The sequence below is a fragment of the Microcystis sp. LE19-10.1B genome (assembly GCF_027530565.1).
GTDB lineage: Bacteria > Cyanobacteriota > Cyanobacteriia > Cyanobacteriales > Microcystaceae > Microcystis > Microcystis aeruginosa.
The window spans coordinates 1-40,938 of sequence record NZ_JAPZQM010000202.1; the positions used below are offsets into that span (position 1 = coordinate 1).

Annotated in this window: 35 protein-coding genes and 1 tRNA gene; 8 read left to right on the forward strand and 28 right to left on the reverse strand. The window is 41.6% G+C overall.

Annotated elements, in window-relative coordinates:
* Positions 1–67 precede the first annotated feature (67 nt).
* Together O9332_RS07425 and O9332_RS07430 are read right to left on the reverse strand one after the other, a co-directional pair.
* Positions 68–2,530, reverse strand: coding sequence for a sulfatase-like hydrolase/transferase (locus tag O9332_RS07425; protein ID WP_002761492.1), 2,463 nt, complete (start codon positions 2,528–2,530; stop codon positions 68–70).
* 115 nt (positions 2,531–2,645) lie between these two features.
* A complete protein-coding gene (locus O9332_RS07430; protein ID WP_002761493.1) occupies positions 2,646–3,233 on the reverse strand; it encodes a hypothetical protein in 588 nt (195 codons plus the stop codon).
* Between the two features lie 378 nt (positions 3,234–3,611).
* Here O9332_RS07430 and O9332_RS07435 point away from each other — a divergent pair, with 378 nt between their 5' ends.
* The 5 genes from O9332_RS07435 (at position 3,612) to O9332_RS07455 (ending at position 11,548) form a co-directional block, all read left to right on the forward strand.
* A complete protein-coding gene (locus O9332_RS07435) occupies positions 3,612–5,030 on the forward strand; it encodes an AMP-binding protein (protein ID WP_002761495.1) in 1,419 nt (472 codons plus the stop codon).
* Between the two features lie 3 nt (positions 5,031–5,033).
* A complete protein-coding gene (locus O9332_RS07440; protein WP_002761496.1) occupies positions 5,034–5,315 on the forward strand; it encodes an acyl carrier protein in 282 nt (93 codons plus the stop codon).
* Between the two features lie 45 nt (positions 5,316–5,360).
* Positions 5,361–6,674 (forward strand): coproporphyrinogen-III oxidase family protein, encoded by a 1,314-nt coding sequence (locus O9332_RS07445; protein WP_002761498.1) that lies wholly within the window; start codon positions 5,361–5,363, stop codon positions 6,672–6,674.
* 104 nt (positions 6,675–6,778) lie between these two features.
* Positions 6,779–8,131: a sulfotransferase family protein gene (locus O9332_RS07450; RefSeq protein WP_288024629.1), complete on the forward strand. Its 1,353-nt coding sequence runs from the start codon at positions 6,779–6,781 to the stop codon at positions 8,129–8,131.
* Positions 8,132–8,272: 141 nt separating this feature from the next.
* Complete coding sequence (locus O9332_RS07455; RefSeq protein ID WP_288024632.1) at positions 8,273–11,548, forward strand: non-ribosomal peptide synthetase; 3,276 nt, start codon at positions 8,273–8,275, stop codon at positions 11,546–11,548.
* Positions 11,549–11,665: 117 nt separating this feature from the next.
* Here O9332_RS07455 and O9332_RS07460 read toward each other — a convergent pair whose 3' ends face one another.
* From O9332_RS07460 to O9332_RS07495, 8 genes are all read right to left on the reverse strand, one after another.
* Complete coding sequence (locus tag O9332_RS07460) at positions 11,666–12,871, reverse strand: SDR family oxidoreductase (RefSeq protein WP_288024635.1); 1,206 nt, start codon at positions 12,869–12,871, stop codon at positions 11,666–11,668.
* A complete protein-coding gene (locus O9332_RS07465) occupies positions 12,864–13,691 on the reverse strand; it encodes a hypothetical protein (RefSeq protein WP_288024638.1) in 828 nt (275 codons plus the stop codon). The genes O9332_RS07460 and O9332_RS07465 overlap by 8 nt, the downstream gene beginning before the upstream one ends.
* A 58-nt stretch (positions 13,692–13,749) precedes the next feature.
* On the reverse strand, positions 13,750–14,553 hold the full coding sequence (locus O9332_RS07470; protein ID WP_288024641.1) for a hypothetical protein: 804 nt from the start codon (positions 14,551–14,553) through the stop codon (positions 13,750–13,752).
* 77 nt (positions 14,554–14,630) lie between these two features.
* Complete coding sequence (locus tag O9332_RS07475) at positions 14,631–15,452, reverse strand: hypothetical protein (protein WP_288024644.1); 822 nt, start codon at positions 15,450–15,452, stop codon at positions 14,631–14,633.
* Between the two features lie 60 nt (positions 15,453–15,512).
* Entirely contained in the window at positions 15,513–16,325 is an 813-nt protein-coding gene (locus tag O9332_RS07480; protein ID WP_288024646.1) for a hypothetical protein, read from the reverse strand.
* A gap of 100 nt (positions 16,326–16,425) precedes the next feature.
* Positions 16,426–17,286 carry a sulfotransferase domain-containing protein gene (locus tag O9332_RS07485; protein WP_223210048.1) on the reverse strand — a complete coding sequence of 287 codons (861 nt, stop codon included), beginning with the start codon at positions 17,284–17,286 and terminating at the stop codon, positions 16,426–16,428.
* Positions 17,287–17,324: 38 nt separating this feature from the next.
* Positions 17,325–19,091, reverse strand: coding sequence for a thiamine pyrophosphate-binding protein (locus tag O9332_RS07490; protein WP_288024651.1), 1,767 nt, complete (start codon positions 19,089–19,091; stop codon positions 17,325–17,327).
* Between the two features lie 102 nt (positions 19,092–19,193).
* On the reverse strand, positions 19,194–19,907 hold the full coding sequence (locus O9332_RS07495) for a sulfotransferase family 2 domain-containing protein (protein WP_002761513.1): 714 nt from the start codon (positions 19,905–19,907) through the stop codon (positions 19,194–19,196).
* Between the two features lie 348 nt (positions 19,908–20,255).
* Between O9332_RS07495 and O9332_RS07500 the strand changes: the two genes are divergently transcribed.
* Positions 20,256–20,735 (forward strand): hypothetical protein, encoded by a 480-nt coding sequence (locus O9332_RS07500; protein WP_002761515.1) that lies wholly within the window; start codon positions 20,256–20,258, stop codon positions 20,733–20,735.
* A gap of 127 nt (positions 20,736–20,862) precedes the next feature.
* On the opposite strand, the gene O9332_RS07505 is transcribed toward O9332_RS07500, so the two are convergent.
* The 10 genes from O9332_RS07505 to O9332_RS07550 form a co-directional block, all read right to left on the reverse strand.
* Positions 20,863–21,435 carry a ribonuclease HII gene (locus tag O9332_RS07505; protein ID WP_002761517.1) on the reverse strand — a complete coding sequence of 191 codons (573 nt, stop codon included), beginning with the start codon at positions 21,433–21,435 and terminating at the stop codon, positions 20,863–20,865.
* Entirely contained in the window at positions 21,432–23,591 is a 2,160-nt protein-coding gene (gene rne / locus O9332_RS07510; protein ID WP_288024657.1) for a ribonuclease E, read from the reverse strand. The genes O9332_RS07505 and rne overlap by 4 nt, the downstream gene beginning before the upstream one ends.
* A 687-nt stretch (positions 23,592–24,278) precedes the next feature.
* Positions 24,279–24,422 (reverse strand): hypothetical protein, encoded by a 144-nt coding sequence (locus O9332_RS07515; protein WP_002783432.1) that lies wholly within the window; start codon positions 24,420–24,422, stop codon positions 24,279–24,281.
* A 59-nt stretch (positions 24,423–24,481) separates the two neighbouring features.
* Positions 24,482–25,237: a DUF2232 domain-containing protein gene (locus O9332_RS07520; protein WP_288024662.1), complete on the reverse strand. Its 756-nt coding sequence runs from the start codon at positions 25,235–25,237 to the stop codon at positions 24,482–24,484.
* Between the two features lie 185 nt (positions 25,238–25,422).
* Positions 25,423–26,127 (reverse strand): Uma2 family endonuclease, encoded by a 705-nt coding sequence (locus tag O9332_RS07525; protein WP_288024664.1) that lies wholly within the window; start codon positions 26,125–26,127, stop codon positions 25,423–25,425.
* 82 nt (positions 26,128–26,209) lie between these two features.
* Positions 26,210–27,505: a CO2 hydration protein gene (locus O9332_RS07530; protein WP_002761524.1), complete on the reverse strand. Its 1,296-nt coding sequence runs from the start codon at positions 27,503–27,505 to the stop codon at positions 26,210–26,212.
* 274 nt (positions 27,506–27,779) lie between these two features.
* A complete protein-coding gene (locus tag O9332_RS07535) occupies positions 27,780–29,330 on the reverse strand; it encodes an NADH-quinone oxidoreductase subunit M (RefSeq protein WP_002761526.1) in 1,551 nt (516 codons plus the stop codon).
* 78 nt (positions 29,331–29,408) lie between these two features.
* Positions 29,409–30,134 (reverse strand): carbonic anhydrase, encoded by a 726-nt coding sequence (locus O9332_RS07540; RefSeq protein ID WP_002761528.1) that lies wholly within the window; start codon positions 30,132–30,134, stop codon positions 29,409–29,411.
* An 80-nt stretch (positions 30,135–30,214) separates the two neighbouring features.
* Positions 30,215–32,068 carry an NAD(P)H-quinone oxidoreductase subunit F gene (locus O9332_RS07545; RefSeq protein WP_002761529.1) on the reverse strand — a complete coding sequence of 618 codons (1,854 nt, stop codon included), beginning with the start codon at positions 32,066–32,068 and terminating at the stop codon, positions 30,215–30,217.
* Between the two features lie 46 nt (positions 32,069–32,114).
* Positions 32,115–33,059 carry a LysR family transcriptional regulator gene (locus O9332_RS07550; protein ID WP_002761530.1) on the reverse strand — a complete coding sequence of 315 codons (945 nt, stop codon included), beginning with the start codon at positions 33,057–33,059 and terminating at the stop codon, positions 32,115–32,117.
* Positions 33,060–33,388: 329 nt separating this feature from the next.
* Here O9332_RS07550 and O9332_RS07555 point away from each other — a divergent pair, with 329 nt between their 5' ends.
* Complete coding sequence (locus O9332_RS07555; protein WP_288024671.1) at positions 33,389–34,057, forward strand: Uma2 family endonuclease; 669 nt, start codon at positions 33,389–33,391, stop codon at positions 34,055–34,057.
* Positions 34,058–34,352: 295 nt separating this feature from the next.
* On the opposite strand, the gene grrM is transcribed toward O9332_RS07555, so the two are convergent.
* The 4 genes from grrM to O9332_RS07575 form a co-directional block, all read right to left on the reverse strand.
* A complete protein-coding gene (gene grrM, locus O9332_RS07560) occupies positions 34,353–35,513 on the reverse strand; it encodes a cyclophane-forming radical SAM/SPASM peptide maturase GrrM/OscB (protein WP_043999274.1) in 1,161 nt (386 codons plus the stop codon).
* A gap of 86 nt (positions 35,514–35,599) precedes the next feature.
* The gene (mltA, locus tag O9332_RS07565) at positions 35,600–36,721 is read right to left on the reverse strand and encodes a murein transglycosylase A (RefSeq protein WP_004159397.1); all 1,122 of its coding nucleotides are present in this window, start codon (positions 36,719–36,721) and stop codon (positions 35,600–35,602) included.
* A gap of 76 nt (positions 36,722–36,797) precedes the next feature.
* The gene (locus O9332_RS07570; RefSeq protein ID WP_004159402.1) at positions 36,798–38,132 is read right to left on the reverse strand and encodes a hemolysin family protein; all 1,335 of its coding nucleotides are present in this window, start codon (positions 38,130–38,132) and stop codon (positions 36,798–36,800) included.
* A 32-nt stretch (positions 38,133–38,164) separates the two neighbouring features.
* Positions 38,165–38,458 (reverse strand): hypothetical protein, encoded by a 294-nt coding sequence (locus tag O9332_RS07575; RefSeq protein WP_004159404.1) that lies wholly within the window; start codon positions 38,456–38,458, stop codon positions 38,165–38,167.
* A 64-nt stretch (positions 38,459–38,522) separates the two neighbouring features.
* Between O9332_RS07575 and O9332_RS07580 the strand changes: the two genes are divergently transcribed.
* Positions 38,523–38,595 (forward strand) — tRNA-Ile (locus O9332_RS07580).
* A gap of 449 nt (positions 38,596–39,044) precedes the next feature.
* On the opposite strand, the gene O9332_RS07585 is transcribed toward O9332_RS07580, so the two are convergent.
* From O9332_RS07585 to O9332_RS07600, 4 genes are all read right to left on the reverse strand, one after another.
* Complete coding sequence (locus tag O9332_RS07585; RefSeq protein WP_288024677.1) at positions 39,045–39,329, reverse strand: type II toxin-antitoxin system HicB family antitoxin; 285 nt, start codon at positions 39,327–39,329, stop codon at positions 39,045–39,047.
* A 156-nt stretch (positions 39,330–39,485) separates the two neighbouring features.
* The gene (locus O9332_RS07590) at positions 39,486–39,872 is read right to left on the reverse strand and encodes a HEPN domain-containing protein (protein WP_004159406.1); all 387 of its coding nucleotides are present in this window, start codon (positions 39,870–39,872) and stop codon (positions 39,486–39,488) included.
* Positions 39,869–40,186 (reverse strand): nucleotidyltransferase domain-containing protein, encoded by a 318-nt coding sequence (locus tag O9332_RS07595; RefSeq protein WP_004159407.1) that lies wholly within the window; start codon positions 40,184–40,186, stop codon positions 39,869–39,871. The genes O9332_RS07590 and O9332_RS07595 overlap by 4 nt, the downstream gene beginning before the upstream one ends.
* 180 nt (positions 40,187–40,366) lie before the next feature.
* Entirely contained in the window at positions 40,367–40,657 is a 291-nt protein-coding gene (locus O9332_RS07600) for a tetratricopeptide repeat protein (RefSeq protein WP_004159408.1), read from the reverse strand.
* Positions 40,658–40,938 lie beyond the last annotated feature (281 nt).

The window sequence follows — 40,938 nt, forward strand, 5'->3', positions numbered from 1 at the left end:
AATCCTTATCTGGCAAGAGACTTAATTGATTAGTTCGCTCTAGATAAAAAACAATTGACAAAAATCGCTAAATGCCTTTCTCTATAAGGGTTCCATCCCTTATAACCCCCGTCCATTGCATAACACAAACCGAAGAGCCAAAATTCTGTTGCTTCATCTCTTCTGTATAGATAGAAAAACGACCCGGAACAGTTTTTAACTTAACCATCTGCTCGATCAATTGCGCGTGTAGTTCCAGGAATTTTTCTAAATATTCTGGTTTACCCGCAACATTGGTTTTTTCCAGAGGGTCATTGACTAGGTTGTACATTTCGTACTGGTAATTAGTCCCCTCGTCGTTAAAGTACACAGAATATTTCCACTCTTTGGTGCGGATAGTACGGATACGTCGGGGAATGGTTTTGAAAAACCGGGGAGGCAGCGTACCATCATCAAAAGTAAAATGAATGGCATCGCGGACTTCCTGATTGGGATTGGTGAATAAAGGCGTTAGGTCACAACCCTGAAAGGCAAACTGGAACAGATCATACACCCCAGCAAATTTAGCCAGAGTTGGCACTATATCCAAGGTCGTGGCAAAGGAATCGGTACTAACGGCGTTGGGGAACAGATTCGGGTTAGAAATAATCAGAGGAACCCGAAGCACTTCCTCGTAGGCATTGAAAGGCTTTTCTCGCTGACGGTCGTGGGCCAGGCACATTTCCCCATGGTCGGAAGTCCGCACGATTAAGGTATCGTCAATTAATCCCTTAGCTTCAAGGGCATTCAGCACTTCATTGATTTGGTTATCTGCCAGTTTTTTCAGATAGCCGTAGAAGTTAACAAACATCTGCTGAACTTGCTGACTATTGGTAGCGAATTTACCATCTTTTAGTTCTGGTAAATCTTCATACCACACCTTTTCGCCGCTCCGTTTTAGCCGTTTCCAGCGTTGCTCTTCCTTGACTTGACAGCCTTGTTTAAAAATCTCCTGGACGGTTGGCTTAAAGGATAGATCCTCGAAGACAGTTTCGGGAATGGGAAGATTAAAATCTTTAAAGTCCTCTAGGGAATAGCCGGCATCTTTCTCAAAGGTAGGAGCCACATGAATATCATGGGGATTGACCAAAGACACCACCAAGCAAAAAGGACCGTCCTCGGATTTGTAATTTTGAATAAATTCGAGAATCCCTTGTTCTTCCGGGGGAATGGCCTCGTCAATTCCAGCCAAGATCTCTTGCTTTTTCGCTTCCTTTTCCTTCGGGGAAAGTCCACTAAAAGCTCCGCGTCCTTCCTTGGCATCTTGCTCAATGACTTTTTTGACCCCTTCTACACCCCGTAGATAGCGTTCATCATTGTAAAAAATTCCTTTGCCAAACTTGGTTAAATCACTGCGGGCAACTCCCGCATCAATCGGAGTCCAGCCATCGAAACCGTAGGACTGTTTCATGTATTCGATGTCTTCGCTTGACCACTTATCGGTGTCACTCTTGGGAACGCTCAAGTGCCATTTGCCCTTCCAATAGACCTTATAACCGGCCGCTTTCAGAACCCGAGCTAGGTTCACCTGAGTGGGACTAAGAAGCTTTTGTTCTAGGGATTGTCCGTAGCTATCCTCATAGCGGTTGATAATATCGGAAAAAGGCTCGGCAATGGTGTTGATGACACCGTGTTGGTTGGGATAGGTACTGGTGAGCAGAGTAGCCCGACTGGGAGAGCAGGCCACCGTTACCGTGAACATTTTGTTGAAGGTCAGCCCGTTCTTTTTCAGTCGTTTCAGGGCCGGTAGATGCTCATCTTCAAAGCTTTGCGGCCAGCGTTCAGCAACGGCGGCACTGTCTTGGTCAGTGAGGAAAACGACAATATTGGGTTTAGAGGCTTTGGCAGTTAAGGGGAGTTGTTCTTGCTGCCATGTTGCCCCGTTAATTGTGCCATTACTGCCCTTACCGGTTTTGTCAGTGACGATATTACCTGAACCTTCATTAAGGGGCCAATAGCCCACCAGGCCTGGTTCATTGCCTAGCAGCCGATAATTCATTGATTTTTTAATGTCTTCCGCGGACCGTGCTTGGTTCCAAACCTGCACTTCCCCGATTTGGCCGGCAAATAAATAGTCTGGGTTTCTTTCTGTCGCTCCTGCTCCAATCCGTAAGGGAGATTTCTTATTCGGGATGATTTTGGTAGCCACGGGGCCGCCGGCCAGTTGCCCATTGACATAGAGTCTCATGTTGTTGCCATCGTAGGTGGCGGCTAAATGCGTCCAGGTTCCCAGCACAACATCGGGACCGGTTACGGTCACCCAATTACCGCCATTGCCTGTCCAAAACTGCCATTTATTGTTTTCCCCAGCATAAAGGATGTATCCCCCCTGCGGGCTGTCGGTTCTGCCAGTGATCGGCGATCGCCATTGACCCTGTTTTCCCGTTACTTTAGCCCAACAGGACACGGTAAACTGTTCCGGGTTCAGTTGAGCATTGTAAGGAACTTCCACATAATTTCTTTGCCCATCAAAGGACAAAACATTGGACAAAACATTTTGTTGAGCAGACATAAAACTGATCCTTTCTTTACTTAGGGGTTAATTCAATTCAAGGCAACCAACTTAGTTGATGTCATCAAAGACGAAGACGAAATCAGAGTAAAAAACAAGGCATGACTTGAAGTCATTATTCTACAATTTCAATTTTTTGAGGGGAACCAATATCCTCAGACACAACCTCCGCCGACTCTATTTGCTGTTTGAGCTTCAGTTTCAGTGCTTGGGTAATCGGTAAACCTTCAACTTCTTTGATTAAGTCTTCCTGAGCTTCCTGTTTACGACGGTCTTTATAGATAGCACCAAGAACCGCTTCAATTCCATAGTTTGTCAAGACATCCCCCACCACAGTGGTCAGACTAAGCAGTCCCAAACCACCGAAAACGCCAAGGGGACCCCCTAAAGCTGCCAGCGCGAAGGCAACGGGATAAGTGGTAGCTCCCGAGGTGGATACCGTGACCACGAGAATTGTGCCGGGGAGTCCCAAAGAACCAATTCTCTTGGCTACTTCGTCCAAAGAAACCCCCCAGGATGCCAGTTTTTTGCTGATTTCACCCGGGGCAGCCTTTAGTTTTTTGCTGATTTCCTCCCAAGAAAATTCTGAAGCGGCAGCTTGTTCGTTGACATTCTGGGATGAAGATTCATCAGCGGCAGCCTGTTCGTTAACATTCTGGGATGAAGATTCATCAGCGCCAGCCTGTTCGTTAACTTCGTCCATGAGAAACTCCTAAAAATTAATCTCCCGGAGTCTAACACACTTTGACCGAGGGATAAACCTATTTTAAAAATCCTTGACAATTCGTAAATATTCTGATTGACTGGTAGCATTTGAAATGCCTAGACAGCAGACCAACGGCCGACAAAATTAGCCAATTCTCAATAGCTTTTGAGATGGGTTTACCCTGATTTGGCTGTTCTCGCTTCCCTATGGAAACGAGGTCTATACTGATAGGGTCTTCCGTCAAAGTAGCCCTAAAAGTCTTGTCTGATAAGCATTTCACGATTCCATAAGCAAAAGTTATCGTACAAAGTCGAGAAGATTAGTGATTTCTCCCGCCACTACCTCACCTCCATGTAACCTTCCATACCAATGTAAATGTTAAACAGCTTATTTATAGCCCGCATTCCCTCTCTAGACTCGTATCAGTCCAACGTGCTTACCGATGGATGTTTAACCTATTCTTGGCAAAATGTTGAAGAAATATTTGACAATTTGTCAAGCTTCTTCATGCAAGAAAAAATCGATCATTCAGACTGCTTGGCCCTGGAATGTGAAAATTCTCTTGCCAGTGCTTTAACTCTGTTATTTTTGTTAGAAAAGGGCTATAGTTTCTTTTTGCATCCTCAGTCAAATTCGCCCTCTATTATTCCTGAGTTTTGTCGCTATTGCCTCACTCCTAAACTGGAAAAAACTGACAGTTTGGATCGGATTAACAATTGGCTAAAAATTACCGAAAATCATCAATATAAAACTATCGATGACAAGGGTAAAAGGCTATATATGAAGACTTCTGGGAGTACAGGAACCCCCAAAATAGTGGTTCATTCTCAGACTAAATTGCTAGAAAATGTGCTTAACTGTGTGGAAAGATTGAGATTAAATTCAGAGGCGAGAGTGGCGATTCCAGTCCCGATTTATCATCTCTATGGTTTAGGGGCTGCTTTTCTCCCTAGTGTGGCTGTGGGGGCCTCTATTGATTTACAGAAAGGTGCTAACCTTTTACGCTATCTTCAGAGAGAAAAAGACTTTAATCCTAATATTGCTTTTATGACTCCTAGCTTTTGTGAAACCTTAGTTAAAGGCAGAAAATCAGCCAGAGAGTATAAATTAACGGTGGTGGCGGGAGATCTGATCAAAGAAAACACTTTTATCAAATATGAAGAGAATTTCGGCCCCCTAGTTAAGTTATATGGCAGTACAGAAATGGGGGTAATTGCCGCAGGTAGTCCCCAAGAAGAATTATCCCTCCGTTGTCAAACGGTCGGTTTACCTATGCCAGGTGTCCGATTGCAACTTAATAAATCTTTAAACTCGCAAATGTCAGAAGTTGGGGAAATTTGCTGTCAGCATCCATCAGGTTTTGATGGTTATGTTGATCCGGCAGGAGTGCCGCTGATGTCAACAAATTCCGATGATTGGTTCCCTACTAAAGATTTAGGTAAGCTACATTTAGACGGTCATCTGGAAGTTTGGGGAAGATGTGATCGCAGTATTAACCGGGATGGTCTATTGGTCTTGTTTTCTGACATTGAGAAAAATATGGAAACCCTAGATGCAATTGAAGCGGTTGCAGTCCAATGCCATGGAGAGAGTCAAAGAGGCAAAGGTATAGTCGCTTTTTGTGTCTTGACAAAAGGGACTCATCTGTCTGAGAATGAAATCAGAGAATTGTGCTTTGATATACTACCGAAAAGAGCGATTCCAGACCGCATTGTCACTTTGAAAACCTTACCGATGTTACCCAACGGGAAGATCGACCATCAGCAATTAGTCAGTTTTTTACCCAAAGCTTAGAAAATGGCGACAAATATTTTAAATCAACTCAAGACAATTATTGCCGAACAACTGGATGTCAATCTCAAAATCGAGGAAATTGACGAAACTGCCTCCCTATTTGAAGACGGGTTAGGATTGGATTCCATCGCAGTAGTTGAATTAATTGCTTTGACAGAACAGCATTTCGAGGTTGAGTTTGCGGAATCGGATTTAAATCTAGAATCCTTTAGCAATCTTAACGTTTTAGCTAGTTGTATTGCCCAGAAAATGCCGGCAAGTGAACAATTAACAGTCATAGCTTGATCTAGAGTTAACGCAATCTAAATAAAAATACCCTGGTCAAAAACCATGACTTTAACCGTTGAACTTCCGAAAACCCAAACGCCGCAACGTTTACCCTTAAATCCTAACTATCCCCCCTTTCGCCAGTGGAAAGCAGGGGTAATCGCCGAAAAACTAGAAGAACAGCCAATCTGTCTCTATGTTCATATCCCCTTTTGTACTCAACGCTGTGCTTTTTGTTATTACAAAACCGTTGACCTAAAAGAGAGCCAAGTACAGGCCTATGTAGATACGCTTTGCCAAGAAATTAAACTCGTTTCCGAAAGATTCAATTTGAAAAATAGACGGATTCAGGCGGTTTATTTTGGCGGAGGAACTCCCACCACCTTAACTGGAAACCAGTTAGTCCAAGTTGTCGAGAATTTACGGGAAAATTTCTCCTACTTTGAAGAAAAGAAACAGTTTTCCGTAGAAGCAGAACCCTTGAGTGTTTCCCCATCAAAAATGAGGTTACTCAAAGAATTAGGAGTAAATCGCCTGAGTTTAGGTGTTCAATCTTTTAATGATCAAATCATCAAACTAAGTGGCAGAGGTCATGACGAAAAACAAGCTTATCGAGCGATAGATGTAGCTCAAAAAGCTGGCGAGGGGCAATGGTCAATTAATATTGACCTGTTGAGTGGACTAGCCGGAGAAACCCTAGAAACTTGGCAAGAAAGTTTAGAATGCGCTCTAAAAACCGGAGTAGAAAGCATCACCGTTTATAAAATGGAAGCTTTTGCCAATACCCAAGTATTTGATCAAGGGGTTCGCCAAGAAATTATAGAATTGCCATCAGCAGAGCTAGAAATGCAGTTTATGCAGTTGGCCATGGAGCGCTTTGCCCAAGCAAACTATAATCCTTGGAGTCATTTTACCTATGTTAAAAATGACAGCGATTTGGCCACAAGTACCAAACAATATCGCAGTGAATACATTTTTAATATTTGGCACGGAATGGAGTTTTATGGACTGGGAGTCTCTGCTTTCGGCTGTTTAGGGGATTCTCTGTTACAAAATACTAGCGATATGGAAAAATATGCGACCCTTCTGGTCCAAGGAGAACTACCCTTATCTCGCGGGTATAAGCTGACTAGCTTGGACCGGATGGTGCGGGAAGTTTTACTAGGAATCAAGACATTACGTTTTGATTTAATTGCATTTCAGCAAAGACATGGGTTTAAATTACAATCCCTTTGCGGGGAAACTTTGTCCGCACTTGAAAGAGATGGTTTTGTCACCGTATCTACCCAAGAAATTGAATTAACCGCTAAGGGGATTCTTTATGGGGACTATGTGGGCGAAACTTTAGCAGCATCTCTCAAAAAACTCAAAAGTTAGTAAGTAGGTGGGTGTTAAAAATTGTCAGTTTCCCCCCTTAATCAGGGGGGGCAGAACCCCTTACTCAGTTAAAATCTAGAAACTGGATAATCGCTAACTAATAATTGTTCATTGTTGAAAATGACCCAGATGAGATGTGCAGAACAAACAGTTTAGCTCAGGTCCCACTTAATGATTTACCCGTGCTTACTGCTGCGGAAATTGAAGAGCAAGTAGCCGCTATTTATGGTCTTCTTGAAAATTGCTCCCTTCCCCAGGGACAACTAGAGCAACTGACCGAAAAACTGGCAGAATTTCAAAGCCAATGGCAAGCGGTTTTTACCAAATTTGGACAAAACTATCGAGGAGAATTAGCCTATCGAGATTTAATCGGGGAATTTAGCCGAAAAATAGCACCATTATTACAAAAATGGCTATCTTCATCGGTGGCAATCCAAGAGATAATTAATCCTATTACTTCCATGCTTTCAACCCTATCGCCTTCCCCACCCCTGAGGGGAAAGGAGGGTGAGATGCTTTCTCTGCATCAGAGAAAACGTTTGTTAATTGCCAAAAAAAAGCACCAATCTCAGCTAGAAGTAGAAGATAAAAACCTCTTAATTCCAGAGTTTGAAAAGCCGATTTTTATTGTTTCTGCACCCAGAGCAGGAAGTAGTTTATTGTTTGAAACCCTGGCTAAATTCCCCGATTTATGGACAATTGGAGATGAAAGTCACGAAATTATCGAAGGAATACCCGCTTTACATCCAGCCACACGCAATTTTAGCTCTAACTGCTTGGATGAAGGCGATGCTACCCCAGAAATTAGCGCAACTCTAAGAAAAGGTTTTACCCAACAATTACAAAATCGGGAGGGGGTAAAATATTTAAACATTGCTGAAAATGAGAGTCCTAACAAAATTCGTTTTTTAGAAAAAACGCCGAAAAATGCTCTAAGAGTTCCTTTCTTAAAGGCCGTATTTCCTGATGCTCTCTTTATCTATCTTTATCGAGATGCTAGGGAAAATATTAGTAGTTTGTTAGAAGGATGGCGATCGCATCGTTTTATTAGCTATCAACCCTTACCCGGTTGGGAGCATAGTCAGTGGAGTTTTCTGCTCGTACCCGGTTGGTCATCTCTCCAGGAATCTTCTCTGGTAGAAATTGCCGCCTATCAGTGGAAAATGGCTAATTCCTACCTAATAGAAGACCTTCAGTCCCTCAACCCTTCCTGTTGGTGTTCGGTCAATTATCGGGATTTAATTGAACATCCCGGGCAAACCATTAATCATATTGCCCAATTTGCCCAACTGCATCAAGACAAACAAATCGAGCAAATTCTCTCTCAACCCTTACCCATCGCTCAAAGAACCCTATCTGCTCCTAGACAAGAAAAATGGCGCAAACATGAACGGGAATTGGCCACAGTGTTACCAGACTTAGAAAACATAATTGATTGTTTGCACTATCTTAAGTAGGTAGGTATTGAAAACTTTCAGATGCCCCCCTTATTAAGGGGGGACTAAGGGGGGATTGGCACCCCCCTTATTAAGGGGGGACTAAGGGGGGATCGAACCTAAAATCCATTTTTAATTTAATTATAACCAGCTACTTAAATCATGATTGAAGTACAATTACAGCCAATTGAGAAGAATTTTAGGGCAGAAAATTATTCTTATTCCACCACAATTCATCAATTATTTGAAACCCAGGTGGAGAAGACCCCTAATCAGATTGCGGTAAGTTTTGAAGATTCCTCCTTAACCTATAGGCAGTTAAATGACCGGGCCAACCAAATCGCCCATTATTTAATTGAATTAGGAGTAAAACCAGAACAATTAATAGGAATCTGTGTTGAGCGTTCCCTAGAAATGATCATCGGGGTTTTAGGTGTTCTCAAAGCGGGAGGGTGTTATGTACCCCTTGATCCTGCTTACCCCCAAGAACGGCTAAAATTCATCCTAGAAGATGCCGGTATATCTATCTTATTGACACAGGAAAAACCCCTTATAAAACTCCCCCTTGAGCAGATAAAAGTAATTTTTTTAAATAAAGATCAGTCCCTAGTTCAACAAAGTCAAGAAAACCCTAAAACTACTGTAAACTCCGACAACTTAGCCTACATTCTCTATACTTCTGGCTCCACTGGCCTACCCAAGGGGGTTTTAATTACTCATAAAGGAGTAGTTAATTTAGTTCAAACAGAAATTAAACTATTTAACTTAAATCCCTCAAGTCGTGTTCTGCAATTTGCTTCCTTAAATTTTGATGCTTCCGTTTCGGAAATCTTCACCGCTATTTGTTCGGGGTCGCAACTTTGTCTAGGAAATTCTAACTCCTTACTTCCGGGGGATAACTTGCTTAATTTTCTGCAAAAAAAAGCTATTACCCATGCACAAATTCCCCCATCAGTATTAGCCGTCCTCCCTCAAGCACCCTTAAAACACCTACAGGTATTAATTGTCGGCGGAGAAGCTTGTCCCCCTGCCTTGATGGCCCAGTGGTCAGTGGGAAGACGCTTTTTTAATGCCTATGGCCCCACCGAGGCCACCGTTGATGCCACCATAGCAGAATGTAGCCCTGATAGTCCCTTAACTATCGGTCGTCCTCTTGCCAATACTCAAGCTTATATCCTTGATGAGTCTCTCAAAAAAGTTGCTGTGGGGGTTGCGGGAGAATTACATATTGGGGGAGTAGGTTTAGCTAGGGGATATCTCAATCGTCCCGAATTAACTGCGGCAAAATTTATTCCCCATCCTTTTGATAATAATCCATCGGCGAGGTTATACAAAACCGGCGATTTAGCCCGTTATCTTCCCGATGGTAATATTGAATGGTTAGGGCGCATAGACTTTCAAGTTAAAATTCGCGGTTTAAGAATTGAATTAGGGGAAATTGAAGGCATCTTAAACGAAAATACCGCCATTCACCAAGCGGTAGTCATTGTCCGTCAAGAGCAGTTAAATGATCCTCAATTAATCGCTTATGCTGTTATTAATCCCACCGTTAAAGTCGAGCAAGTTCTCACTCAATGGCGCGACTATCTCAAAGAAAAGTTACCCCATTATATGATTCCCCAGGCATTAGTAATTTTAGAAAAGATGCCTTTGACCCCCAATGATAAAGTTGACCGTGTAGCTTTAGCTAAATTGCCTCTAAATTATGACACTTCTCGTCTGGTTACACCGCCACGAAACCCAGAGGAAGAACTATTAACCGCAATTTGGGCAGAGGTTTTGGAATTAGAAAAAGTAGGAATTGATGAGAACTTTTTTGAATTGGGGGGACATTCCCTCAAAGTTATTGCCCTCTGTAAGAGGCTAGAGTCTCATTTTGAAAAAAAGTTTGCTGTAGAAACTATTCTTGATGCCGCAACGGTGGCTGAATTTGCCGAATATTTACGGAAAAATCATCCAGAACTAATCGAAAAAATTGAGAAGATAAAATTTAATGAGGTAATTAATCCCTTAATCGACGAGAATTTTATTGCCGATTCTTCCCCAGAAATTGATTCCTTATCTGGCTGTCCTTATTTTCCCTTATCTTTGACTCAACAGAAAAGATGGTCCTATGAAAAATCCAACACAGTCATCCATTTTTCAGGTAATTTTAGACGACACTACCTTAAAGGAAACCTCAATTTAGCAGTTTTAACAGCCAGCTTGAATGAGATTATCTATCGCCATCAAATATTGCGTGTCACCTTTCGAGAAGTCAACGGTTCCCCCGTTCAGTTAATTAACCCCTACACCGAAAAAAACCTACCCATAATTGATTTACAACCCTGGCCAGAGAACCAGAAAAGTGAGGAATTAGCAAGATTATTACAAGAGATTATTAATCAACCCTTCGACTTGATTAATGGCCCCTTAATCAGACTGATATTAATTCGTTTGGATGAGAAGGAGCACATTCTCCTCACTCACATCCACGATATTATTATAGACAATTCATCCTTGACGCTCTTTTTTAAAGAATTGGAGCTACTTTATCAGGCTTTTGTCTTAGGTGATTCCTCCCCTTTACCTCCCTTACCTATCCAGTATGTTGATTATGTTCAATGGCAACTAAAATCCTTTAGTTCTCAACTAATTGAGCCGAAAATTAACCACTATAAACGTATTTTAGAAGCGGGAGAGTCACCAACCTTAAAAATTCCCCCACACCTGATTTCGCCGTCTAAATCTGGCGATAAATTATCCGATTCATCGGTTTCAAGTCTAGGGACTAATTTTGATTTTGAAATTCCTGGGGATTTCACAGAGAAATTAAACATCCTCTGTCAAGAGCAAAGAATCACTTTATTTATGACTGCACTAACAGCCTTTGCTGTTTTACTCTATAGCTATAGTGGCTGTGAAGATATTATCATCCGCGCTCCCCGTGACGCTCGTAATCATCCACACCTGAAGCCTCTAATCGGTTTAATTAGTAATATAATGTTGCTCCGAGTTAGTTTAAGTGGTAATCCTACTGTTAGAGAGTTACTAACGCAAGTGCGAAGGGTAGTATTAGAAGCCTTAGAGTATCAAGATATTCCCTTTGAGCATTTAGCCAAAGTCATTAAACCAGAATATCGCCTTGATAATTCTAGTTTTAAAGCAGTTATTACGGTTTTGTCAGAGTCCCCCGAAGAAGAATTGAAACTACCTGGGTTAGAGGTGACATCTTGGGAAATGGAAGAGTTTGAAGTTAGGCCCGACTTAGAGTTAATACTCTGGGAAAATAAAACTTCCCCAAAACCCTCTCTTAAGGGTTGGTGGCAATATAAAAAAGATTATTTTGAGCTTGATTCAATGACTCAAATTAACCGAGATTTCATGCAGATATGGTCGGAAATTGTTACGAATCCTCATCAGCCAATTACCATCTTCCAAAATCTTAAAAGTATATAGCAAGAATTGAAGATTTTTCCTATAAATTATGGTCTAAGCTAAACGGCTTTTACTTCGGATCACCGATATAGACTCCAAAAGGGTTATAGCTGTTGGATCATGCAGGTTAAGCGCCGTTTAGCTTAGAACAGGGGGAAAATAGCCAACTTTCTGAAAGTAAGAAAAATATAAACTGAGCAATTTTTCATCAATAACGGGACAGGAGATAGATAGCTCTGTTAATTCTATCAATGTTCGAGTTGCGTCAAATTCTAGCTTATCAGGGGAAAATAGTTTTGACAGTTTCAAAAGCAGTAATAAAGATGAATATAGTGTGTTCTTGGGAGACTGGGACAATTGATATTTTAATTCGGCATAAAAATTATCATAATCAACTTTTTCTAAGGAATAGCCTAAAAGTTGAAGAGAATTAAAGAAAGTTTCCCAGGAAATTAGCTGAGAATTAATTAAATGAAATACTTGACCAGCATGGTTTTTTTGCTGGGATAAACCGACAATTGCCTGACTGACATAATCAACGGGAACGATATCTATTTGTGTGTTTAAAGCGGGGAATTTTTTTAATTGAATACAACCCTTTAGCAAAATACACAGGAAATCTTGGAAATTACCGTTAATCCCCGTTTTACTATTCCCGATAATTCTTGAAGGACGATAAATACAAGCAGGTAATCCTCTTTTTTGTGCGACCATCACTAATTGTTCTGCCACCCATTTACTTTGGCGATAACCTCCTTGAAGATTAACAAAATTAGGGCTATCCATTTCAGTAATTTTTGCAATTTCCTCCTGATTATCACCGAGAAAAACCCCAAGAGTCGAAACAAAATGAACGGGTTTAGTTTGCTCCCTACTAGCTAACCTTAGCACTTCCTGCGTCCCCAAGACATTTACCGGTTTTAAAGTAGAATAGGGACGAGCAGAGTTAACCCAAGCTCCATTGTGATAAATAATATCAATTATTGCCGCTAATTCATTAAATGCTAGTTGAGAAAGACCGAATAAAGGTTTCCCTAAATCTCCAACAATAGGAATAAGACGAGAATTAAAACCATCTTGCCAAAGAGAATAAAACTCTAAGTTTTTTTGAAGACGATTTTTACCCTCTTCTATATTAGAACAGCGAACTAAACAATAAATATCTGCGCTGGTTTTCTGGAGAAGTTCTTCGAGTAAATAAGCACCAAGAAAACCAGTTGCTCCTGTCAATAAGATAGCTTTTGGCTCTAGTACATTCTTGGAAAGCGATTGCTCAAATTGAATCGAGGAATCCAAATTTACTTCCGCTTTCAGGTCTAACTGTTGAGTCACAGGTTTAGTCATGTGTTTTTTTAATCCCTTCTAGAGCAACCTGATGAATAAGTTCGGCATCGGAGAGATAGGGAAATCTTTGCCAAAAACGAGACCATGTTACTAAATATATCTCTTGTTCTTCTTGAGGAAATCGCTTAAGTTTCTCCTCAAATAGATTTTTATAACGGTCTATTTCTGCTTTTAAATAATGATGCGCTTCCTCTCCATAGAATTTTTGAAACATCCAGTAGGTATTGTAACTACCTGCTGCGATATCCTTTTTGTAGGAACGAAGATCATCATTAAATTCTAGTAAAACTTCTAGAGGTGACATCAGATCAAAAATTTCACTTCTGTAGGGTTTACCTGAAATCTGAACTAAAGCAGAATGTAGAATTCTCAAATCACAAGACCTTAGTTCAGAGGCAAGAAGTAAGTCCTCATAAGTTATTTTTTCAGAAGCAATTAGCTGACCTTCTAATTCAATATATTTACCTAAGTTGTCTGCTTGTGCTAAAATTGCGGAGCCTTCTACACCAAGTTCATGCAACAGAGATTCAATAATTTTTTTTCTGGCATCCCAGGGAGAAACTTGAGTTAATAGTGAGCCATCTTTTTGATTACTCTCTTCTAGTTCTACATCGGTTTCGTAGATCAGATATTCAATAAATGCTAAGAGTGGATAAAATTCAAAAAATTCATCATCAGAAATGTTATAAATTGGACAATATATTTTGAAAAACGGCTTTAAAACTGAAGTAGCTTTATAGATACTATAATAGGAAATATAAGGGATTTGACTAACGGTTTTTTTTCTTTCAATCATACCAGGGGACATTTGCGGGTTCATTTTAGTTTCTCCTTTTTGAATTTTTAAACAAATAAGTTTCCGCGGTCAAATAACAGGTTTAAACCCCTTCTAAAACAGTCTGACGAAGAAGTTCAGCACTAGAGAAATAGGGAAATACATCTTGCCATAAACGAGACCATTTTGCTGAATAAACTTCTTGTTCTTGTTGAGATAATCCTTTGAGGGTTTCCTCAAATAGATTACTGTAACGGTCTATTTCTGCCTTTAAATAATGGTGTGCTTCCTCTCCATACAATTTCTGAAACATCCAGTAGGTATTATAATTACCAGCTGCTCTATCCTCTTGATAGGAACGAAAATCATCATGAAATTCTAGCAAAGTGTTTATGGGTGACATAAGCTCAAAAACTTCAGTTTTGTAAGGTTTACCTAGTATTGAAATTAAAGTAAAGTAAAGCATATTGATCTCGGAAGACTGCAATTCAGAAGCACGAATCACATCTTGATTAGTTATTGTTTCAGAAGTCACTAACTGACTGCCAAGGTGAAAAAATTCTCCTAAGTTCTCCATAGCATTTAGGATAGTAGGATGTTCTAAGTTAAATTCCTTTAAAAAAGATTGAATGATTTTCTTTCTAGCATCCCATGATAAGTTATTCTGTTGATTGCTTCCTAGATCAATATTGACTTCATGGATTAAAGATTCAATCAATGCTAAAACTGGATAACATAAAATAAACTCATCAAGAGAAACGTCATCAATCATATTATATTGCTTAAAAATAGATTTAAACATAAAAGCAGTTTTGTATAGACTATGATAAGAGATGTAACGGGTTTGACTGCTTGGTTGTTTGCTTTTAAGACTCTCATACAAAATCTCTAAGTCCTGTAGATTCATTTTTGATGCTCCTAATTTTGAATTTTCCAATGAATAGTGATGCAGATTTTAATAATAGCAGGCTATGGGATGGCTAATTATTCATTATTTTCGACCCCTTCCAGAGCTACTTGACGAATAAGTTCAGCACTAGAGAGATAAGAATATCTTTTCCAGAAACGAGACCATTTTTTTGTATATCTTTCTTGTTCTTCTTCAGGAAATAGCTTGAGTTTCTCTTCAAATAGATTTTTATAACGGTCTATTTCTGCTTTTAAATAATGGTGTGCTTCTTCTCCATACAATTTCTGAAACATCCAGTAAGTATTGTAATTACCTGCTGCCACATCCCTTTTATAGGAACAAAAATCATCCTGAAATTCACTCAAGATTTCTGTCGGTGAGAGAATTTCAAAAATTTCCGCTCTGTAGGATTTACCTGACATCTGAACTAGAATAGTGTGGATAATCCTCAAATCAGATGAACGCAATTTGGAAGCACGGATTACATCCTCTAATGTTATTTTTTCAGAAGCTACTAGCTGACTTTCTAATTCAAAATATTCACCTAAGTTATCTATTTGTTCTAAAATTGTATGGTGTTCTAAATTAAATTCTTTTAAAAAAGATTGAATAATTATCTTTCTATTGTCCCAGGGAGCAAGGTGAGGTGATAGATTGCTATTCTTTTGATTGTTTTCTGTTTCTATATCAGTTTCATAGACAGAAGATTCAATAAGTGCTAAGAGTGGAGAAAGTTCCAAAAACTCATCATCAGAAATATTATAAATCGGACAATATAGCCTTAAAGAAACGTGGATTACAGAAATAGCTTTGAATAGACTATGATAGGAAATGTAAGGGATTCGACTAATAGTTTGTTTGCTTTTAAGCCGCTCAATGGATATCAATGGGGTCATTTGGTTTTCTCCTTGTTTTGAATTTTTAAGCAAATAAGTTTCCGCGGTCAAATAACAGGTTTAAACCCCTTCTAAAACAGTCTGACGAAGAAGTTCAGCACTAGAGAAATAGGGAAATACATTTTGCCATAAACGAGACCATTTTGCTGAATAAAATTCCTGGTCTTGTTCAGATAATCGTTTAAGGGTTTCCTCAAATAGCTTACTGTAACGGTCTATTTCTGCTTTTAAATAATGGTGTGCTTCCTCTCCATACAATTTCTGAAACATCCAGTAGGTATTATAATTACCGGCTGCCCTATCCTCTTGATAGGAAAGAAAATCATCATGAAATTCTAGCAGAATATGTATGGGTGACATAATCTCAAAAATTTCATCTCTATAAGGTTTACCTGACATAGCAATCAAGGTACAGTGGAGAATTAACTCGTCAGAAGACCGCAATTCAGAGGCACGAATTACATCTTCTAATGTGATTTTTTCAGAGGTGACTAGCTGACTTTCTAATTCAAAATACTGACCCAAATTCTCTATGTGCTTTAAGATTGTAGGATCTTCTAAATCAAATTCTTTTAAAAGATATCGAATGATGATTTTTTTAGAATCCCACAAAGAACACTGACTTGATGAGCTGCTATCCTTTTGATTGCTTTCCATTTCTGCATCAGTTTCATAGACAAGGTATTCAATAAATGCTAAAAGGGGATAATATTCAAAAAACTCATCTAGTGAAATATGATAAATCGGGCAATAATGCTTGAATATGAATTTGAGACTGGGAGTAGCTTTGTATATACTATGATAGGAAATATAATGATTGCGACTGATGGGGTGTTTGCTTTTAAATCTCTCAAGATTTGCTTGTAAGTCCATTTTTGTGTTTCCTTATTTTAAGTCGTGGAAGGATCATACCATATCGAGGAAAATAATCATCAATAAACTGGGAATTTATCAGACTAATCCTAGGTATAACTCAAGACATTTCATAACCCGCCTCTTGACATAATGGTTGACAATAGGTGTTTAATTTTTCGATATCTGCCGGCTCTATTGAGTCTTTCCATCCGTCTATTTTCCCCATTCTAAATGTTCTAGCAGAAGGGTTATAAATTTCCCCCAACTGAGAAGCAATAGTTTCATTAAAAGGAATATCCAAATGGTGGCAAATTTTTTCCATCGTCTCCCTTTGTTTTTCCGACTTGCCACCTCCCTGTTCTCCCACCAGATCCTCAAAACGGATAAATAAACAATTTTGCTCTTGAGACCAAGCTAACATAGAACGGAAAACTTCGGCAAAATTTCTGATTTCTACTCCCGCTTTTGCCCCATAGCCTCCCACTAAAATAAAATCTAATCTTTGGCTAGGAGACATGGACTTAAAATCCTCTTCTAAAAAGTGTCTTGCTGGCATTTTTCCCGTATCTAAAACAAAGGGAATTGAGGAAGCTATAACAGCACGAGGATCACGAATAATGAAGATATGCTGATAATTTAAGTCCTGAAGAATTGGGGTTAACAGAGGTGTCCAAGGAATATGACCTAAAATGTATTGCTTTTCGGCAATCAGAGTTAACCAATGTCGAACAATCGCCAAATCTACATAGTAGGGGGTTAAGGCCCCTATGCTAATCTGTTGTTGGCTAAATTGAGTTTGATGCTCGATTCTTTTTTTAACTTCTCGATAGTTAAAAAATAGAGGCACTTCTTGAACTTCTCGATCCTCAAAATGTTCTTTATAGCCCAGAATTTCAACGGACTTAGCCAACAAATGAGTGCCACTTTTAGGCAAAGAATTAATTAGTAATCGCTTGGCTGCTAACTCGGTATAGGACATCGCTTTTGAGTTAAAGGTATTGATCATTGTTCGTGGCTTTAAAACATTCCTATGGGGGGAACATATTCCGAATCAATTCGCACATCTAAGACGGTAGGTTTGCCATCCCGATAAATTGCCTCATAATCTAATTCCTGCAAGTCTTGACTATTACGAATAATATAACCATTCGCTCCCATTCCCCGAGCAATTTGACTAAAATCTACTGATGGTAAAGCAAACTCTAGGGGTTCTACTCCCGTTTGCAGATGTCGGTGTTTAACCATACCAAAAGATTGATCATTAAGAATGATAAAAATAATCGGTAATTTTTCAGCAACAGCAACAGCAAGTTCGTTGCCGTGCATTAGGAAACATCCGTCACCTGTCAGACAAACCACTGGGGTATTTTTTGCCCCCATAGCTGTTCCAATCGCACTGCCAATTCCCCAACCCATGGGGGCAGTTGCCACAGCTAAACGGAAATTTTCCGGACGGGGTGGGAAGAAATAGTGAATTGTCCAAGCTAACCAATTACCCACATCGACTAAATAGCGAGTTTCTGGGGGAAAATGTTGTAGGAGTTCACCGATTAATTGCTGGGGTTTAACAGGGGAATTATCCTCTGAAAGTCGATAGCTATCCGGTTCTTTAACGGTAATGTGAGCGGGTTGATAAGGCTGGTAAAATTCAGGGGATAAGCTCGCTGATAACTCCGGTTTTAATTGTCCCCTTTGCCGAGTTTTCTGCAATCTTTTTAGTAATTCTGCCAAGGTAGTTTTGATTGTACCTTGAATGTGTAAACTGGCCATCGGAGAACTTTTAAAATAGTCCCTTGCGTGATGAATATGAACTATTTTTTTAGTTAACAATTTCTGATCCCAAGCCGAGGTTTCCCATTGGCCTAAGTTCATCCCAGCCGCTAAAATTAAAGCAACAGAATCATCGGTTAAAGCTTGGCGGGCCGTTTGATGTCCGGCGAAACCAAAGACACCTTTTACTAAAGGATGATAAGGATTAACACAGGTTTTACCGCCTTGAGTTGTGACAATAGAAGCGTTAATTAATTCGGCTAATGCCATAATTTCTGGGGTGGCTTTCCTACAATCTTGACCAACCCAGATGGCGATGGTTTGACCTTGATCTAAGATATTGTTTATGGTACTATCAAGCTCATCTAAGGCTTTTAAATCAACTAATGCAGCAGCTTGAGTCGCTACCTGGGGATAAGCAAGGGATGAGGGAGACTCAACCCGGAAAATATTCACAGGAATACTAAGATGAGCCGGTCCAAAAGGTGAATGTAAAACTGTTGTTAATGCCGCTGCTAATTTTCTTTCTAATTGATTAGGGTGGGTGACGAGGCTATTATAACGGGTACAGTGCTTAAACATGGCCACTGTATCAATGGTATCAGGCGATGATTCTTGAAAGGCACTCCAGCTAAAATTAGGTAGGGCAGTTTGTGCGGTGATAACAAGTAGAGGTATCCCTTCAGCATAAGCTGAGGCTAATCCTGTAATGAAATTGGTGCTACCGGGTCCAGTTGTGCCGCAGCAAACCCCGATTTTTCCGGTTTCACGAGCATAACCATCAGCCATAAAAGCGGCACCGGTTTCGTGACAAGTCAAAACGGCACGAACCCCCCCGCGTCTTTCGCTGCGTGCTAAGGCTTCGTAGAAGGCACTGTTATGTCCTCCCGGGATGCCGAAAACGTACTCTACCCCTAATTGCTCTAAATAATCGACAATTAGGTCACTCATATTTCTTGGCTGGATTTGTTCTGGCTCTGTCAAAGTAATGGGAGAAGAGGCTTGTGAAATCATTAGATTTTGTCTTGTCAATGGACTATTGTTAGAATATCTCACATAGACGCTGCTTTTAAACCCCTGGGCAGAAAATTGGTTTAGCTAAATTTTTGTAAACTCTCAATAACCCCCGGCAGCTGTGAGGAAAAATTTTTCCGATGCAATTTGAGATTGATAACTATCAAATGTGTAGCCAAATAGGGCGATGTCATCCTGAAAGTGTTTTTCTACTAATTTTCTGGTTCTGTTGTTGTAATATTCTCGATAATCACGATGTTTTGACTTGTTTAAACAGGGCAGAGAAGCTTTAATATTTAGCCTTTGACAGACCAGATCAAAATCAGCTTCTAAAGTTTCATATCTACCAACAAAGTCAACTATTATTTTGCCTTCTAAGTCAGTAATAAGGTCTTTTTGTAGTTTAGGTGCTCCTTTGGGAAAGGGATTTTTGGTACTAATAACCCATTCCAAGTATTCTTCAAAACTGCCCAGAGATTTAACCAATTCATGTCTGACATGATCTTTCTCCTTAAGAATAAAATGATAATAGGATACCTGCCAATCCCAAGGATTTCTGACAAAAGAAAATTTATAAAAATTATTATATACTTCCTCTGACAGTTCTTTTTGCATATCTCTGGCTTTAGCGTGCCAAAGAGAGGATTCCCACATTTCATATAGGGGATTGATTTGCTCTCCTAACATTCTGGGAGGGCGATTAATTTTGAATTTTTCAGGTTGTTGTGCATAAGGTTCTAAGACTGCTTTAACGCTTGTCCCCGCAGCTTTTGTGACATGAAAAAAAATGAACTGATGACTGTAGGATATTAACATTAATCTTGCTGTGTGATAACAATAGCTCTGCCCGAGATTGGTAAGCGTATCAATTTTAGTATAAATTAAACTTGACAAAAGAGACAGTATCTAAACTGTCAGCTTGTCCATTCTGGCTGCCCTCTGGGAGATGCTCTAGGGGTTAACCCGAAAATGCACAGAAATGTCTATTTCCTTAAGAACTGAGGATTTTCTACAAGTTGTGTGAACAGTAAGACTGATGTAGAATGCTGCCAGGCATCTGAATACCCAGACGACCGCTATTGTACGCCTTTGCCTGACCATGGACTTTATATGACTGAAATCCCTAGCAACCAATCCAACTTAGTGATTTTAGGAGTCTCATCAATGACGGAAACTACCGCACCCGTCATTCCCCAGGATTTTCTCGGCATTAATCCCGCAGAAATCAACAAAAAACTTGTGTCTTGGGGAATTTCTCTGGATGAAGTCCTTCAAAAACTTGCCTCTCTTGGACTCCCCGGCATTATTTTCATTATTGCTGTTGCCGCATCCAGTAGCACTACCTATCCCATGATTTACGCACTTTTGGGGTTAGGCGGTCCGCTGGGGGTAATTGGCGGACTTGGGGTCTTAGGTATCTCTACTATTATTGGTGACATGGTTACGGGTTATGGCATTGAGGCAGTGCTGAAAGCGGTATATCTCCAACGTCGTGAAACAGAAACTCAAGAATATCTCATCAATGAGGTGAAAGGTTTGCCAATTTCTCCAGTTCTAAAACTTAACCTGAAAAAGGCTATTGAAGTAGAAATTGTCACCCAAGAACCCCTTGCTACCAAAAAAGTCGAAATTGTTGAAGAGTAGTTTTGACGGGGTTGCTGATTTGAGATATGAATCTTCTTTTCTGGGATTTTTAAAACCTAGATGCAAACTAACTTTTGCACGGGAACCTGCACAGTCGGCATTCATACCTTGATTCAGCAACGCCTTATCATTGACAGGGACTAAAAGAGCGCCGGTGCTGAGAAGTAAGTCCATAGTTGCCAATCGCTTCTAGGTGTTGAGCCGTGCCATAACCCTTGTGACGAGAGAGTCCATAATCGGGATAGCGTCTGTGCCAACGAGTAATTAAGTCATCGCGCCAGACTTTGGCCACGATACTAGCTGCCGCAATTACCGGGGATTGTTGATCTCCCTGAATTACCGCCTTTTGGGGGATTGACAAATCTTTAATAATGTGCTTGCCATCGATCAAGCAAAGATTGGGGGAAAGGGGTAATTTCCCGATCGCTCTGCTCATTGCCAGTAGGGAAGCATGAAAAATATTCAAGCGATCGATCTCTTTCACCGTAGCATAACCGATGCGACAAACAAAATCCCGTTGTATTTGCCGGCTCAACTTTTGCCGTTTTTGGGGGCTAAGTTGCTTACTATCCTTCACCCCCAACTCCCACAGCCGTGCAAAACCAGAGGGGACAGTGACCACTACCGCCGCCACCACGGGGCCAAATAAAGCCCCGCGCCCCACCTCATCGACACCGGCAATTAAGGGTTCTGCGCTCATGACTCATCGACAGTGGCGGAGGAACGACGACGACGACGACGCAGCACCGCGGTTTCAGCCTCTAGTTGTGGCTCCTCTGTCACCTCGGCGCTCACCGGGGTCTCTAAAGGAATGACTTCGCCCAGAAAAACTGGAGTTTCGGTCGTAATCGGTTCGGGCGTAAAAGTCACTGGTGGACTAGCTTCTTGGTTGATTTCCTGACTAACTTCGCTAGTGGTGGAACGACGACGACGGCGCACCAAGGAACGATTTTCGGCTTCCTCGCCGGTTTCCGTCGCTTCTACCGGGGTGTCCTCGACTTCTAGGGTAGGAGTCAAGGATATTTCAGGAGTAACAGGCATTTCTGGGTTTTCCGCTTCTCTTTCCCCTGCCAGTTTCACGGAAACAATCACCGATTTCGGGTCTTTAAACTCCTTATCCACCAGAATCAGGGGAGAAATGCCCATTAAAGAATAAACTTCCTGTTCTACCGGGGTCATTTCCACGGAAACCCGCTCCCGTTCGCTGACGGGGATATTTTTGGCGGCGCTGGCATCTTCTCCCCGTTTCGAGAGACGGGCGGGGCGTTCTCGTTTTTCCTCAAAGCGTTGGGGTTCTGATTCCGGCTCGATTTCGTTGTTAACACCGTTAGTAGAGGCTTTTTCGCTCCGTTCCTCTTTTAGTAACAGTTCCGAGGGACGACGACGACGACGACGGCGAGAATTATTAACCTGTTCTTGATAGTTGGGATGGAAGGAAATATCCATCTCTTGAGCGTTTTCTTCGGCCTCAAATTCGGAGAAAACTTCTAGATAGGGTTCGGCCGCCGCAACGCTAGGAGCGCTCTTATCGGGCAGAACTTTTGTATTAGTTGAAGCAATGACAAGGGTTTCTTTTTCCGCACGGCTAACGGTGGGGTTTTCTAGGGCGATGGCGTTGCCTTCTCCTGGTAGATGGGCTAAATGACCTAGTCCGCCGCAATGGTCACAGGTTTTGCCGAATAATTCATAAATGTTTTTCCCCTGACGCTTACGAGTTAATTCCACTAACCCCAATTCCGATAATTGGGCAATCTGAGGCCGGGCCTTATCGCTTTTCAGGGCCTTATTAAACAATTCCAGCAGTTTCAACTGGTCGCGACGGGAATCCATATCGATGAAGTCCACCACCACCACACCGCCGATATTTCTCAAGCGCAGTTGTCGGGCGATTTCTGTGGCGGCCTCGCTATTAGTCCAGAGTACGGTTTCTCGGGCCGTGGCCGAACGGGTAAAGGAACCGGAGTTAACATCAATTACCGTTAAAGCTTCCGTCGGTTCGATGATAATGTAGCCGCCGGAGGGTAAATCAACCCGGGGTTTGAGGGCCTCGCGAATGGCGGCGTTAACCCGGAAATAGTCGAGAATTGGCTGGGTTTCCCGATGGGAGTCGATATAAACCCCTTCGAGAGCTTTGCCGCCGCCCCAGTTCGTCAATTGCTGTTTAACTCGTTTTACCGCCACCGGGTTATCCACAACAATGCGATTGACATCGGCACTGTACATATCCCGCAAAACCCTTTGAATAAAGTCATCATCGCGGTTAAGCAAGGCCGGGGCGCGGCTGCTGACGGCCATCTGTTGGATGCTCTCCCACTGTTTTTGCAGAAATTCCAAATCCTCGATAATCGCTTCTTCCGCTTTGCCTTCGGCCTCGGTGCGTACCAGCAAACCCATCCCCGCCGGTTTGACCAAAATCGCTAAAGCTCGTAAACGGGAGCGCTCGTCTTCACTGCGGATGCGACGGGAAAGATTCACCCCGCGACCATTGGGCATCAATACCAGATAACGACCAGGGAGAGTGACATTTCCCGTTAGTCGCGGTCCTTTATTGCCGGTGGGTTCCTTCATTACCTGTACCAGCACTTTTTGCTGGGGGGCCAGTAATTCCGTGATAGCACCGGCGGTTTTTTTCAGTCTTAAGGGGCCCAGGTCGGTGACATGGATAAAGCCATTGCGTTCCGCATCGCCAATATTGACGAAGGCTGCATCTATCCCGGGGATGACATTTTCTACTAATCCTAGATAGATGTCGGCCACCTGCTGATTACCTGTGGCTACAACTAATTCCTGAATTTGATCTTCCCAAAAAACAGCCGCTATATGGTGTTGTTCGGCTATGATTATTTGTTTTGGCATTCAATTTCCTCAATCTTTCGGTTTCAAAAGCGACGGACCATGGGCTATTTGTCTATGCTTTGAGGCTACTTCTGGAAATCTGGTCTTGTTAAGAAAGTTCTAAGAAGATGAGTCCGCATCGTTAAAGCCTCATCTTGATGTTCATCTGCCTCTCAGACGTGGGAACTGAGTCTTGGTTTCAGTTGTTAAGTCTGTTTGGCAACTGCCGGCTTGACCCACAATTAGGTAAGCACAGCCAGGAGACGAGATTTTCAATTAATCCCTGAGTCTTGCTCGATAACAGCATTTTTTATCCGTTTCCGCCAGTTCTGTCTATCAGAATCTAGGAAAAAAGGAGTTTTTGAGTTACTCCCCTCGGCAACAGGTTTCTGTGGAAGGGAAAATAGCGCACTTTTCGATTTTCCAAAAACCACGATTCTTTTAAGAAATGCTTTAATCGAGTCTTATAGACGACTATAACTCACTCGGTCACTCTCTGACAAGACGATGATCCCCTGACCAAGATAAATTTTTCGGGGCAAGAAAGGAGTCAGGAGCAATGATAGGCAATAAAATAGACCTAAAAAGCTATATAGCCGACTTTTAAGGCTAAAATTCCCTTTTTATCCCCTTTTGGCTTTCTTTAAGAATTAATCAACCCGCCAGTACCGCTAGAATTTTGACCAGATGACCAGATTGACGGTTTCCTTAATCCCTTAATTCCTGTTCCGGCAAGGCGATAACGTTCAAAATTCCCTGTAAATCGGCTTCTGACTCGATTTCTAGCAATTCTTGCAGGTAGGGACGATAACGGTATAGTCGATAACCTTTCCCCTCTAACCATCGGGCCACGGCTAAATTACTGCCTTGATTAGCGGCAATATTTTCGTAGAGAATAAAGCGCTAAATAATCACTCATAATCTAGTATGGACTGCACCCATTTGGGCGGACGAGAAATCGGATTACCGAGGCGATCGAGAACTAATAACGCCACTAAATGCACGGCAAATAAGTATAATAAACTATTGACAAATATGCCCACAACTGCTACCGATTGCACTTGCAGCAGCGTCGGTTTAGCGAGAATCCCTAACCAGGTGAAAATCCAATCGATAAAATTAGTCGCTTGGGTAATCACATATAACCAGAGATTTTCGCCTAAAAGAATTGAAAACAGCCAAAAACGAAAGAATAAACCAAAAGCCCCCAACAGTCCCCCGGTCAAGATAGAAAATTCCCAGCGCGCACCCCGGCGCCAGCATAGCCCCAATTGTAACCCCATCAGGCCGTGGGGAATCAAAAAGACAATACTGCGAGTCGGTCCCATTAACACCGACAAAAGTAAACTGGAAACTAATGCTGTCATCCAAGCACAACGAGCGCCCCAACGTAAATAGGCTAAAGCGATAGGAATCGGGAAGAAAACCCTTAATAAAGGTCCGAGGGGAAAATAATAGTCAATTAACCAGATTAAACTGGTAGCACTGGCCAAAAAAGCCGTCTCCACCGTGATCAGGGTAGCGATAGACTTGAGAGGAGATGGTTGGATAGGTTTGGCAGTGGGTTTATCTAGGGGTTTCCCTTCTTCCCCCAGATCTACCCAATTGGTTTCATCTATTGTCTCTTCTGAGGATTGAGCGGGAGAATTAGCGTTAGAATCATTCATTCTATCAGTTATCCGGTGGTCGGGACGGGTTGGCAAGCTATTCTTAGCTTAGACTTGTGACTCCCAGTCAGGCAAGAGGCAAAAAATACTAAGCTGTTGACTATCTAAATGGGAGAGGAGAGTGAGGTGTTAGGGGTAGGGAAATTTACGGAAAATATTCCTATTTTCACTGAAAAAAAACGGCTCTAAATACCTTCTAAATCGGCTCCTAACTCGCGTAAGAGAGATTTTAATTGTTCTATTTGTTGTAAAGCTAAAACCTTCTCTTGACGTTCCTGTTTAGCCACTTCTGCGGGGGTAGGAATTAATTCACCCTCCCTATTGAAATAGCGTAATTGTTGTTGATAAATACCCAGAAATAAGCCTAATAGATCGCTCCATAGCCAACCCCTGTCCGTCGGTTCAATTGCTTGATATTGCCCTTCCATTAGCCGAAATCCTTGTAATTCTAAGGTTTCAGGATCGAACCAAAAATAATCGGGAGTGCGAAAAATATCTTGATAAATTTGTTTTTTCTCGCCGCGATCTATTTTGGCGGTACTAGGAGACAGAATTTCCACGATAACATCGGGATATTTGCCCCCTTCTCCCCAAACTACCCAACTTTTTCGATCTAAGCGTCTTTCTGTTCCCAAAACGACAAAAAAATCTGGTCCGCGAAAATACTCAGATTTTTTCTGATTAGGACTATAATAAATGGTCAAATTAGCGGCGGCAAAATAATCATTACGCTCTTGCCATAACCATTCTAAACACTGAAGTAAAATCAGAATTTGTTGTAAATGAGCGTAGCTTTCCAAGGAGGGTTCCTCACTCCAGATATCCCTGGGGGGAAATTTTACCTCATCCGCACAAAACTCGTTATTGTCGATGATGGGAAAAGTGGTCATCTTTTTTGAGGTTGGGTGTCGGTCATCTCATTATATCAAAAAAGGTGGGCGATAAACCCACCAGAAAAATAATCAAAAAACCTCAACGATAATTAGGACTTTGGATATCTCTAAGACGCGCTTCGGGGCGTTTAAATCTGTCCATTTGTGCCTCAAAGAATTGACGATTTTTAAGTAAATGTTTGGGATTAGGATCGTCGAGGGGATAAAGTAAAGCAGTGCGTAGAGCTTGAATAACTGCTGAAGTAACATTATACATCGAGCGCTGGAAACTAATACCCAATTGAATCAAAATATCATCTTCCCCCCGGCAGTTTTGCTGATAGTAATCAATTAGATATTGGGGTAAAAAATGATACATATCATCCATTAACAACGTGGGAGGAATTCCCGCAGTACCCACGGGGAAAACATCCGCATAAAGAATGCCATAGTGAAAGTCTTTTTGTTCGTCAGGAACCTGTTTTGCTTGGGCATTATAAGACTTTGTACCCCGGAAGGGAGCAGTACGATAAAAGACCGCTTCCACATAGGGTAAAGCCGCTTCATAAAGCCAAGTAAAAGCCTTTGATTTGGGGATAATTTCGTAGCATTGACCATCAATATAAACGTGATGATAAATCGGCCGGCCAGCGATGGCAAAAATACCATTAACGAGGAAATTCATAGCATCGGGAACACCTTTAAACCCGCCTTCATCGTAGATATCAGACATCTCGAAAAATACCGGGGCCATCACTTCCCAGAATAGTCCTAAATTAGAGTAGTAGGACATCATCCGCACCTGTTCCAAAAACATATCGGGGAACAGGTCATAAAGTTTCATCATCACGGGGTTTTTCTTGAAATAGGCCTTAATAGCGCGGTCGGCATTTTGGCGATATTCTTCTGAATCAAGATAGGCATCAAATAAACCCCAACCCATATCGCGGCCATGCCATAACATGGCTTGCATACAAGCTTCGGCAAATTCCATATTAACGCGGTCATGCCAGAGGTGATGGATTAATCTGGGCATTTTTCGGGTTTTACCTTTATCCATGAATTCTAACAATTCAGGGTGAGCGGAACCCGTACCGCGCCAGATGCGTAAATCGGCATTATCGCCAGCGTAATGATTTTGTAGGTCTAGGTATTCTTGGGGTAGAAAATATTTAAAAAAGGGCAAAGGATCGAGGAAAACTCGTTCGGCAATATAGAGCAGATCTCGCCAATAAAAATCCATCGGCACGGCATAAGCTTTATAAATGCCGATAATTTGCATCAGGTTTTCGGGAGTATCCGGCAACATGGAACCACCCGCTTCTAAACGATGGATAATGTCGGCGAATTCGTGAGTAGAAGGGGGAATTTTGGCTTTGATTAATGTCCCAGTCATAGTTTTAGGTAAAGTAATTAGCAGCGGTTACAATAATTCGGAAACAGCAAGGGATAACTAACTAGGGTCTGCTGAAAAAGTTTTTCGTGGGGGCAGGGTGTGGGGTGTGGGGTGTGGGGTGTAGGGTTTTACCCATTTTCAGACGGTCAATTACCTAATTTTCAGGAAAAAAGTCCCGGAATTTTCGCCCCGATCACTCTCGGCTGGCACTTTTTGAGGTCAAAAAAGTCTAAAAGTCTTATCCAACAAGGTTTTTAGATTTATTAAGCCAACCCTAACTATTACTCAAAAATTTACCCCGATTCAACCAGTTGGTTTTTGAGGACTTTTGTGGAGATTTTTTGAAGACAAAACTAGGTTTTGCTTCCCCCGATAAGCTGGCAACCATCGAGTTAGTGGTGGGTTCAATCCAACGGACTAAATAATTGGGTTGAATGCCTAAAAAGACGATTAATACCATTAGGACAAAAGCGGGTATAGTTTCCGATTTCAGGACTTTGGGATAGTAGGCAAGTTTGTTATCCAATTTACCAAAACAGGTGCGATTAAGCAGGATAACAAAGTAAACCGCCGTTAAACCGGAAGCGATGATACAGAGAACCGTCTGCACGGGAAAACGGGAAAAACTCCCCTGAAAAACGATAAATTCCGCCACAAATCCCACTAATCCGGGGATACCAGCACTGGCCATACCGGCGAGAATTAATAGGGCGCTAACCAAGGGTAAACCGCGAATTGGGTTCATTAAACCGTTTAAAACGTCTAAATCTCTAGTTCCGGCTTTGCGTTCGACAATGCCCACCAGATAAAATAAAAGGGCGAGAATGAGACCATGGCTAATCATTTGCGCGACGGCACCAAGGACGCTTAAACCCGTGCCGGCGGCGGCTGCTACCAGTATATAGCCCATGTGACCGATCGAACTGTAGGCCACCATGCGTTTAATGTCTTTTTGGGCAATAGCGCTCAAAGCACCGTAAATAACGCTAATAACGCCGACAATTGCCAGTCCGGGGGCGATTAAAGACCAAGTTTCTGGGAATAATTGCAGACCAAAGCGAACTAAGCCATAAGTACCGAGTTTAGCGAGGATACCACCTAATAAAATTGCTGTAGCGGGGGAAGCTTCCGTGTAGGCATCCGGTAGCCAAGTATGGAGAGGTACGAGGGGAATTTTGATGCCAAATCCCACTAACAGCAGAGTTAAGAGTAGTAACTGGGTTTTTTGGGAGAAATCGGCGGTCGAGAGGGAGGAATAGTCAAAAGTACCACCGTTGAGGAAACCTATGCCTAAAAATGCCGCTAGGACTAATAACCCAGAGACAGCAGTGTAGAGAAGGAATTTAATCGAAGCATAGCCACGTTTTTCGCCTCCCCAGATAGCAATCATCAGATAAAAGGGGATTAATTCTAGTTCATAGAAAACGATGAACAGCAGCAGGTTTTTGGCCATTAATGCCCCAGAAACCCCGGCGTTAATCAGGAGGATTAGGATGTAATAAAGTCGGGGACGCTCTACTTTTTCTTCGGTACTATAGATAGCTATTCCTGTCAAGAAACAGTTTAAAATAATTAACAGTAAGGACAAACCATCGACTCCGAGGTTATAACTTAAACCGATTGGTTTTGCCCATTCGCGGTATTCAGAAAATTGAAAGCCATTACTGGTTAAGTTATATTGGGTCAGCAGATATAAAGACCAAAAGAGGACGGCGGCAACAAAAAAGAGGGTAATTTGACGTAATTTTGCTGGGGCAAATTTATCGGGGAAAAGACCGACGATAATTGCTCCAATTATTGGCAACCAAAGCAGGGTACTGAGCATATTGGTATCGATCAAATTTATAATGACTGGGATGAGAAAAGGATTAGCCAACCGACACGATGACTAATCTAGAATTGACTAAATTAAACTCACTTTGCCGGTATCGAGATCGTAGTAGGCTCCAACAATTTTTAATTGTTTTTTATCTACTAAATCACCCATGACCGGGGATTTGCCCAATTTCTCTACTTGATAGATAACATTGGATTTAATCGCTCGCTCAAGTTTGTTGGAACCGGGTTGTCTTTCGGCCCGATCAACTCCCACCTGTAGGCCATCGATTAAACGACCGATTTGTCCAGGGAAACGACCCCCTTCAATGGTGGCTTTTACCGCTCCACAACGAGAATGGCCAAGGACAACAATTACCTTGGCTCCTAACACCAACGTGCCGAATTCGAGGCTACCAATTTCTTCGGAAGTGGCTAAATTTCCCGCTACCCGACAAACAAATAGATCTCCTAATCCTTGATCAAAAACAATTTCTGCCGGCACGCGAGAATCGGCACAGCCCAAAATTGCCGCAAAAGGGGCTTGACTTTCGGCCACTTCTGTGAGTCGAGCTTGATCGCGGTTAGGACTTTTTTTTCTTCGTTCCCAGAAACGTTGATTGCCTTCCATGAGCATAGTTAAGGCCTGGTCTGGGTTCAATCCTTGATTTTGAGCCGTTAGCCATGGCTGGGAATTAACGGCGGTTTGGGCGTTACTTTTGGACAACTGAGAACCCACAACAGAGGCGGCTAGACTGGTTCCCAAAAAACCACCCCCATAACGGATTAATTGGCGACGAGAGGTATTGAACATAGGTAATTGTTTCCATTAATCAGGACAAATCCTATTGTCAGGGCCGGGGATGCTAAAGAAAAGCCTAAGTTATCAAATCTTTAACTGAAAACTAGAGAAATTTGTGCTAGTAGGGGCCAGCAGATGATAATACCGATCAAAGCGACCCCCAAAATAATCGACAGAAAGTAAAATTGGGTTTGGCCCGAGACGTTATATTTCAAACTCTGACCACCAAAAACCGTGGCTAATCCCACCAGGTTAACGATGCCATCCACCAGAAAGGTATCGATCCAGTTAATAATTTGCGAGATTAATCCGACGACAAAAACGATGGTAACTTTATACAATTGGGCTGTATAAAGGTCGTTGGCAAAGAAATCTTGAAGGGCTTTCGGTTGAAAAACGATCGGTTTGGAGATATTTTCATTCAGGTAAATATAGGCTGCCGGAATTACGCCAGCAGCACTGGAAAGTACCAAGAGAAAAGCCACTCCCAGATTTAAGTCACTTGGTAATAAATGCCATTGCGCCAATAAAATCGGCAGATGAAGGGCGAAACCCATGGTCACAGTCATGGGGATAACTAAGGGCCAAAGAGCTTCCGGAGAGCGCAGGGTCATTGGTTTGATTTTACCGCCAAAGAAAACGCAAAATTCTCTAGTGACACTAAAGGCAGTTAAAGCATTGACCAACAATAGCACTAATAACAGTAAACCACTGATTTCTGCGAGGCGATCGCCCATGCGGGCCAATGACCAAAAACCACCAAAGGGAGGCAGTGCGACTAAACTAGCGGCACCGACGAGATAACAAATACCGGAAACGGGACGACGGGACCATAAACCGCCGTATTGGCTTAAATCTTGGCTGATATTATTCCAAATGATGTTACCCACCACCATGACTAACAGGGACATAGCGATCGCATAAGTAAAGAGTAACACTAAAGCTGTTTCCGTTTGTCCGGTGGCCACAGCGATAAAAATCAGTCCCATGTAGGCGCTGACGGAATAGGAGAGGGAGCGCTTGACATCGATCTGGGCGATCGCAATTAACCCCGCACCGATGGCAGTAACAGAGCCAACAATGATCATTACTTGCAAGGTTAAGGGCGATAATTGTAGCACCGGCTCTAATTTCACCAATAACCAAGCGCCAGTGGAAACAACGACGGTATTCCGCAGAATTGTCGCTGGCATCGGTCCCTCCATGGCCTCATCTAGCCATAAATGCAGGGGAAATTGAGCGCATTTGCCCATCGGACCTGCAATCAGGGCTAAACAGAGTAAATTAGCCACATTGGGGTTTAAATCGGCTGTAGCCGCCCATTCTGCCAATTGGTCAAAGTTCCAGGTTCCCGCCAGGGGTAAAAGGGCCACCACTCCCATCAAGAGGATTAAATCGCCAATCCGTTTGGTTAGAAAAGCATCCCGCGCCCCCGTTACCACCAGAGATTGATTGAACCAGAAACCAATCAGTAGATAAGTGCCGAGGGTGAGAACTTCTAGCACACAATAGCTGAAAAATAGCGAATTACAGATAACGAGGGCGCACATACCCCCTTCAAAGAGGGCGACGAGAGAATAAAACCTTGCCCAACCCCAATCCATTTCTAGATAGGCGATCGCATATACCTGGGCGGCGAGGTTTAAGCCAGTAATTAGCAGTAAAGCCCCGATATTAACGACCGAAATCTGCACATCTAAAGATATGCTTAAATCTGCGGCATTTAGCCAATTAAATGCTATAGATTGGGGCGGACGACCCCAAACGGCGATTAAAGCAAAAAGGCTATGCAAAAAAGCCCAGCAGGTCATGATCAAGTTCAGATAACCGGCCGGTCGCGGGCCGGTTTGCCGGATAATACCGGGAGACCAGGGTAGAGCGAGAAGTGCGCCCGCAAAGGCGTAAAGAGGTACCAACCAGATAGTCTGGCTGAAGGACTCGAACATATAAACACCTCAAGAAGAAAAATGATCCTGAATTAAAGTTTAAGGTTTAATGGCTCACTAATAAGCTGTCACCATTTTTTAACGAGGCATTAATCGGGATAGTTTGACTAGCTTCCAGCAGGTATTTTAAAAAAGCATCGGCAATCACGGAAAGTTGTTTTCCGGCCAGATAACAAACGTACCAATTGCGCTGAATTGGAAACTGTTCCACGTCGAGGATGGCTAATTCGCCGTTTTCCCCTTCCGAGATGAGAGTGTGCTTAGATAGTACCGATAGCCCCAAACCACCAGAAATAGCCTGTTTAATGGCTTCGTTACTGCCTAATTCCAAGCGCACCTTAACTTTAATATCGTGGAGATTAAATAATTTTTGTACCGCTTGACGGGTTCCAGATCCCGATTCGCGCATAATAAAAGGTTGCTGGTTGAGGGATTCAAGGGGGAGATTTTTCTTACCCACCAATGGATGATCCCGTCGCGCCACCACCACTAGGGGATTCTCGAGGAAAGACTGAGAACAAAGTTCCACTTCTTCCGGCGGTTGACTGAGAATATAGAGGTCATCCTCGTTGTTTAACATTCGCTCTTGCAGTTTCTGATGATTAGTCACTTGCAGGGCGATGTCAATACCGGGATACTGTTGACAGAATGCCCCCAGTAATCGCGGTACAAAGTATTTAGCGGTAGTAATTACGCCTAAAGTCAGCTTTCCCTGTCTAGTTCCCTTAATATCGGCCACTTTCATTTGAAAGTTGTCCAATTTATTAAAAATCTCTTGACAGGTGAACAGTAATTCCTGACCCGCTTCGGTTAAAAATAAACGTTTGCCAATTTGCTCGAATAGCGGTAAACCCACAGCTTTTGTGAGTTGTTTGACTTGGGTTGAGACGGTAGGTTGAGTGATAAATAACTCCTCGGCCGCCTTGGTAAAGCTACTGTGTCGAGCGGTAGCCTCAAAAACCCTTAACTGGTGCAGGGTTGCCTGTATCAAGTTCTTATCCCCTTCTCAATAACAACTATTTGTCACCATCAATCCTAACGTTTTTATAGATTCTAGTCAATTAATTTTTTGATAAATATAGACTTTAATAGATATAACCGCCGCTTAAGACCTTTTGTCAGCCATCAGCTTTTTTCTCCCTCCTCCCCTCCTCCCCACTCCCCCACTCCCCCATCTCCCCCACTCCCCCACTCCCCCATTACCCCATCTCCCCAATTCATAATTCATAATTCATAATTCATAATTAATAATTGATAATTCATAATTCATAATTATCTTGCTATAATCAGAAAACAACCATCTATTAAAAATAAAAGACAATGGTTAGTTATCTTGATATTGACGACGATCTTCTTTTCCCCGATAGCGATGGTCAACCGATGGCAGATAATACCGAACAATATGAGTGGATTGTCAAAATTAAGGAGAATTTAGAGATTATCTTTGCCGATGACCCTAAGGTGTTTATTGCCGGAGATTTACTCTGGTATCCTCTGCGTTCTACTTTGGTTTCACCGGTTGCTCCCGATGTGATGGTAGCTTTTGGTCGTCCCAAAGGACGGAGGGGTTCCTATCGTCAATGGCAGGAAGAAAATATCGCTCCTCAAGTGGTTTTTGAAATTCTATCACCGAAGAATACAAAAGCAGAGATGAGTCGAAAATTAGAGTTTTATGACACATATGGTGTAGAAGAATACTATTTATATAACCCGATGCGCTGTCGTTTACAAGGTTGGCAAAGACAGAGAGAAAATTTAAGAGAAATTATCCCCATCAATGACTGGATAAGTCCCCGTTTAGGTATGCGTTTTATCTGGAATAAATCTAGTTTAGAATTGTATCGTCCTGATGGAGAGAAATTTTTAACAACTGTTGAGTTAGAGTCTCAAATGCGTCAAGAAAAGAAACGTGCCGATAAAGAAAAGAAACGTGCGGATCGACTAGCGGAACGCTTACAGGCGTTAGGATTAAGTTTAGAAGAAGAATAATACCATTTTTCTTTATTCGTAGCAGGCATGACCATCTCTGTCGTTACTTTTGAAAAATAGCATTAGAGCAGGTTTTTTTCCTAGGTTATTAGTAAACAGTTATTAAGTTCACTTAAGTAGGTAGGCGTTAAAAGTTGTCAGATGCCCCCCTTATTAAGGGGGGATTAAAGGGGGGACTAAGGGGGGATCGGCACCCCCCTTATCAAGGGGGGCAGGGGGGATCGAACCTAAAATCCATTTTTAATTTAATTATAACCAGCTACTTATTACCGATAACTGATAGCTAAAAAAATATTTAAACTTCTAATAAATTTTCTAGGCGATCAAGAACTATATCGGTGATACACTTAATCCGGTATAAACAGGCTTTAGTATCTGTGGAGTTGAAAGTGCCATTTTCCCAATATTTGTTACTACCGGCACCACCCCCACAAACCCCAAAATAATCGCATTTTTGGCGACATAAATCGACTCCACCGCGCATATCAGCGTAAATTTGTTGAAATTTCTCGGTTTCACAGATAGATTCCAGAGAATCGGTCAAAACATTACCAAAGATAAAATCGCCGTAGGGTTGGGTTTTAATCGATAGTAATTCCGGATCAAAAGTGGAAAAATTACCTTGATTATCAAAATTGACAATCATAAAAGGTCGGTTCATATCGGTATTTTCTAAGCGTTCATCGGCATAAATCAAACTACAGATCGATTCAAATTCTCGCAGCTTAAATTCTCCTTGTTTGGCCGTGACTAACTCCCAAAATCTGGCAATAAACTGGCGATAACGTTGTTCAATACCTAATTTATCTAAGGAAGATTGCGAATGAATCCCCTCGGTTTCTTCCATATTAAAAGCCACATCGGTAAGACCATGATCCCAAAAAAAGTTAAAAATTTCGTCGGGATAGTCGAGAGAATCTTCTGTTAAAACAGCGATGATACTGACATCAATTTCATGTTTTTGCAAGAAAGAAATCCCCCGCATTGTAGCAGCATGACTGCCAGTTCCCTTGCGGTTTTGCCGGTGGATATCGTGAATAAAGGCCGGTCCATCAAGACTGACTCCCACATAAACATCATGCTTTTTAAATAATTGACACCAAGCATCGTTAATATAAGTGGCGTTAGTTTGTACTGAATGACGAAAACAGTAACCCTGCTGATTATATTTCTCGCTAACTTCCGCAATTTTGGCGAAAGCACTTTCATAAAAACTGATGGGAACTGCTAAGGGTTCGCCGGCGTGCCAGCAAATGGTAAAATCATCTTGGAGAAAACGACTACTAAAAACCCTCTGAAAAATCGGCTCGATTAAATCTAAGGATAAGGTATTTTTTAAGTGGCGATCGGGTAAATAACAATAATCACAATTGAGATTACAAAAAGAAGTCGGCTGCACGACTACTAAGGTAATTGGACCACAATCCGACCAATCTATATTTGTGTTTTTTTCCATCATTCTATTTTTAAAATTCTCCCTTAAAGTATGATAACCGATAACTGATTCTGGGAATTGTATCTTAATTCTACCTATACTATTTCCTATTCCCTCAATAATAAATAATATAATTGACCCGGAGTATTAATTAAACCGGCTCGCTTGCCAGCATTTTTTCCTGTTCCCATAAAAATATCTACCCTCCCAGTACCTTTAATCGCGCTGCCAGTATCTTGATCGAGAACATAGCGACTAACTAATTTTTTATTAAGATTTCCCTGGGGAATTTCTGTCTCAATTACTGCTAAAGCACCGGGGGGAAAAATACTTTTATCTGTAGCGATCGATCTTTCTGGTAAAACTGGAACTCCAATACTACCAGTGGCAGCTGCGCCGTGGGTTTCTCGAAAGAAAATAAACCGATTATTGCGGGGAATATAATTCTTTAATTGCTCAGGATTATTTCTGAGAAAATCTAAAACCATTGGTAAGGTTAAACCCTCAGCAGGAAAAATACCATCGGCAATCATTTCTTTTCCCAGACTGGTGTAGGGATGCTCGGTATTGCCATCAAAACCAATGCTCATAATTTGACCATTAGGTAAACGTAATTTCGCCGAACCTTGCACATGAACTAAATAAGCTTCTAAGCGATCTTTTAACCAGACTAATTCGTATCCCGCTAGACGGCTATTTTCCCCCAGTAAACCATCTTTTCCCTCTAATTCTACCCTAGCTGGATGGGGTTTAGACCAGCGAGAAAAGTTAGCAGGTCGGCGATAGAGAGGATATTTATACTCGGCGGTTTTTTGCCGACTTGCTTGATAAATTGGCTCAAAATAACCAGTAAATTTAACATTTCCCTGGCTATCATTACCCAAAGAACGATACCAAATAAATTCTTTTTTTACTGCCTTTTGTAGAGCTGCGGGAGTGGGAGAATTCTGCACTAATTGACGAAAACGTACTAAGGAACGCTGCACTCGCTGACGAGTTATTTCAGGAATAGGATAATTTTGATAGGCGCGGATCGCCGCCGAGCTATTCAGATAACGTAAACTATGATCGATCGCTTGTAGTAGGGTTTTTTTGTCCGTTAGCAGTCGTTCATCGTATCCCGTAGATGTTCCTAATTCTGAGATTTCAAAACGTTCTAGGGGCAAATTTGCGGGGGTGAGGGCAATTAATCCCAAGCTGAGGGGGAGGAGTGTCAAAAGGTGTTTCATGGTGATAGGAGTGGGCAGCTATTGACTCGATTAACGATGGAGAAGGATAAATGAGAAAAGTTGTTTCTTGTTTATATCATGAGGATAGTTGTTGCCGATAAATCTTAATTTGTTCCAAGCGAGGGCCGACCTTAGAAATAATGGTAAATTCTAAATTTTGGTAATATAATTGTTCTCCCACCCTCGGTATTTTTTGCCAATGATGGAGGATAAAACCAGCTAGGGTTTGGTATTCATCGGCCAAGGGTAAGCTTAAATTTAATGCTTTGTTCACGTCCTCTAAATTCATTTGTGCTTGTACGAGAAAAGTTGATTCATCGAGGAGTTGGTATTCCAATGTTCCTGATTGATCACTAGGGGGAAAAGTTCCTAGAATCTCGCCGATTAAATCTTTGAGGGTTAATAAACCGGCTGTTCTGCCAAATTCATCCACAATGATAACCATCTTTAAGAATGATTCCTGCATCACTGTCAGTAATTCATTTAAAGGGGTAGTTTCGGGGAAAAAACGCACAGGTTTTAACCAAGGTTTAATCGGGGTTGTTAAATTTAACTGACCTTCGGCAAGGGGTAAAGCTAAATCTTTAAAATCGATCAGACCACGGATATCATCACCAGAATCTCCTGCCACAGGATAGCAAGAATAGCCACTGTTAACCACGTTGAGCAATAATTCCTGAAAAGTTGCGGTCGAGGGAATAGCTATTAAACGGTTATGGGGAACCATGATTTCCGCAGCAGTGATTTCGCCAAACTGGAAGACATTATTTAAAATTTTCCTTTCCGCTGCTTCTAATCCCGTTAATTCCCCTTCCATGCTGATAATTAATTGTAATTCCTCGCAAGTTACCCGATTAGAACGCTGTAGATCCACTTCGGGGATACGGGTTAAAACCAATAAAAAACGAGTTGATTGGTTCAGAATACCGATAAAAGGCTTAAAAATCTGGGAAATAACGCCAATAGGTGCTGCTAATAATCGCGCCATCGGTTCGGCATAAATTAAAGCGAGGGATTTGGGATAAAGTTCCCCAAAAACTATCTGGAGATAGGCAACAATTAAAAAAGCTAGACAAAGAGAGAAACCATGGGAGAGAAGATTTTGCCAGTTTAAAGAAAAGGGTAAAAAACTTAGTAATTTCCTCACAAAAACGGTCATGGTACTCTCCCCGATCCAACCTAAAGCTAAACTAGAAAGGGTGATGCCTAATTGGGTAGTGGAAAGTAAGCGATCGAGACTTCTTTGTAGAGATTGTACCGTCTGCGCTGGCACATCTCCCGCGGCCACTAGCTGACTGATGCGGGTACGACGGACAGACACAAGCGAAAATTCCGCCGCTACGAAAAAAGCATTGAGGACGATTAGTAAAAAGACTAAAATTAAACGAGTCAATAAATCCTGATTATCCATAGCGAAAAGGCAAAATTCGCCTTTTTTAAAGCCTATCCTTTGGTTTCGTCCTTTGATTGCGGTTGGTTTTTCTGTTGTTGCATATAAACTCTCACTCTTTTAATTACTTCTTCTTCTTTAACGGGGATAAAAGTTTGATTGCGACCATAACTGGTGCGATCGTTGGTAAACTTTTTAGCGGGGTTGATATCCGGTTGACTGACTCCCTTCAGGGAGGCGATTCCCAATTGATAGGCTACCCAACCGCTACCGAAGCCGGCGGCTAACATGGCTACCATCAAAAGGAGACCTAACTGCAAGGAGGTGCTGATTGAAAATTTTTTCATCTTGGTGGGGCTGAATTTTCACGTTCAGAGTAATTACCGATCTATAATGAGTTAATAGTATAACCCAGGGTTGGCCGAGCGGTTGAGGCAACGAACTCATAATTCGTGCTAGGCAGGTTCAACTCCTGCACCCTGGATAGTTTTGATGGCTTCGGGTGATCGGCTTCGACTGCACTGGAGTAAGTTAATCTTGTCCTTGTTGGTGCAGAACACAATCTTTTTAAGCCGCTGCATACTAAGGTGATCATGTCAAGAACTCCAGAGTTTCTTTTTCTAAGGCTCTGTCTTAAAGCGGTATTCAGAGTGTAGGGTGCGTTAGGCGGTTACTAATTTGGTCAAAAAACCAAAACTAACAAGCCGCCGTAACGCACCACTTGATCAGAATTGCCAATCGTATCAATGATAACTTATCGAGAAATATTTAGCCCGTGATTAGCAATAATGTCGATTTTAAATTTCCCATAATCGCTAAATCAAATCTCTTTCATAATTCATCATTCATAATTTATCTCAGATATCGAGTTCCGCCAAATGCGATGTTATTGACAACCCTGTTGACTGAGATAACGCAACAAATCTCGACGCTTCATGAGGCGATCAAAGTCGGTACAATTTGGACATGGGTTGATGCAGAAAAGATTAGATAAATTGGTTCTTCTAAATCCGCTTCTGCATCTGTTAACAAACCATTAGGCAAGGGTAAGGATTCCCCCCTAGATAAATTAACTTCTGCCATGTCCACCAGCGCACTAGCTAAGGAAGGGCGTACTGCTGCTAGATCATTTCCCCAGGAAATCACGCCAGGAAAATCCAAGACTTCTCCATGGACTCCCTGTTCCAAAAATTTATACATTGCTTTGTAGGTAAGCATCCAATTTATACTCCTTTCTTTCAGCGAATTTTTTGATTAATATAGCGTTTCTGATTCACAAGAGGTACATTCCCGATCCTGAACAGCTTAATCAGCAAAGGTTTAAGTGTGCCGCACAGATGCGAGAACCGCTATAGATTAAGATATTGTTTTTATTTACTGAATTTGATTATTCTCTAGCCACTTGGTAGCTTCACTAATAAACAATTTTGCATTTTCTAAAGTTTTGCCTGCTTGTTGTTGAGTGATGGGTATCGTTTCATCATAATCACTTAACTGTCTTAAATCAAAAGTCTCACTCAAGGTTCTTGATAAGTTTTGAGATAATTCTCCAGTTTTAATAAATTGTTGTCCAAATTGTTGAATCAAGCCTCTGTGAGTTCTAGTATTGACGTTTTTAGCAGCCAAGAGAGCTTGTATTGTATAATATAAGGCGTAATAAGCCCGAGAAATACAAGCACGATATAGAGTATTTTCCCACAAAATTTCAGCAGCATATAATTCTTCTTTAGCTAGACTTAGTAATGTTTGAATGCGGTTCATAAAGCTATACCTTCTCGGCGAATATTTTCTAATAAAGGAGTATCTTTACATAAAAAGTCTTCTTCAGATATGGGCAAAACTGAGATGAATTGATCGTATTTAAGGTTAATTTGATTTTTAACTTCTCCCATACGGAAAATTTCATCTCCAGGAGAAACTGGACTTTTTAAAATTACCATGATATCAATATCAGAGTCTTCTGTTGCATCTCCTCTGGCTTGAGAACCGTATAGAACTAAGTTTATTAATTTATCGCCATAGATTTTTTCTAGTGCTTGGCGAAATTCTGTGATAATTTTTTCAAGTTTTTTCATAATTTATCAATTTTAGACCTTCAAACTATTTTCCCAAAACTTTAGCCCCATCTTCTTGCAGTTTGTCATTAGCTGTTTCAGATTGATGTTTGTGTATTACCAAGTCGATAAAATTGTTAACTTCCAGTAAAAGTGACTCTGGTAGTTGTTACAATTTAGCGATTGTAGTTTGACGAATAGTCATGAGAACAACCTTCCCCAAAATCCTTTTTCCAGTCTTTTCACTTGATCAAGAGTATATTGGTATTTATCCATCGTGTTCTGTTGCACGTAAAGTTGTGCCGCTTGATTATAGTCAGCGATCGCACCTTGCTTGTCTCCTAAGTTAGACTTGGCATTCCCGCGACCAATGTAGGCATAAGCATAGTCGGGTTTGATTTGAATGGCTTGATTGTAGTCAGCGATCGCACCTTGATTGTCTCCTAATTCACCTTTGTTACAACCACGATTAAACCACTCTTCGGCTGTCAATTTTACCGTTTTTGAATGTAACTCTGGCTTGACTTGAGTAATGCCCCACTCTAGTTTATGGAAGGCAGCAGCATCATCAATCTTCTTGAAACTTACCCAATTAAGTTCTTGTAGGAAGAGTAAATCACCAGGAATTTTATGGTTCTTCGGTTTGTGTTATGCAATGGAGGGGGGTTATAAAGGATAAAACCCTTACACAGAAAGACATTGCTTCGATTTTGGCTAATTGTTTTCTATCTAGAACGAGCTAATCAATTGAGTCTCTTGCCCTATAAGGATTT

Coding starts and splice junctions, on each gene's coding strand:
- O9332_RS07570 (WP_004159402.1), bottom strand. CDS start 38,132: ATGGATAATCAGGATTTATTGACTCGTTTAATTTTAGTCTTTTTACTA.
- O9332_RS07490 (WP_288024651.1), bottom strand. CDS start 19,091: ATGATTTCACAAGCCTCTTCTCCCATTACTTTGACAGAGCCAGAACAA.
- O9332_RS07460 (WP_288024635.1), bottom strand. CDS start 12,871: ATGACTAAACCTGTGACTCAACAGTTAGACCTGAAAGCGGAAGTAAAT.
- O9332_RS07530 (WP_002761524.1), bottom strand. CDS start 27,505: ATGACTGGGACATTAATCAAAGCCAAAATTCCCCCTTCTACTCACGAA.
- O9332_RS07430 (WP_002761493.1), bottom strand. CDS start 3,233: ATGGACGAAGTTAACGAACAGGCTGGCGCTGATGAATCTTCATCCCAG.
- O9332_RS07475 (WP_288024644.1), bottom strand. CDS start 15,452: ATGACCCCATTGATATCCATTGAGCGGCTTAAAAGCAAACAAACTATT.
- O9332_RS07500 (WP_002761515.1), top strand. CDS start 20,256: ATGACGGAAACTACCGCACCCGTCATTCCCCAGGATTTTCTCGGCATT.
- O9332_RS07575 (WP_004159404.1), bottom strand. CDS start 38,458: ATGAAAAAATTTTCAATCAGCACCTCCTTGCAGTTAGGTCTCCTTTTG.
- O9332_RS07485 (WP_223210048.1), bottom strand. CDS start 17,286: ATGTCCTATACCGAGTTAGCAGCCAAGCGATTACTAATTAATTCTTTG.
- rne (WP_288024657.1), bottom strand. CDS start 23,591: ATGCCAAAACAAATAATCATAGCCGAACAACACCATATAGCGGCTGTT.
- O9332_RS07505 (WP_002761517.1), bottom strand. CDS start 21,435: ATGAGCGCAGAACCCTTAATTGCCGGTGTCGATGAGGTGGGGCGCGGG.
- O9332_RS07535 (WP_002761526.1), bottom strand. CDS start 29,330: ATGCTCAGTACCCTGCTTTGGTTGCCAATAATTGGAGCAATTATCGTC.
- O9332_RS07595 (WP_004159407.1), bottom strand. CDS start 40,186: ATGAAAAAACTTGAAAAAATTATCACAGAATTTCGCCAAGCACTAGAA.
- O9332_RS07520 (WP_288024662.1), bottom strand. CDS start 25,237: ATGAATGATTCTAACGCTAATTCTCCCGCTCAATCCTCAGAAGAGACA.
- O9332_RS07480 (WP_288024646.1), bottom strand. CDS start 16,325: ATGGACTTACAAGCAAATCTTGAGAGATTTAAAAGCAAACACCCCATC.
- O9332_RS07445 (WP_002761498.1), top strand. CDS start 5,361: ATGACTTTAACCGTTGAACTTCCGAAAACCCAAACGCCGCAACGTTTA.
- O9332_RS07465 (WP_288024638.1), bottom strand. CDS start 13,691: ATGAACCCGCAAATGTCCCCTGGTATGATTGAAAGAAAAAAAACCGTT.
- O9332_RS07455 (WP_288024632.1), top strand. CDS start 8,273: ATGATTGAAGTACAATTACAGCCAATTGAGAAGAATTTTAGGGCAGAA.
- O9332_RS07585 (WP_288024677.1), bottom strand. CDS start 39,329: ATGCTTACCTACAAAGCAATGTATAAATTTTTGGAACAGGGAGTCCAT.
- grrM (WP_043999274.1), bottom strand. CDS start 35,513: ATGGAAAAAAACACAAATATAGATTGGTCGGATTGTGGTCCAATTACC.
- O9332_RS07470 (WP_288024641.1), bottom strand. CDS start 14,553: ATGAATCTACAGGACTTAGAGATTTTGTATGAGAGTCTTAAAAGCAAA.
- O9332_RS07435 (WP_002761495.1), top strand. CDS start 3,612: ATGTTAAACAGCTTATTTATAGCCCGCATTCCCTCTCTAGACTCGTAT.
- O9332_RS07440 (WP_002761496.1), top strand. CDS start 5,034: ATGGCGACAAATATTTTAAATCAACTCAAGACAATTATTGCCGAACAA.
- O9332_RS07540 (WP_002761528.1), bottom strand. CDS start 30,134: ATGTTCAATACCTCTCGTCGCCAATTAATCCGTTATGGGGGTGGTTTT.
- O9332_RS07495 (WP_002761513.1), bottom strand. CDS start 19,907: ATGTTAATATCCTACAGTCATCAGTTCATTTTTTTTCATGTCACAAAA.
- mltA (WP_004159397.1), bottom strand. CDS start 36,721: ATGAAACACCTTTTGACACTCCTCCCCCTCAGCTTGGGATTAATTGCC.
- O9332_RS07545 (WP_002761529.1), bottom strand. CDS start 32,068: ATGTTCGAGTCCTTCAGCCAGACTATCTGGTTGGTACCTCTTTACGCC.
- O9332_RS07555 (WP_288024671.1), top strand. CDS start 33,389: ATGGTTAGTTATCTTGATATTGACGACGATCTTCTTTTCCCCGATAGC.
- O9332_RS07425 (WP_002761492.1), bottom strand. CDS start 2,530: ATGTCTGCTCAACAAAATGTTTTGTCCAATGTTTTGTCCTTTGATGGG.
- O9332_RS07525 (WP_288024664.1), bottom strand. CDS start 26,127: ATGACCACTTTTCCCATCATCGACAATAACGAGTTTTGTGCGGATGAG.
- O9332_RS07590 (WP_004159406.1), bottom strand. CDS start 39,872: ATGAACCGCATTCAAACATTACTAAGTCTAGCTAAAGAAGAATTATAT.